Annotated in this window: 57 protein-coding genes, 1 tRNA gene and 1 riboswitch (1 of these 59 cut by a window edge); of the genes, 31 read left to right on the plus strand and 27 right to left on the minus strand. The window is 59.3% G+C overall.

Going from position 1 to position 56,280, the window contains the following annotated elements:
* The 4 genes in view from RMV17_RS15700 to RMV17_RS15715 are tightly spaced (at most 47 nt apart) and all read left to right on the plus strand, a layout consistent with a single transcriptional unit that may run on beyond the window.
* Positions 1–70: the 3' portion of an acyl-CoA dehydrogenase family protein gene (locus RMV17_RS15700; RefSeq protein WP_311881002.1), read on the plus strand. The gene continues 1,091 nt to the left of window position 1, outside the view; only the last 70 of its 1,161 coding nucleotides appear in the window; its start codon lies beyond the left edge, outside the window; the stop codon is at positions 68–70.
* A gap of 37 nt (positions 71–107) precedes the next feature.
* A complete protein-coding gene (locus tag RMV17_RS15705; protein ID WP_034155877.1) occupies positions 108–494 on the plus strand; it encodes an ectoine synthase in 387 nt (128 codons plus the stop codon).
* A 47-nt stretch (positions 495–541) separates the two neighbouring features.
* A complete protein-coding gene (locus RMV17_RS15710; RefSeq protein ID WP_034155876.1) occupies positions 542–1,753 on the plus strand; it encodes an MFS transporter in 1,212 nt (403 codons plus the stop codon).
* Entirely contained in the window at positions 1,728–1,937 is a 210-nt protein-coding gene (locus tag RMV17_RS15715; protein WP_077572657.1) for a hypothetical protein, read from the plus strand. Before RMV17_RS15710 ends, RMV17_RS15715 begins: the two co-directional genes overlap by 26 nt.
* Before the next feature lie 9 nt (positions 1,938–1,946).
* Here the strand turns inward: RMV17_RS15715 and RMV17_RS15720 are convergent, their stop codons facing one another.
* Together RMV17_RS15720 and RMV17_RS15725 are read right to left on the minus strand one after the other, a co-directional pair.
* Entirely contained in the window at positions 1,947–2,315 is a 369-nt protein-coding gene (locus RMV17_RS15720; protein ID WP_409373134.1) for a cupin domain-containing protein, read from the minus strand.
* Positions 2,316–2,482: 167 nt separating this feature from the next.
* Complete coding sequence (locus tag RMV17_RS15725; RefSeq protein ID WP_311881009.1) at positions 2,483–3,382, minus strand: transcriptional regulator GcvA; 900 nt, start codon at positions 3,380–3,382, stop codon at positions 2,483–2,485.
* A 109-nt stretch (positions 3,383–3,491) separates the two neighbouring features.
* On the opposite strand from RMV17_RS15725, the gene gstA reads away from it, so the two are divergent.
* Positions 3,492–4,100, plus strand: a complete 609-nt coding sequence (gene gstA / locus RMV17_RS15730; protein ID WP_311881012.1) for a glutathione transferase GstA — start codon at positions 3,492–3,494, stop codon at positions 4,098–4,100.
* A 25-nt stretch (positions 4,101–4,125) separates the two neighbouring features.
* Here the strand turns inward: gstA and RMV17_RS15735 are convergent, their stop codons facing one another.
* Both RMV17_RS15735 and RMV17_RS15740 read right to left on the minus strand, forming a co-directional pair.
* Positions 4,126–5,604, minus strand: a complete 1,479-nt coding sequence (locus RMV17_RS15735) for a hypothetical protein (protein ID WP_311881013.1) — start codon at positions 5,602–5,604, stop codon at positions 4,126–4,128.
* 4 nt (positions 5,605–5,608) lie between these two features.
* Positions 5,609–6,415: a GNAT family N-acetyltransferase gene (locus RMV17_RS15740; RefSeq protein WP_034155870.1), complete on the minus strand. Its 807-nt coding sequence runs from the start codon at positions 6,413–6,415 to the stop codon at positions 5,609–5,611.
* A gap of 120 nt (positions 6,416–6,535) precedes the next feature.
* Here RMV17_RS15740 and RMV17_RS15745 point away from each other — a divergent pair, with 120 nt between their 5' ends.
* Positions 6,536–6,916 (plus strand): RidA family protein, encoded by a 381-nt coding sequence (locus RMV17_RS15745; protein ID WP_034155869.1) that lies wholly within the window; start codon positions 6,536–6,538, stop codon positions 6,914–6,916.
* A gap of 211 nt (positions 6,917–7,127) precedes the next feature.
* Positions 7,128–9,116, plus strand: coding sequence for a U32 family peptidase (locus RMV17_RS15750; RefSeq protein ID WP_311881018.1), 1,989 nt, complete (start codon positions 7,128–7,130; stop codon positions 9,114–9,116).
* Between the two features lie 114 nt (positions 9,117–9,230).
* On the opposite strand, the gene RMV17_RS15755 is transcribed toward RMV17_RS15750, so the two are convergent.
* A tRNA-Gln gene (locus RMV17_RS15755) sits at positions 9,231–9,305 on the minus strand.
* 319 nt (positions 9,306–9,624) lie between these two features.
* Here RMV17_RS15755 and RMV17_RS15760 point away from each other — a divergent pair.
* Positions 9,625–10,653, plus strand: coding sequence for an alpha/beta hydrolase (locus RMV17_RS15760; protein WP_311881021.1), 1,029 nt, complete (start codon positions 9,625–9,627; stop codon positions 10,651–10,653).
* Positions 10,654–10,709: 56 nt separating this feature from the next.
* On the opposite strand, the gene RMV17_RS15765 is transcribed toward RMV17_RS15760, so the two are convergent.
* The 9 genes from RMV17_RS15765 to RMV17_RS15805 form a co-directional block, all read right to left on the minus strand.
* Complete coding sequence (locus tag RMV17_RS15765) at positions 10,710–11,066, minus strand: DUF6124 family protein (protein WP_034155866.1); 357 nt, start codon at positions 11,064–11,066, stop codon at positions 10,710–10,712.
* 120 nt (positions 11,067–11,186) lie between these two features.
* The gene (locus tag RMV17_RS15770) at positions 11,187–11,552 is read right to left on the minus strand and encodes a DUF6124 family protein (RefSeq protein ID WP_311881025.1); all 366 of its coding nucleotides are present in this window, start codon (positions 11,550–11,552) and stop codon (positions 11,187–11,189) included.
* Between the two features lie 540 nt (positions 11,553–12,092).
* A complete protein-coding gene (locus RMV17_RS15775; RefSeq protein ID WP_311881027.1) occupies positions 12,093–12,761 on the minus strand; it encodes a KilA-N domain-containing protein in 669 nt (222 codons plus the stop codon).
* Positions 12,758–12,937, minus strand: coding sequence for a hypothetical protein (locus RMV17_RS15780; RefSeq protein WP_147304427.1), 180 nt, complete (start codon positions 12,935–12,937; stop codon positions 12,758–12,760). The genes RMV17_RS15775 and RMV17_RS15780 overlap by 4 nt, the downstream gene beginning before the upstream one ends.
* 118 nt (positions 12,938–13,055) lie before the next feature.
* Positions 13,056–14,039 carry a hypothetical protein gene (locus RMV17_RS15785; RefSeq protein ID WP_311881034.1) on the minus strand — a complete coding sequence of 328 codons (984 nt, stop codon included), beginning with the start codon at positions 14,037–14,039 and terminating at the stop codon, positions 13,056–13,058.
* Positions 14,040–14,281: 242 nt separating this feature from the next.
* A complete protein-coding gene (locus tag RMV17_RS15790; RefSeq protein WP_034155866.1) occupies positions 14,282–14,638 on the minus strand; it encodes a DUF6124 family protein in 357 nt (118 codons plus the stop codon).
* A 120-nt stretch (positions 14,639–14,758) separates the two neighbouring features.
* Positions 14,759–15,124 carry a DUF6124 family protein gene (locus tag RMV17_RS15795; protein ID WP_034155865.1) on the minus strand — a complete coding sequence of 122 codons (366 nt, stop codon included), beginning with the start codon at positions 15,122–15,124 and terminating at the stop codon, positions 14,759–14,761.
* A gap of 718 nt (positions 15,125–15,842) precedes the next feature.
* On the minus strand, positions 15,843–16,868 hold the full coding sequence (locus RMV17_RS15800; protein ID WP_311881037.1) for a GlxA family transcriptional regulator: 1,026 nt from the start codon (positions 16,866–16,868) through the stop codon (positions 15,843–15,845).
* A 46-nt stretch (positions 16,869–16,914) separates the two neighbouring features.
* A complete protein-coding gene (locus RMV17_RS15805; RefSeq protein WP_311881039.1) occupies positions 16,915–17,859 on the minus strand; it encodes a LysR family transcriptional regulator in 945 nt (314 codons plus the stop codon).
* Between the two features lie 115 nt (positions 17,860–17,974).
* On the opposite strand from RMV17_RS15805, the gene RMV17_RS15810 reads away from it, so the two are divergent.
* The 8 genes from RMV17_RS15810 to RMV17_RS15845 all read left to right on the plus strand — a co-directional run bounded on the left by RMV17_RS15810 (position 17,975) and on the right by RMV17_RS15845 (position 24,746).
* Positions 17,975–18,367, plus strand: coding sequence for a RidA family protein (locus RMV17_RS15810; protein WP_311881040.1), 393 nt, complete (start codon positions 17,975–17,977; stop codon positions 18,365–18,367).
* An 89-nt stretch (positions 18,368–18,456) separates the two neighbouring features.
* Entirely contained in the window at positions 18,457–19,176 is a 720-nt protein-coding gene (locus tag RMV17_RS15815) for an SDR family oxidoreductase (protein ID WP_311881042.1), read from the plus strand.
* 128 nt (positions 19,177–19,304) lie between these two features.
* A complete protein-coding gene (locus RMV17_RS15820; RefSeq protein ID WP_311881044.1) occupies positions 19,305–20,168 on the plus strand; it encodes a putative selenate ABC transporter substrate-binding protein in 864 nt (287 codons plus the stop codon).
* Entirely contained in the window at positions 20,165–20,962 is a 798-nt protein-coding gene (locus tag RMV17_RS15825; RefSeq protein WP_311881046.1) for an ATP-binding cassette domain-containing protein, read from the plus strand. The genes RMV17_RS15820 and RMV17_RS15825 overlap by 4 nt, the downstream gene beginning before the upstream one ends.
* On the plus strand, positions 20,956–21,780 hold the full coding sequence (locus RMV17_RS15830; protein ID WP_311881048.1) for an ABC transporter permease subunit: 825 nt from the start codon (positions 20,956–20,958) through the stop codon (positions 21,778–21,780). Before RMV17_RS15825 ends, RMV17_RS15830 begins: the two co-directional genes overlap by 7 nt.
* On the plus strand, positions 21,777–22,544 hold the full coding sequence (phnE, locus tag RMV17_RS15835) for a phosphonate ABC transporter, permease protein PhnE (RefSeq protein WP_311881050.1): 768 nt from the start codon (positions 21,777–21,779) through the stop codon (positions 22,542–22,544). The genes RMV17_RS15830 and phnE overlap by 4 nt, the downstream gene beginning before the upstream one ends.
* A 188-nt stretch (positions 22,545–22,732) precedes the next feature.
* Positions 22,733–24,412 (plus strand): MFS transporter, encoded by a 1,680-nt coding sequence (locus RMV17_RS15840; protein ID WP_311881052.1) that lies wholly within the window; start codon positions 22,733–22,735, stop codon positions 24,410–24,412.
* 118 nt (positions 24,413–24,530) lie between these two features.
* Entirely contained in the window at positions 24,531–24,746 is a 216-nt protein-coding gene (locus RMV17_RS15845; RefSeq protein WP_160057643.1) for a hypothetical protein, read from the plus strand.
* 756 nt (positions 24,747–25,502) lie between these two features.
* On the opposite strand, the gene RMV17_RS15850 is transcribed toward RMV17_RS15845, so the two are convergent.
* The 5 genes from RMV17_RS15850 to RMV17_RS15870 are packed head-to-tail and all read right to left on the minus strand — an operon-like array spanning position 25,503 to position 30,317.
* The gene (locus RMV17_RS15850) at positions 25,503–27,530 is read right to left on the minus strand and encodes an LTA synthase family protein (protein WP_311881057.1); all 2,028 of its coding nucleotides are present in this window, start codon (positions 27,528–27,530) and stop codon (positions 25,503–25,505) included.
* A gap of 21 nt (positions 27,531–27,551) precedes the next feature.
* Complete coding sequence (locus RMV17_RS15855; protein WP_311881059.1) at positions 27,552–28,163, minus strand: hypothetical protein; 612 nt, start codon at positions 28,161–28,163, stop codon at positions 27,552–27,554.
* The gene (locus RMV17_RS15860) at positions 28,160–29,455 is read right to left on the minus strand and encodes an exo-alpha-sialidase (RefSeq protein WP_016984485.1); all 1,296 of its coding nucleotides are present in this window, start codon (positions 29,453–29,455) and stop codon (positions 28,160–28,162) included. Before RMV17_RS15860 ends, RMV17_RS15855 begins: the two co-directional genes overlap by 4 nt.
* Before the next feature lie 50 nt (positions 29,456–29,505).
* Positions 29,506–30,051 carry a cytochrome b/b6 domain-containing protein gene (locus RMV17_RS15865; RefSeq protein WP_311881062.1) on the minus strand — a complete coding sequence of 182 codons (546 nt, stop codon included), beginning with the start codon at positions 30,049–30,051 and terminating at the stop codon, positions 29,506–29,508.
* Entirely contained in the window at positions 30,051–30,317 is a 267-nt protein-coding gene (locus tag RMV17_RS15870) for a PepSY domain-containing protein (RefSeq protein ID WP_311881064.1), read from the minus strand. The genes RMV17_RS15865 and RMV17_RS15870 overlap by 1 nt, the downstream gene beginning before the upstream one ends.
* Before the next feature lie 169 nt (positions 30,318–30,486).
* Here RMV17_RS15870 and RMV17_RS15875 point away from each other — a divergent pair, with 169 nt between their 5' ends.
* From RMV17_RS15875 to mntP, 3 genes are all read left to right on the plus strand, one after another.
* On the plus strand, positions 30,487–31,149 hold the full coding sequence (locus RMV17_RS15875; protein WP_016984482.1) for a response regulator: 663 nt from the start codon (positions 30,487–30,489) through the stop codon (positions 31,147–31,149).
* Positions 31,146–32,519, plus strand: coding sequence for an ATP-binding protein (locus RMV17_RS15880; RefSeq protein WP_311881066.1), 1,374 nt, complete (start codon positions 31,146–31,148; stop codon positions 32,517–32,519). The genes RMV17_RS15875 and RMV17_RS15880 overlap by 4 nt, the downstream gene beginning before the upstream one ends.
* A 65-nt stretch (positions 32,520–32,584) precedes the next feature.
* Positions 32,585–32,754, plus strand: a riboswitch (yybP-ykoY riboswitch).
* Positions 32,755–32,763: 9 nt separating this feature from the next.
* Entirely contained in the window at positions 32,764–33,327 is a 564-nt protein-coding gene (mntP, locus tag RMV17_RS15885; protein ID WP_034155848.1) for a manganese efflux pump MntP, read from the plus strand.
* A gap of 1 nt (position 33,328) precedes the next feature.
* Here mntP and RMV17_RS15890 read toward each other — a convergent pair whose 3' ends face one another.
* Both RMV17_RS15890 and RMV17_RS15895 read right to left on the minus strand, forming a co-directional pair.
* Positions 33,329–34,045, minus strand: coding sequence for a DUF72 domain-containing protein (locus RMV17_RS15890; protein WP_311881068.1), 717 nt, complete (start codon positions 34,043–34,045; stop codon positions 33,329–33,331).
* A gap of 70 nt (positions 34,046–34,115) precedes the next feature.
* Positions 34,116–35,903 (minus strand): thiamine pyrophosphate-requiring protein, encoded by a 1,788-nt coding sequence (locus RMV17_RS15895; protein WP_108227319.1) that lies wholly within the window; start codon positions 35,901–35,903, stop codon positions 34,116–34,118.
* Positions 35,904–36,192: 289 nt separating this feature from the next.
* Here RMV17_RS15895 and RMV17_RS15900 point away from each other — a divergent pair, with 289 nt between their 5' ends.
* Positions 36,193–36,699 (plus strand): cupin, encoded by a 507-nt coding sequence (locus RMV17_RS15900; protein ID WP_311881071.1) that lies wholly within the window; start codon positions 36,193–36,195, stop codon positions 36,697–36,699.
* 3 nt (positions 36,700–36,702) lie between these two features.
* Here RMV17_RS15900 and RMV17_RS15905 read toward each other — a convergent pair whose 3' ends face one another.
* Complete coding sequence (locus RMV17_RS15905) at positions 36,703–36,951, minus strand: DUF2798 domain-containing protein (RefSeq protein WP_311881073.1); 249 nt, start codon at positions 36,949–36,951, stop codon at positions 36,703–36,705.
* A 150-nt stretch (positions 36,952–37,101) separates the two neighbouring features.
* On the opposite strand from RMV17_RS15905, the gene RMV17_RS15910 reads away from it, so the two are divergent.
* The 7 genes from RMV17_RS15910 (at position 37,102) to RMV17_RS15940 (ending at position 44,908) form a co-directional block, all read left to right on the plus strand.
* Positions 37,102–38,013: a LysR substrate-binding domain-containing protein gene (locus RMV17_RS15910; protein WP_311881075.1), complete on the plus strand. Its 912-nt coding sequence runs from the start codon at positions 37,102–37,104 to the stop codon at positions 38,011–38,013.
* Positions 38,014–38,101: 88 nt separating this feature from the next.
* Positions 38,102–39,178 carry an alpha/beta fold hydrolase gene (locus RMV17_RS15915; protein ID WP_311881077.1) on the plus strand — a complete coding sequence of 359 codons (1,077 nt, stop codon included), beginning with the start codon at positions 38,102–38,104 and terminating at the stop codon, positions 39,176–39,178.
* A 2-nt stretch (positions 39,179–39,180) separates the two neighbouring features.
* Complete coding sequence (locus RMV17_RS15920) at positions 39,181–39,591, plus strand: GFA family protein (RefSeq protein ID WP_108227323.1); 411 nt, start codon at positions 39,181–39,183, stop codon at positions 39,589–39,591.
* Positions 39,592–39,690: 99 nt separating this feature from the next.
* Positions 39,691–40,179, plus strand: coding sequence for a hypothetical protein (locus RMV17_RS15925; RefSeq protein WP_311881081.1), 489 nt, complete (start codon positions 39,691–39,693; stop codon positions 40,177–40,179).
* A 125-nt stretch (positions 40,180–40,304) separates the two neighbouring features.
* Entirely contained in the window at positions 40,305–41,144 is an 840-nt protein-coding gene (gene yghU, locus RMV17_RS15930) for a glutathione-dependent disulfide-bond oxidoreductase (protein WP_311881083.1), read from the plus strand.
* Positions 41,145–41,420: 276 nt separating this feature from the next.
* Entirely contained in the window at positions 41,421–43,574 is a 2,154-nt protein-coding gene (locus RMV17_RS15935; RefSeq protein ID WP_311881085.1) for a TonB-dependent siderophore receptor, read from the plus strand.
* A gap of 140 nt (positions 43,575–43,714) precedes the next feature.
* Positions 43,715–44,908: a GAF domain-containing sensor histidine kinase gene (locus RMV17_RS15940; protein ID WP_311881087.1), complete on the plus strand. Its 1,194-nt coding sequence runs from the start codon at positions 43,715–43,717 to the stop codon at positions 44,906–44,908.
* On the opposite strand, the gene RMV17_RS15945 is transcribed toward RMV17_RS15940, so the two are convergent.
* The 3 genes from RMV17_RS15945 to RMV17_RS15955 all read right to left on the minus strand — a co-directional run bounded on the left by RMV17_RS15945 (position 44,905) and on the right by RMV17_RS15955 (position 47,407).
* A complete protein-coding gene (locus RMV17_RS15945) occupies positions 44,905–45,546 on the minus strand; it encodes a LysE family translocator (protein ID WP_016984467.1) in 642 nt (213 codons plus the stop codon). The two genes, RMV17_RS15940 and RMV17_RS15945, sit on opposite strands and share 4 nt — an antisense overlap.
* A 788-nt stretch (positions 45,547–46,334) precedes the next feature.
* Positions 46,335–46,676, minus strand: coding sequence for a hypothetical protein (locus tag RMV17_RS15950; RefSeq protein WP_034155837.1), 342 nt, complete (start codon positions 46,674–46,676; stop codon positions 46,335–46,337).
* An 86-nt stretch (positions 46,677–46,762) separates the two neighbouring features.
* A complete protein-coding gene (locus tag RMV17_RS15955; protein WP_311881091.1) occupies positions 46,763–47,407 on the minus strand; it encodes an ATPase in 645 nt (214 codons plus the stop codon).
* A 171-nt stretch (positions 47,408–47,578) separates the two neighbouring features.
* Between RMV17_RS15955 and RMV17_RS15960 the strand changes: the two genes are divergently transcribed.
* The 3 genes from RMV17_RS15960 (at position 47,579) to RMV17_RS15970 (ending at position 49,656) form a co-directional block, all read left to right on the plus strand.
* Positions 47,579–47,827: a hypothetical protein gene (locus tag RMV17_RS15960; RefSeq protein WP_034155836.1), complete on the plus strand. Its 249-nt coding sequence runs from the start codon at positions 47,579–47,581 to the stop codon at positions 47,825–47,827.
* Positions 47,828–47,974: 147 nt separating this feature from the next.
* Positions 47,975–49,132, plus strand: a complete 1,158-nt coding sequence (locus tag RMV17_RS15965; RefSeq protein WP_311881093.1) for a GGDEF domain-containing protein — start codon at positions 47,975–47,977, stop codon at positions 49,130–49,132.
* An 8-nt stretch (positions 49,133–49,140) separates the two neighbouring features.
* Positions 49,141–49,656 (plus strand): PaaI family thioesterase, encoded by a 516-nt coding sequence (locus RMV17_RS15970; protein WP_311881095.1) that lies wholly within the window; start codon positions 49,141–49,143, stop codon positions 49,654–49,656.
* 283 nt (positions 49,657–49,939) lie between these two features.
* Here the strand turns inward: RMV17_RS15970 and RMV17_RS15975 are convergent, their stop codons facing one another.
* Positions 49,940–52,138, minus strand: a complete 2,199-nt coding sequence (locus RMV17_RS15975) for an OsmC domain/YcaO domain-containing protein (protein ID WP_311881097.1) — start codon at positions 52,136–52,138, stop codon at positions 49,940–49,942.
* A gap of 221 nt (positions 52,139–52,359) precedes the next feature.
* On the opposite strand from RMV17_RS15975, the gene RMV17_RS15980 reads away from it, so the two are divergent.
* On the plus strand, positions 52,360–54,972 hold the full coding sequence (locus RMV17_RS15980; RefSeq protein WP_311881099.1) for an EAL domain-containing protein: 2,613 nt from the start codon (positions 52,360–52,362) through the stop codon (positions 54,970–54,972).
* 5 nt (positions 54,973–54,977) lie between these two features.
* On the opposite strand, the gene RMV17_RS15985 is transcribed toward RMV17_RS15980, so the two are convergent.
* On the minus strand, positions 54,978–55,193 hold the full coding sequence (locus RMV17_RS15985) for a hypothetical protein (protein WP_034155831.1): 216 nt from the start codon (positions 55,191–55,193) through the stop codon (positions 54,978–54,980).
* Between the last annotated feature and the right edge of the window lie 1,087 nt (positions 55,194–56,280).

Below are 56,280 nucleotides of genomic sequence, written 5' to 3' on the forward strand. Positions count from 1 at the left end.
CGCACACCGCGACCTGGTCTGGAACGACGCGATGCAGGCTTACGGTGAAGCCGTCCTGAAACCGGTCTGAAGTTTTTTCAAATCAGCACTTTTGCAGAGAGGTTCATATGTTCATTCGCAACAAATCCGACGTTGAACAAACCCCGTACTTCGTCGAGTGGGGCGCCGGCACCAGCCATCGCTTGCTCACTGAACGCGATGCCATGGGTTTTACTTTGTGTCACACCGTGGTGCGTGCCGGTACTGAATCACTGTTGCACTATCGCAATCATCTGGAGGCATGCTATTGCATTGCCGGGGAAGGCGAAGTCGAAGACATGCAGGGGAATGTCTTCCCGATTCGCCCCGGCGACGTTTATGTGCTTGACCAGCACGACCGTCATTACCTGCGCGGGGGCAAAGAGCAAGACCTGATCCTCGTCAGCGTATTCAACCCGCCCCTGCGCGGGGACGAGCGGCATAATCTCAACGACAGCCAAGGATCGGCGTACTGAAGCACGGCTGGCCATGCGGCCAGACCGCTAACAACAAGGAGCTTACTTTGCGCAAGGACTACCTGGCATTTTTCACCTCGCTGTTTCTGTCGCGGCTGGCGGATCAGATCCTGCTGTTCATCGTGCCATTGGTGGTGTTCCAGACCACCAACAGTGCGTCCTGGGCAGGTTTGGCGTTTTTCGTCGAATCGCTGCCACGGTTTCTCGCGTTTCCGCTGTGCGGAGCCCTGTGCGACAAGTTTTCGCCGATCAGGATTCTGCACATCAGCCAGGTTTACCGAGCACTGCTCTGCCTGATCGCGGTGGCAATGTTTGCCCTCTTCGGCGGTATCGCCTGGGTCGTCGTGCTGTCAGCGCTATGTGGCGTGCTGACCACCCAGGGCATCATGGCCCGCGAGGTGCTGATGCCACACATTTTCCAACACTACAGCTACACCAAGACCTTGTCCTATTCGCAGATCGCCGATCAGACCGGGCTGGTGCTCGGGCCGCTGGTGGCTGCACTGCTGTTGGAAATCTGGGCGTGGCATTGGGTGGTGCTGTGGGTCGCCGGGCTCTTCCTGCTGGCGGACCTGAGCATGCTGGTATGGCAACGCCTCAGCCGTATCACCCTGGAAGTGTTCGAGCAGCATCAGGACATCTGGCTGCAACCGCTGCGTATCGCTTTCGGGCATATACGTGAACTGGCGGAGCTGAAAAAAATCATTCTGCTGGCCGTCGGGGTCAACCTGATCGTCGGCGTCACTCTGGCGACGTCAGCGGCGATGGTGATCGGCGAGTACAGCGCCGGCAAAGATGCGTATGCCGGACTGCAGGCTGCCGGCGCGGTCACCACCATCGTGATTCTGTTCTTCCTCGCCCGGGTTGAAATTCCGCAGCGGTTACTGGGTGGGCTGGCTTACTCGATGATCGCCGCTGGCGCCCTCATCAGTGCACTGAGTCCGAACCTGACTGGCTATGTGGTGGGTTTCCTGCTGATCGTCGGCTTCGACAAGATGTTCAACATCTACATGCGCAGCATCCGTCAGCGGGTGATTCCGGCCAAGGACTTCGGTAAGACCGTGGGCGTGATCACCTTGCTCAATAATCTCTCGCAACCTTTGGCGGGGTTGCTGGTGGCGCTGCTGGCCTCAAGCGTGGGTACGCAAGGAGTGATCCTGATTCTGGCCGTGCTGACTATGCTGTTGGGCGCCGCAGCGGTATGGTGGTTTGCCGTCAGCAGAGGAACCCTGAATGCCGAAGAAACCACCGGCCCCTAAACAGCACGCAAACGCCGCAGACATCGAGCGCTCGATTCAAGCCCTGAACAAAATGGCCGAGCGCTTGTGGGGCGAAGGCCGGGAAGCCGAGGCCAAAGCGCTGCTCGATGCCCTCGACGCGTTGAACCGGGCGCTCGATCGAATCAGGATTGGAGAAAGTCGCCGAGCGGCGACGCTCCATTGAGGCGTGGGCCTAAGGTTTCAGAATCAGCACCGGCTCACCCTTCTTCACAATATAGGTCGCCAACTCCGAACCCTTGTCCGCACCCACGTTTTTGGCGATATGCGCCACACCTTGCGGAATGAACAACGAATCCCCCGCTTTCAGTGTCACCGGCGCCCGACCCTCCAGTTGATATTCGAACGTGCCGCTGATCACGTACGCGACCTCAACACCGGGGTGCGCGTGTCTTGGCGAAGTCACGCCCGGTTCGAAATCGACGCGTGCCTGGATCACTTCTCGCTCGGCGGCCCCGAGATCCTGGCGAACCAGGTCCGTGCGGCTCAAGCCTTGTTGCCAGCTCTTGGCCGGTGCGTCAGCCGCATGGGCGATACCGATCATTGAAACGAGTATCGCGGCGCTGGCCAGTAACAGTGGACGATGCATGGTGGAGCCCTCTCAAACGTAGTGGTGGGTGACCTCTACTGTGGGAGTCGCCTGTATCGTTGATGTGTCGTAAACCCTGACTTTATTGTGCGCATGTGTCTGCGCGACAGCTTGATACACGCTTATACAAAGGTGTCTGCGCCCGCCAGCAACGCCAGCAGCCATGTCCTGAATGCCACGATTTTTTTCGATTCCGCCGTTTCACGGGGCGTCACCAGATAGAAGCCCAGTTCATCTTTCAAGCGCAGACCAAAGGGTGCGACCAAGCGCCCGGCCCGCAAATCGTCCTCGACATAGGTCGAACGGCCAATGCACACGCCCTGTCCGCAAACAGCAGCCTGTACCGCCATCATCGCCAGGTCGAAGGTCATGCGCGGACCTTCTGCGAGTTGTGGCGGTTGGCCCGCTGCGCGTAGCCAAGCGCTCCAGTCACCGGCCGTCACACCGCTGACTTGCAGTAACGTGTGATTGGCCAGATCCGCCGGCGCGCACAACGTCTTCGCCAGTGCAGGACTGCACACCGGAAAGACCTCATCCGACATCAAAAAATCGGCACGCAGCCCTTTCCAGTCACCACGTCCGTAACGAATCGCCGCATCAATCGCGCGCTTGCGAAAGTCGACCAGCTCAGTGGCCGCACTGATTCGCACATCGATGGCGGGGAACGCCTGCTGGAAAGATGGCAACCGCGGCAATAGCCACTTCGACGCAACGGACACCAGAGTGCTGATCGTCAGCACGCTTTTATCGCGAGACTCCAGCAACTGTTCAGTGGAAAAACGCAGCGCTTGAAACGCTGCACGCACCCCCGGCAAGTAGGCCTGCCCGTCTTCACTCAGCGCCAAACCACCGTTGAGCCGCAGAAAAAGAGGCACACCCAGTTCGGCTTCGAGTCGGCGAATCTGATGACTGACAGCGGTTTGGGTGACGTTGAGTTCCTCGGCAGCCTTGGTAAAACTCATGTATCGGCAGACCGCTTCAAAGGCACGCAATCCATTAAGCGAAGGAAGTCGGACGGACATGGGATGATGATTGCTCATGAGATTTTGTCATACGCTAACACCCGAAATGACCTTTGCGAAAGCCACCACGGCAATGGAATCTGGCGCCTTCTCTCAGCAAGGAAAAGCCATGAAACTGTATTTCGCTCCCATGACCTGTTCGCTGTCTCCGCACATTGTGCTGCGGGAACTGGGTTTGCCGTTTGAACTGGTTCGCGTCAATAACCAGAGCAAACGCACCGCCGACGGCCGCGACTTCCGTGAGATCAATCCGAAGGGCTACGTTGCCGCGCTGGTTCTGGATAACGGTGAGGTGCTGACGGAAGGGCCAGCGATCCTGCAGTTTTTGGTCGATCAGGTGCCGGGCAACACGCTAGCGCCAGCAAATGGCACGTGGGAGCGAGCGCGTCTGCAGGAACACCTGAACTTCATCGCCACCGAAATGCACGGTGGCAGCGCTCCGCTATTCAACGCCGATATTCCCGAGCCAATCAAAGACATCTTTCGCGGCAAGCTGTACCAGCGGCTGGATTTTCTGGACGCCCATCTCACCAGTGACTACCTGCTGCACACGTTCAGCGTGGCCGACGCGTACCTGTTCAGCGTCCTCAAGTGGCTGCCAATCTTCAACATCGATATCAAGGCGTGGCCAAGCCTGGCGGCGTTCATGGACCGCATGGAGCAACGCCCCGGCGTGCAGGCGGCGATTGCCGCAGAAGCGGCCACGGCTCCGATCTGAAATAGCCCGGGACGGCAATCGAGACTCAACTGAACCACGGTGTCAGGTACTTATCGAACGCCTGCCAGTGTTCGGGTTGCAGCTTGTCCTCTTCCACCACAGACTCGGATTTTGCCTTCATCTCGTCGTAGATTTGCTTCAAGAGGAGGTACATCGCCGAATCCTGCATTTTCACGGCGTCCCACTGATTGAGAAAACCCTTGTGGGTGCTCAAGTACTTCCAGTCGAGGGCAACGCCATTGGCCGGGATGTTGCCTGGAGGCGTGTCGACCGAACGGTAAAGTTGGCAGTCAGTGATGCGCGCCATGCAGGCGCCTTTGAATCCCGCATAAGCGACGGCTTTGTTGGTATAGGCAGGATTGTCGCCGTCGTACTTGACTTCAAACTGAAAGGGAAACGCCGGCTTGCCCTTGACCGTTTCTTCGAAATTGCCAGTGAGTGCACCGACTTTGGCCAGGGGATTGCGCAAGCGCAATGCCTCGCAATAGAGGAACAGCCCTTTGTCCTCCTTGGAGGCAATGAAGTATCTGGAGAAATTGGGCTTCTCCGCCTCAGTCGTTGCGGGATTGATGATAGTCAGGATATTCAGCTCACCCTTGGGGCTGACCCCGCTGATAAACGGGAACCGGGGCTGCAGACCTTTCGGCATCAGCTCCAGTAATCCGAGTTCGACAGGTTCACCGCGATACCAGAGATCTTTGGTCCGGTCGTCCGTCATGAAACACAGGCGATTGAGTTTTTTCGCGACATGCACACCGACCGCTCGGGCGCAGCCCATGCCAAAGCCGTCGTAACCGACGACAGTGACGCCCATTTCCTTGATTTTGTCGTAGTTGCCAATCTCTTCGTTTGAAACAAGAAACACCACGTGCACCTGATTAACGAAGCGCGCCCACCAATAATTGGGCAAATCACCGGCAACCATTTTCTGCCATCTACCGTCCTTGCCACCTGACGGAATGATAATTGCCGGGTAGTCCGTGTGATCGTCATCCAACGCAGAGAGATCGGGTAACTGGAAAGAGCAGATCTGCTGGCGATGACCCTGCAGCAGGTCAAACAGCATCATGTTCTGAATCAGCCCGGCTTCGCAGACATGCGGGAGCATGCCACTGACGTCGGGATATTTGATGTTGGAGGTGCCTGAATAGTATTGGCTCCACGTCCGGTCCTGGAACCTGATGGACATGGGTTTGCACAGCGTGAGGGTAGCGTCGTTGCGCACCTTGATTTCGTCGTTGAGCGCTTTGATTTTCTCCAGATTCAGCGCCTGCAATTGTCTGACCTTGGTCGGCTGCAGGGAGCACGTCTGGACAGCCAGAGAAAACTGCTTCACCTGATCGTGCTCATGCACCCCCTCTGCCTTGGTGGCGGCTGCGACTTTTTTTTGCAGCATGACGAGTTTGGCCTGATGCGTTTTGTCAGTCGCGTCCTGCGCCAGCGCGAGGTAGTCATTCAAGGCATTTTCGACATCTGCCGCGAGGGTGTTATCGGCTCTTTCCATGTTGTCAGGCCATAAAGGTGAGGGAGTCGGTTTGACGGAATCCACATTTCGTGGCGACTTTGAACGACGGCGTGTTACCCGGCTCGATAGTCAGCGTCAGGGGTTCATTTACCAGCATCGCTTTGAGTTGCATAAGGGCCTGGCTGGCAATGCCCTGCCCCCAGACCGGCCGGGCAACCCAGTAGGAAACGCGAGTGACGACATTTTCACGGGTCACGAAAAGCGCACCCACAAGGTTTTTTTGCGGGTCAACAATGGCATAACCGCTTTTGTTGGCAGACTCCCCGGATTGAATCAATGCAGCCACGTCGCCGCGGTCTGTCAGCGGTTTCATTCGACCAAGCCGCCAGACGTCAGGATGCAGCGCGTGGCGCCAGTAGTCATCGACGTGATGCGCAGCCAGCGCCGTCAGTGACACCACTGCGACGTCCGGGTTTTTCTGGTAACGGCTGACGATCTCGAATTGGCTGGCGTTGTTCCAGTCTTCCGGCCTGGCCTCCAGGAAAAGCGCAGGAATCCGCGCCTCACTCGCGTGATTGGCGAATATCTCCTTGAACGCCGGGTATTCGTCGAAGTGCGGCCCGACAATAAAAGACAAGCGAACGAACGCCGCAACATCGTCGTGGGAATTGAGTTCGTGCCATTGCGATCGGGAAACCGCCGTGTGCAGGCGAAAATCGACTTCGGCAGTCGACAGTCCCGCTACGGCGTGGGGCGTGGTACTCCGCAGATCGGCGAGGACCGCCAGCGCGATCTGCTGACGGCTGTCCTGTTCAAGCGCCGATAGTTGGCTTGGGCGAATCGCGAGCATTGTGGTTCTGCCTCGTTTGCCAATAACGCGCAGGAGTATGGTGCCAATTGGCCAAACGGGCCATGTCGGCCCTGAATCTGTAAACTGGGGCGATCTTTACTCGCTCAAAAAGAGACAAGCATGGCCAACCAAGACATCACCTTCACTCCCGATCCGGACGCAGACTCCATTTCGTCGGACGTCACCGCGTTCAACGGGATCATGGTTTCCACCCAGATTCCAACCCGCGCCGATGGCAGTCTGGAACTGGGCGATATCACCCTGCAAAGCGAGTGCACGCTGCAAGCGCTGAAAGTTGCGCTGGAGCGCGCCGGCAGCTCGATGGATCGGGTCATGCACCTGACCATCTACCTGACCGACATGGCGGATCGCGCGGCATTCAACGAAGTTTACAAACGCTACTTCGCCAAGCCATGGCCGGTGCGTGCAGCGGTGGGTGTGGCCTCGCTGGCGGTTGAAGGCATGCGCGTGGAAGTCACCGCGATGGCCGCCAAGGCCTGACTTCACACCGCCAACCCCTGTGGGAGCGAGCCTGCTCGCGAAGGCTTCCGTTCCGCCGACATTGATGCTGAATGTGCTGGCCCCTTCGCGAGCAGGCTCGCTCCCACCGGGGTTGTGCAGTGTCAGCTGCCATCGGGCAGCACAGGCGTGCCGGGCGCGCGTTTCACGGGTAGAATGCGCGCCTAACCGTGACAGCCTGACTAAAAAAACTATGTCCTTGCCCAAGCATCATCTGGAATTGCTCAGCCCTGCCCGCGATGTCGCCATCGCCCGTGAGGCGATCCTGCACGGCGCCGACGCCGTGTACATCGGCGGCCCGAGCTTCGGCGCGCGCCACAACGCCTGCAACGAAGTCGGCGAAATCGCTGAACTGGTGGAGTTCGCCCGCAAGTATCACGCGCGCATCTTCACCACCATCAACACCATCCTGCACGACAACGAACTGGAGCCGGCGCGCAAGCTGATCCATCAGTTGTACGACGCCGGTGTCGACGCGCTGATCGTTCAGGATCTGGGCGTGATGGAGCTGGACATTCCGCCGATCGAACTGCACGCCTCGACCCAGACCGACATTCGCACGCTGGAGCGGGCGAAGTTCCTCGATCAGGCCGGTTTCTCGCAACTGGTCTTGGCCCGCGAGCTGAACCTGCAGGAAATCCGCGCGATCGCCGACGAAACCGACGCCGCCATTGAATTCTTCATTCACGGCGCGTTGTGCGTGGCCTTCTCCGGCCAGTGCAATATTTCCCACGCGCAGACCGGGCGCAGCGCCAACCGTGGCGATTGCTCGCAGGCGTGCCGTTTGCCGTACACCCTCAAAGATGAAAAGGGTGGCGTGATCGCCTACGAAAAACACCTGCTGTCGATGAAAGACAACAACCAGAGCGCCAACATCCGCGCGCTGGTTGAAGCCGGTGTGCGCTCGTTCAAGATCGAAGGTCGTTACAAGGACATGGGCTATGTGAAAAACATCACCGCCTATTACCGCCAGCGCCTCGACGACGTACTGGAAGACCGCCCGGACCTGGCCCGCGCCTCCAGCGGCCGCACCGCGCACTTCTTCCTGCCTGACCCGGAAAAGACTTTCCACCGCGGCAGCACCGACTACTTCGTCACCGATCGCAAGATCGACATCGGCGCCTTCGACTCGCCGACCTTCACCGGTTTGCCAGTCGGTATCGTCGAGAAAGTCGCCAAGCGTGACATGCAGGTCGTGACCCACGAGCCGCTGTCCAACGGCGATGGCTTGAACGTACTGGTGAAGCGCGAAGTGGTCGGTTTCCGCGCCAATATCGCTGAAGCCAAAGGCGAGTTCGAAGAAGACGGCGAAAAGCGCTACCGCTATCGCGTCGAGCCGAACGAAATACCCGAAGGCCTGTTCAAGCTGCGTCCGAACCACCCGCTCAATCGCAACCTCGATCACAACTGGCAACAGGCGCTGCAAAAGACCTCGTCCGAGCGTCGCGTGGCTCTCAGCTGGGTCGCTCGTCTGCGTGAAGAACAGCTGGAAGTGACCGCCACCAGTGAAGAAGGCATCAGCGCCAGCGTCACCCTCAACGGTCCGTTCGGTGTGGCCAACAAGCCTGAGCAAGCGCTGGAGCAATTGCGTGATCTGCTCGGCCAGCTCGGCACCACGCAGTACCACGCGACCGATATCAAACTGGATGCGCCACAGGCGTTCTTCATCCCGAACTCGCAGCTCAAGTCCCTGCGCCGTGAAGTGATCGAAGCGCTGACCGCCGCCCGTGTCGCTGCGCACCCGCGTGGCGGCCGTAAAGCCGAAACCAGCCCGCCGCCGGTGTATCCGGATTCCCACCTGACCTTCCTCGCCAACGTCTACAACCAGAAGGCGCGCGACTTCTACCACCGTCACGGCGTGAAGCTGATCGACGCTGCGTACGAGGCTCACGAAGAGCCGGGCGAAGTGCCGGTGATGATCACCAAACACTGCCTGCGTTTCTCCTTCAACCTGTGCCCGAAACAGGCGAAAGGCGTGACCGGCGTGCGCACCAAAGTTGCGCCGATGCAGTTGATCCACGGCGATGAAGTGCTGACGCTGAAGTTCGATTGCAAGCCGTGCGAAATGCACATCATCGGCAAGATGAAAGGCCACATCCTCAACCTGCCGCAACCGGGCAGCGTGGTCGGCCACATCAGCCCCGAAGATCTGATGAAAACCATTCCGCGCGCACCGCACTGAGTGGACGGCGTGCGCGGTGCTTCGGCGCCGCGCACGCCTGCCCTGCTCCGCCGGGCTAAATCGCAGGCATAAAAAAACGCCAACTTCTTGCGAAGTTGGCGTTTTTTTCGAATATGGCAGGGGCGGCTGGATTCGAACCAACGCATGGCAGGATCAAAACCTGCTGCCTTACCGCTTGGCGACGCCCCTACTGCTCTGTCCAGCTACTTCGTTAGGTTCGCTGTGAGAACGGGGCGCAATTTACCAAGGTTTTTTGGCTTTGGGAAGCGCGAAGTGAAATATTTTTTGTTTTAAAACAGCGACTTATTATTTTGGCCTGAATCAGGTCCAGGGTCAGTCGGTTTATCCGCTGTGTATCACACTGTGTACGAACCCCATCGCGACACATCGACTTTCGATAAAGCCGTTCTTCGACACAGGCCAGATACGTCTCCGCGCTCAAATGCATTCAAGGTTTCAAAGGTTCATTCAGACCCCTTGGCCAAAGGCTCGCAACGGAGACGTCACCATGAAGATGGCACTGCACACCCGCAACACCGCATTCGGATTGTCGATTCTGGCTGTGTCGCTGTTCGGCGCTTTTGGCAGCGCTCAGGCGCAAACCGCTGAGCCTGCGACCGCCAGCTATTCCGCGCCCTCGCCCTTCGGCCCGCTCAAACATGTGAAGGCCGGCGTGCTCGACGTGGCCTACGCCGAAACCGGCCCTGCCGATGGCCCGGTAGTGATCCTGCTGCACGGCTGGCCCTACGACATTCACAGCTACGACGAAGTCGCGCCGTTGCTGGCCGCCAAGGGTTATCGGGTGTTGATGCCGTATGCGCGCGGTTATGGCGATACGCAGTTCCTCTCCAAGGACACCCTGCGCAATGGTCAACCGGCGGCGCTGGCCAGTGACGTCATCGACTTCATGGACGCGTTGAAGATCAAGCAAGCGGTACTCGGTGGTTATGACTGGGGCGCACGCTCGGCGGACATCGTTTCGGCGTTATGGCCAGAACGGGTGAAAGCGCTGGTGTCGGTCAGCGGTTATCTGATCGGCAATCAGGCCGCAGGGCAAAACCCGCTGCCGCCCAAGGCTGAGTTGCAGTGGTGGTACCAGTTCTACTTCGCGACTGACCGTGGCCGTGCCGGGTATGAGAAGAACACCCACGACTTCGCCAAATTGATCTGGCAAACCGCTTCACCGCAGTGGAAGTTTGATGACGCCACGTTCGATCGCAGCGCCAAGGCGCTGGAGAATCCCGATCACGTCGACATCACCGTGTTCAACTACCGCTGGCGTCTAGGCTTGGTCCAAGGCGAAGAGAAATACGCAGCGCTGGAACAGAAACTCGCCACCGCACCGTCGATCAGCGTGCCGACCATTACCCTTGAAGGCGACGCCAACGGTGCGCCGCACCCGGCGCCGGAGGATTACGCCAAGCGCTTTACCGGCAAATATCAGTTCCGTTTGATCAATGGCGGGATTGGCCACAACTTGCCGCAGGAAGATCCGCAGGCGTTTGCCAAGGCTGTGATCGACGCCGATCACCTGTAGAAACAAAAAAAGCAGTCAGCCGCAAAGGCTGACTGCTTGATCATTAACGTGAGCGACTACTCGGTTGGCACAACAAGATCCAGCGCCTTATTGACTGCCAACTCCCCCAACATGACCACTTGCGCAATGCCCAGCAGGGTGTGGCGATTTGATCCCTCCAGTACGCTGGCAAAATTGCCGAGCATGACCGACGCGGACGCCAACGACCCGCAAGCATTGGTCAGCAACGACTCGGTGTCTGCTTGCGGGTTGGCCATGAACAGAGCGTTGGGCGTATAGGGTTCGGCCATGATCGCGGCAGGCAACAGGTAATGGTCGAGCGCACGTTCTGCCGCTTCGTGCAGTTTTCTTGAATTGGGCGATGCATACGGGGACACCAGGTCTGTGACCGGTGGTTCGGGTGGCTGAGACATCTGCTGAAACTCCAGACAAGAACCGTTTTGCGGTTCTTTGATAGAAGGCGTGAAGCGCCGCGATTGCGGACGCTTCCGTGCAAATGAGGGGGCACGCCCCCTCACCCATCTGCATCGCGACTAGTGCGGCAAGCGCTGGTTATCCAGAACTCGGCCTACCACCAGTTCACTGAGCATGATCACCTGTTGCAGGATCAGCATCTTTTTGCGTTGTGAAGGATCGATCGAATCGGCGAGATCTCGGGCCATGTCACTGGCTGAGGACAAGGTTTCAGTGGCTTCGACGAGCAGGGTTTCGTTATCCACCGTGGGGTCGATCAGGTAGATCTTGCCGGTCTTGCGGGAGGGTATTGAAGTCTTCAGCGCTGAGGGATTGAGGTAGAAGTTGATCGCGCGGTCGGTGGCCTCTTTGATGTTTTGAGGTTCGAGCGCGGCGTCGTAGGGGATTGGATCGGTTTCTGGCGGGTTTGGCGTAATTTTGAACATGAAGGACTCTTTGTCTTGAAAGTATTGAAGAGCCGTCACTTTCGCTACCAAACGAAGGGTGGCGGCCACACGTGGGTTGGTAGACCGGTCAAGACAGAGTAAACCCCGGCGCCCCCGAAAGGGCCCCACGCATGGCCACCATATAAAACCGAGTCCCAAAAAAGAGACCGCATAAGGTGATGCAATACGGGCTGTCAAGAAACGGGCTACCAAACCCGATCACTGTTTTGCAGTGACAGGGAAACGATACAGCCCGCCTCAAGGCGCGTAAGCCGGCGGATTCTGGCGTACGCGTAGGCAACGGCGCAAGGTGTTGTAGCCGCTATGGCGTAACAGTGCGTGTAAGTTAAACGTGTGTGCGGAGTGATGTTTAAGTGCAGCGGCAATCGTGAATGCTTCATCCACTATTTGATCAAGCGGCTGCTAGTTTGGCGATTGGCTAGGCATGGTGGTACAGCTAATTCCCCGCATCAGGATCGTAGCGAGTTAGCACAAAAAAAGGACGACTCTTGACGGCCCGCCCCTTACTTACTTGTGTCACTACGCGTACCGTCCGTGAAACTGCGAGTGACCATCACGGAGCTGGTCAAGATACAGAGAGAGGGCAACCTTGCGATTCGTATAGTCTTTGCCCTGACCGAGTAATAAGACATCCCGATTCTCCAGCAAGGTAATCAACTGAAGCTCAGATATAGTCAGTTGGCTCCGTTCACGCCCTTGGAATACGCCCGTCAGAATCTCATTGATGAGCCTTGCTTCATTCATGTAATGGTAAGGTTTGGTCTCCTTCCCGATCACCTGATGAGTGATCACCAAAGCCTCACATAGGCTACGGTAACTCATCGCAGCTTGGCGCCGCGCGGCCTCCATGGCTATAACGTCCTTCGATACCAGCGCCTCCATTTGGTCCTCAAACCATATCTCGAAATCGATCGACAGCCAGCGAGCAAATTTACCGGCGAGTTTGGGATGCAGCCAGAGCCCCCGAACCTTCTCGTTGCCGTACCGAGTAACTACCAGCGACTCCAAGATCAAATCTTTCTTTCTAGCCAACCCTTCAATGTACTGCTGGGTCAAATCCAATCCAAGCCATTCACTAGGGTCTTTGTGGAAGCACGCACCCGCATGCGAGGCATTTATCCACCCCTCAACATCGAAGCTGATCAAGCGATCTGCATATTCATGCGTAACGATTTTGCGCGTCTTCATGCAGAACCTCCTGGCAGCACTTGAGCAGGATTTAATCCATTTCCGAACAGCCGCGCCCCAGCAATTGCCGCGATGGTTGCTACATGGGTGAAGATGCACTGGTGGTTCAGGGCCAACGGGCACTGAAGTTTTTCCAGCGCAAAGCTATGAGGGAAAAGCAAGAAAGGATTGGTCATCGTCAGCGTCCTCCTCGACGTCTGAATGTGATTGACGATGAGAATGCTGGCATGGTTATCCAACGCTTAAAATTGTCGGACGGGGCCAGAAAACTACGTATCCGGCCGGTTGTGCAGATTATTTATTTGGGTCGGACTTCGAAGGCCTGCCCCCGCGCTTTGCTGAGGCTGGCGCTGCGTCCTTAGATAACCATCTTCCCAATGAAATGTTTGTCTCTGGCAAATGCGCAGCATATTTAGGATCTATGGAGTCGCGGACTATCTGAGCCATTTTCCCGGTCCGGCAATCGGCAAGATCCGGGCTGGCCCACAAGCTCTTTCCAATTTTGGCCACTTCAGCCCTGGCTTCACGAATAGCAGCGTTACGCTGTTCAACATTCGAGGGAGGGCGTGCAGCCTGGTTAATTGGCGGTATCTGCCTCGACGGCGCCCCCTGTACCCTTGCCTTGCGAAGCTGGTCATTTTCAAGAGTCAGCATTCTAATCGTCCTTGCGAGAGCTGCGTTCAGCTCATTCGTCTGGGACTTTTCCTCCCTTAGAATGACCAACTGAGCTTGAAAGGTTTCGATTTCCCGATCTCGCAAATCGGCGCCTGGAAGAACAAGATTCCTCTCGATTTGAATTTTGAGGCGCCGCAGTTCAGCGCGAGCAGATTCGGGCGTTTGATCTTCAAGCTGGGGATAGAGAGATGTAACGCTGCCATTTTGGGTTCCAGAGGAACGCAGGGCGATGGCTTGTGCAACGCCAGGCAAAATTACCATTTGCTCGTTCTGAGCGAGCAACCAACTGCGGTTGATAAAGACGTGCTCGGAGTGGACGACACCTGCGTCTGTCTCGATGAGCACCGAGGCATGCTTGGTAACGGCAAGATCAAGATAGGCGCTCAACTGAGCATAGGTAATGGCGAAGCCTGGAATAGGCTTACCGTAGGCGCGGGAAATAACAAGCTCGGTGGAAATGTAATCCGAAGGCCGATATGCCTTCACTGCAGTGGCAATAGCACTGAGAGCCGCTGGAGCTGTTCGCCTTAGTGCACCGATTGAGAATTCTAGAGAAATGAAGTCATCATTTGAAAGCATCAGCTTACCCCAAGTGCCCCACATAGATATTCGGGTCTAAGAGGTGGTGCATTGGCTTAGACCATGAACTGTATGCATATCCATAAACAATACTAGCAGTGCCGGCACAGGCGATACCAGTGACTCGATAAGCGGCGGGATTGGGCACAACTACCGCAGGAAGATCCGCAGGCGTTTGCCAAGGCTGTGATCGACGCCGATCACCTGTAGAAACAAAAAAAGCAGTCAGCCGCAAAGGCTGACTGCTTGATCATTAACGTGTGCGATTACTCGGTTGGCACAACAAGATCCAACGCCTTGTTCACCGCCAACTCTCCCAACATGACCACTTGCGCAATACCCAGAAGCGTATGGCGATTTGATCCCTCCAGTACGCTGGCAAAATTGCCGAGCATGACCGACGCGGACGCCAACGACCCGCAAGCATTGGTCAGCAACGACTCGGTGTCTGCTTGCGGGTTGGCCATGAACAGAGCGTTGGGCGTATAGGGTTCGGCCATGATCGCGGCAGGCAACAGGTAATGGTCGAGCGCACGTTCTGCCGCTTCGTGCAGTTTTCTTGAATTGGGCGATGCGTACGGGGACACCAGGTCGGTGACCGGTGGTTCGGGTGGCTGAGACATCAGCTGAAACTCCAGACAAGAACCGTTTACGGTTCTTTAATAGAAGGCGTGAAGCGCCGCGTTCGCGGACGCTTCTGTGCAAATGAGGGGGGCACGCCCCCTCACCTATCTGCACCGCGACTAGTGCGGCAAGCGCTGGTTATCCAGAACTCGACCGACCACCAGCTCACTGAGCATGATCACCTGTTGCAGGATCAGCATCTTTTTGCGCTGTGAAGGGTCAATCGAATCGGCGAGTTCCCGGGCCATGTCAGTGGCGGAGGACAAGGTTTCAGTGGCTTCGACGAGCAGGGTTTCGTTATCCACCGTGGGGTCGATCAGGTAGATCTTGCCGGTCTTGCGGGTGGGTACTGAGGTCTTCAGCGCCGAGGGATTGAGGTAGAAGTTGATCGCGCGGTCGGTGGCCTCTTTGATGTTTTGAGGTTCGAGCGCGGCGTCGTAGGGGATCGGATCGGTTTCTGGCGGGTTTGGCGTAATTTTGAACATAGATGACACTCGCTTAGCAAAAAATAAGGAGCCATCACTCACGCTACCAAACGAGGTGGTGACCATTGCGCAGGTTGGTAGACCGGTCTAAGCGAGTAAACCCCGGCGCTCCCGAAGGAGCCCCACGCATGGCCACCATATAAAACCGAGCCTCGAAAAGAGACTGCATATAGCGGCGCATTACGCTTAGAAAACGGGCTACCAAACCCGATCACTGTTTTGCAGTGACAGGGAAACGATACAGCCCGCCTCAAGGCGCGTAAGCCGGCGGATTCTGGCGTACGCGTAGGCAACGGCGCAAGGTGTTGTAGCCGTTATGGCGTAACAGTGCGTGTAAGTTAAACGTGTGTGGGTGATGGTGTTTAAGAGCCCCTCACCCTAGCCCTCTCCCCGAGGGAGAGGGGACTGACCGTGGTGTTTGGGAGAGGTACGCCGACGTGGGATACCGAGGTGAACTCTAGTGAGGAAGCGGTTGGTGCCGCCGACAAAGCCCCTCACCCTAGCCCTCTCCCAGAGGTAGAGGGGACCGACCGTGGTGTTTGGAAGAGGTACGCCGACGTGGGATATCGCATCGAACTCTGTTGAGAAGCGGTTGGTGCCTCCTGCAAATTCCCTCATCCTAGCCCTCTCCCAGAGGGAGAGGGAACTGACCGGGGTGTTTGGGGGAGGTACGCAGACGTGGGATTTCGAGGTGAATTCAGGTGGGTGACGGCTTGGGTTATTTGACCAGCCGTTTTTCTTTGGAAGGTCTGTAGCCGAAATATGAGCTGTAGCATTTGCTGAAATGGCTTGGGGAAACGAACCCGCAAGCGACCAGCACTTCCACTTGGGAAAGCTCAGTGTGCTGCAGCAAACGCCGCGCTTCGGTGATGCGCAACTCCAGATAATAACGCTGCGGCGTGGTGCCCAGTTGCTCTTTGAACAAGCGCTCCAACTGCCGACGGGATCGGCCGGCGTACACCGCCAGTTGCTCCAGTTCCAGCGGTTCCTCTAGGTTGGCATCCATCAGCTTCACCACTTCACGCAACGGCGCACTGACGCAGATGTTTTCATCCGGTTTGATTCGCCGGTAGCGCGACTCCTCAAAAGCCAGAATATCTTCGATGCCCTCGACCAAGGCTTTGCCGTGCAAACCCTTGATCCAGTCCAGCGCCATATGAAACGCCCCGGACGGACTCGACGCCGTGAGCCGGTCACGATCAATCACGTAGGGTTCACTGCTGACGTGGGTGGCTTTGGCGATCTCGGTCAGCGCCGGGCGGTGCTCCGGGTGGATTGCGCAGCGGTAGCCATCGAGCAGCCCGGCGCGCCCGAGAAACCACGAGCCATTCCATAACCCGGCGAGCGAGATGCCGCGCTCCGCTGCCGATCTGAGCAAGCCGATGAACTCATCACTCGCTCGCAGTTCGGTGCGATAACCACCACACACCACCAGCAAATCCAATTTCGCCAGCGCGGCTGAATCAAGACGTGCGTCAGGGCGGATGACCAGCCCCAAATCACTGACGACTTCGCCGTCACCCAAACCAAACGTGCGCGAGGAAAACAACCCCGGACGCAACAGGTTGGTGGTGACAACGGTGTCAAGCGCTTGAGTAAACGCCGGTAGCGAAAAGTGTTCGAGCAGCAGAAAACCGGTGCGGGTCAGGCGCGTGTCATCCGCGCCTTGCTCATTCAGATAGCGGAGGTTTTTCCCCTTCATGCCTCCGCTGAATTGGCGTCGTTCGATCAAGTTCGGGTCCATCGGTCATGTTGTTGTGCGCCGATAGTTGGCTTGATCCGCGCCAGAGTCAATCACCTGTCGTTGATCGCAACCCCAGCCGATCAATCACCGGGTCATGCTGCGCCATGACCTCGACAATCCAGTCGATGAACACCCGCAGCTTGAGACTCACATGCCGGTTCGGTGGATACGCGACATAGAGCGGCATCGGCTCAAGTTTCCAGTCCGCGAACAGCGGCACCAGTTCGCCGCGTGCCTCGTGTTCGGCAGACATGTACTTGGGTAGCCACAGCACACCCATACCCGCTAAACCGGCCGCGAGGTAGGCATTACCATCATCGACCGCGAGCACGTGGCGCCCTTTGATTTGCAGGTTTTCACTGGCGTTGTGCAAGGCATACGGCACCGGTTTGCCGGTGCGCGCCCAGAGGAAACCGACCACGCGATGGTGGCTGTCTTCCAGCTCCCGTGGATGCGCAGGCGTGCCCGCGCGTGCCAGGTATTGCGGTGCGGCGAATACGCCCAGTTGAAGATCGGCGACCTTGCGCGCCATCAGCGACAGGTCCATGAGTTCACCGCCGCGCACCACGCAATCAACGTTCTCGTCGATGATGTCGACGATGCGGTCGCTGACGCCCATGTCGATCTGGATATCCGGATAACGCGCGTGAAACTCAGGCAGGGCCGGCACCAGAATCAGCCGTGCCAGCGGACTTGGTACGTCCACACGCAGCCGGCCCTTGGGCAAAGCCGCCGCGCCGGGCAGGCTGGTTTCGGCGTCATCCATATCCGCGAGTAACTTGATCACTCGCTCGTAATAAACCGCGCCGTCGGCGGTGACGTTGACCTTGCGCGTGGTGCGATTGAGCAGCTTGACCCGCAGCCGCGCCTCCAATTGCTGAACCAGTTGGGTCACGGTGGTCTTGCTCATATGCAAGGTTTCCGCCGCTTTGGTGAAACTCCCCGCCTCGACCACCCGGGCAAAGGCCTGCATTGCGTCAAAACGGTCCAAGGTGCGCCCTCGATTGTTTGGATTTCACAAACAGTGAACGCCAAGCTTGCGCGTTTATCGGTCGGGTGCAAATACCTACAGTGGCTCCATCAACTCAAATGAAGGAGACACCCCCATGACTCAGCGCGATGTTGTTTTCCCGCCTGCCCGCCGCGCACTTTACGAGCGCCATCGTTATTCGCCGGCGGTGCGTTCCAACGGTTTTCTGTTTGTCTCGGGACAAGTCGGCAGCACCGAGGACGGCACGCCAGAGCCGGACCTGCAAACCCAGGTACGCCAGGCGTTCAGCAACCTCAATGCGATCCTTGATGAGGCCGGTTGCACATTCGACGACGTGGTCGACGTCACCGTATTCATCGTTGATCCGCAGTCGAAGTTCGAGACCATCTGGAGTCTGGTACTGACCGAATTTTGGGGCGAGGCGCCGCATCCGACGGTGACGGCTGTTGGGGTGACGTGGCTATACGGCTTTGATTTCGAGATCAAGGTGATCGCCAAACTGCCGTAAATATCCGGACACACCCATTCGTTTGCCATTTCAGAGGTCGTCTGTTTGCATGCTCTCCCACATCAGCATTCAGATCAGGGAGACGATCGATGAACATTTTGGTGGTCGGTGCCAGCAAGGGATTAGGCAGGGCTTTGATTGATGGTTTGGGGAACGCGGGAGACACGCTGATCGGCGTTTCCCGCACACGCCCCGAGGACTTGATCGTCGATGCCGAGCGCAACGTACGCTGGGTAGAAGCCGACCTGATGTTTCCGGCGAAAGCGGCGCACACCATTGAGCAGGCAGTCGCCGAGGACGGTCTGGATACATTGATTTACAACCTCGGCATCTGGGAAACCTTGGCCTTCGATCCAGCCTATGCGTTTCTCGATTCCTCGGACGAGGAAGTGCAAGCCATCGTCAGTTGCAACATCACCTCAACAATCCTGCTGATCAAACGTCTGCTCCCTCTGCTGCTGAAAAGCGCCCAACCCAGAATCATCCTCACCGGGTCAACCTCGGGCCTGCCACAAAGCGGGCGCCCGGAAGTCGCTTTCGGTGCCTCGAAATTCGCTCTGCGCGGGATTGCCGATTCATTGCGCGAAGGCTACCGACACCAGCGTCTGTCGGTGACCTGCCTGAACCTTGGGTATCTGAATACAGAGGATCCGCTGAGCACCCCGCTAGATCTGGCGGCGCAGCGTGGCGAGGGTCAGCTGAGTCCTGTTCACGACGTCGTCCAGGTGGTGCGTATGATCTTGAGTCTGTCTGCGGCCAGCTATGTCAAGGAACTCACCCTCCCAGCAATTCTCGACGAGCGATTTTGACTGCGCTATCCCCATGGCGCTGGCCTTTGCGCGTGTGAGTACGTATAACCTCGCCGATTCGTCTACCCTCACGTAGCGCCCTGGTTCAGCTCTTCACACTTTTTGACGCTCACGAAACGGAGAACTCCATGCTCAAACAAACCCTGGCACTGACCGCCGGCCTGGCCCTGTCCTTTTCTGCATTCATGGCCCAGGCGGCCGACGTTTTGCGCGTCAGCGCGATTCCCGATGAAGCGCCGACCGAACTGCTGCGCAAGTTCGAACCGCTGGGCGCTTATCTGGAACAACAACTGGGCATGAAAGTGCAGTTCGTACCGGTAGCCGACTACCCGGCGGTAGTTGAAGCCCTCGCAACCGATCGCCTCGACATGGCCTGGCTCGGCGGTTTTACCTTTGTGCAGGCGCGCTTGAAAACCGATGCAACGACGCCAGTCATTCCGCTGGTCCAGCGCGAGCAGGACGCGCAGTTCACCAGCAAATTCATCACTGCCGACCCGAACGTACATAGCCTCGCCGACCTCAAGGGCAAGACCTTCGCTTTCGGCTCGGTGTCGTCGACCTCCGGCAGCCTGATGCCGCGTTACTTCATGCTGAAAAACGACAACATCAAGCCTGAAGCGTATTTCAGTCGCGTCGCCTACTCCGGTGCCCACGACGCCACCGTGGCCTGGGTGCAGGCCGGCAAGGTTGACGCCGGTGTATTGAACGCCAGTGTCTGGCAGAAACTGGTGGATGCCGGCAAGGTCGACACTAACAAAGTGAAAGTCTTCGCCACCACGCCGACCTACTTCGATTACAACTGGACCGTGCGCGGCACCCTCGATCCAGCGCTGGCGGCGAAGATCAAAAAAGCCTTCCTTGATCTGGACCCGGCCAACCCTGAGCAAAAGAAGATTCTTGATCTGCAGGCCGCCAGCCGCTTCATCGAGACCAAACCCGAGAACTACAAGGGCATCGAGGAAGCCGCCCGCGCTGCCGAACTCCTGAAATGACCCTGAGCCTCAACCAGGGCAGCCTGCGCCACGCCAATGGAGTCGACGCCCTGCGCGGTGTCGACTTGCAGATTGGCGTTGGCGAACAGGTCGCCATCATCGGCCCGTCCGGGGCCGGCAAATCGAGTCTGCTCAACCTGCTGGCCACCGCATTGCGGCCCAGCAGCGGCGAAATTGAAGTGCTCGGCGAACGTGCCTGGCACTTGTCCGCCCGCCAGCGTCAACGCCTGCGCGCACGCATTGGTCTGGTGCATCAGGCACCGCCGTTGCCGCCGCGTCAGCGAGTGGTCACGGCGGTGCTGGCCGGCAAGCTCGGCCAATGGAGTCTGGGTAAAAGTCTTCTGAACCTGTTGCATCCACTGGATGTGGCGGGTGCGCGTGCGGCGTTGGCTCGGCTGGATCTGGGCGACAAACTCTTCGCCCATTGCCAGCAATTGTCTGGCGGCCAGTTGCAACGCGTCGGGATTGCCCGGGTGTTGTATCAGGCGCCAGAGATTCTGCTGGCTGATGAACCGGTGTCAGCGATGGACCCGGTGATGGCCGGGCACACCCTGTCGATCCTTTCGCGCCACGCTCGCGAGCACAACGTCACGCTGGTGGCGAGCCTGCACGCGGTCGATCTGGCGCTGTCGCACTTCCCTCGGATCATCGGTCTGCGCGACGGGCAGATTCTGTTCGACAGCGCTTCTGATCAAGTCAGCCACGCGATGCTCGACGCGCTGTACGCCAACGAAAAACTGCAATCGCCGACCGCTGCGGTAGCGCCTCTGACTGTGCAGATTCCCCGATGCTGAAAGCCGATTCACGGGATCCGGCGGCGTGGCCGCGATTGTTGCTGACGTTGCTGGCGATAGCCTTGCTGTGGCCGAGCGTTCAGCTCAGCGAGCTGAATCTGGCCGTATTGCTGCCCGACAGCCAGAATGAAATGGGCCGTTTTGTCGCGCAATTCTGGCCACCGGCGCACGATGAAGCGTTTCTCCAGTTACTGCTCAAAGCCACCCTGCAAACCCTCGCTATCGCCACCGCCGGCATGGCCTTGGCGCTGTTATTGGCGATACCGGCCGGCCTGATCGCCAGCCGCGCGCTGTCGCTGTCCGCCGCCTCGCGCGGTGGCGTGCCCAGTCGACTGGGACGTCTGCTGCGCTGGCCAGTGCGCGGCTTGCTGATTTTTTTGCGCAGCGTGCCGGAAATCGTCTGGGCGCTGCTGTTCGTGCGCGCTGTCGGGCTAGGTCCGGCGGCGGGTGTACTGGCCATCGCCATTACCTACAGCGGCATGCTCGGCAAAGTTTACGCGGAGATATTCGAGTCGACTGACCAGCGCCCGGCGCATGCATTGTTGCAGTCTGGTAGTGGTCGTCTCGCGGCGTTTGCCTACGGCACGTTGCCCAATGTCGCGTCGGAACTGCTGTCGTATACGGTTTATCGCTGGGAATGCGCGATCCGCGCGTCAGTCGTGATGGGGTTTGTCGGCGCTGGAGGTCTGGGTCAGCAGATCGATCTGTCGATTCGCATGTTCGCCGGCGGTGAAGTCGCCAGTATTCTGCTGTGCTTCCTGATTCTGGTGTTGGCCGCCGATCAACTCAGCCGCTTGCTGCGCTGGAGGCTGACATGAATCGGCTGATCAACCTGCTGCTGATCGCCGGCATCGCGCTGGCCGTCATAACCTCGTTCGCTTATCTGGGGCTCGATCTCGGTGAACTGGGCAGCGCCACCAGTCTCAAGCAGATGGGCGCGTATGTGCAGCGTTTTCTCAGCCCGGATTTGAGTGCGGATTACCTGAAAGCCATCTTGCATGGCTCGATGGAAACCCTGGCGATGTCAGCCCTAGGCACCCTGCTCGCTGCGGTATTCGGCATCGTCCTCGCCCTGCCCGCCGCCGGACGTTTCGGCTGGCCGCTGCAAAGTGCCTCGCGCCTGCTGCTCAATGCCTTGCGGGCGATTCCGGAACTGGTCTGGGCGGCATTGATGGTGCTCGCCGCCGGCCTCGGGCCGAACGCCGGCACCCTCGCCCTCGCCCTGCACACCACCGGCGTGCTCGGTCGTTTGTTCGCCGAAGCGCTGGAAAACACCCCGCCGCAACCGGCCGAAGCGATTCGTTTGCAGGGCGGCAATCCGCTCCTCGCCTTTTGCTACGGCACGCTGCCGAACCTTGCGCCGCAACTGCTCGCGTACATTCTGTATCGCTGGGAAAACAACATCCGCATGGCCAGCGTGCTGGGTTTTGTCGGCGCCGGTGGGCTTGGGCAGATGCTCTATGTGAGTCTGAGCCTGTTTCAGGAAGCCCAGGCCAGTACAGTGATTCTGGCGATGCTGGTGCTGGTGTTTGTGGTCGACTGGTTGAGTGCCTGGAGTCGGCAGCGCTGGGTAAAGGCGTAGTAGGCAGGCCGGCGGCTGGATATCTGGCAGAAGCTGATTATGCTTCAGGAAAGCTTGCACAAATGCGCGATGGCGACACTGTGCAAGCTTCACGCGACAGCGCTTCCGGCATATGCCACAAGGCCAGAGTGAGACAAGCAATAACGGGGGACTCCGGCCTACAACAATAAGCACGACGGAGAACACCCATGGCCACAATCGACACAGCATCCACCGGCAGCCCACCGCGCAGCGGCGGCATCACCAAGGAGGAGCGCAAGGTCATCTTCGCTTCCTCCCTGGGCACGGTTTTCGAGTGGTACGACTTTTACCTCTACGGCTCACTGGCGGCGATCATCGCCAAGCACTTCTTTGCCGGTGTCAACGAAACCACCGCGTTCATTTTTGCCTTGTTGGCCTTCGCGGCGGGGTTTGCGGTGCGGCCATTCGGAGCGATTGTGTTTGGCCGGCTCGGCGACATGATCGGGCGCAAACACACCTTTCTCATCACCATCGTCATCATGGGCGTCTCGACCGCGATTGTCGGTCTGTTGCCCGGTTACGCGACCATTGGCGTCGCCGCGCCGGTCATCCTTATTACCCTGCGCCTGCTGCAAGGTCTGGCGCTGGGCGGCGAGTATGGCGGCGCAGCGACGTATGTGGCTGAGCATGCACCGCGCAACAAACGCGGCTTTTTCACGTCGTGGATTCAAACCACCGCGACCCTCGGGTTGTTTCTGTCATTGCTGGTGATCCTCGCCTGCCGCACCGCGCTGGGCACTGAAGCCTTCGAGGCGTGGGGCTGGCGGATACCGTTTCTGTTGTCGATCCTGCTGCTGATCGTCTCGGTGTACATCCGTCTGCAACTGAGCGAGTCGCCGGTGTTCCAGAAGATGAAGGCCGAAGGCAAGGCGTCGAAAGCGCCACTGACCGAGTCCTTCGCGCGCTGGGACAACCTCAAAGTGGTGATCATGTCACTGTTCGGCGGCACGGCCGGGCAAGCGGTGGTCTGGTACACCGGGCAGTTCTATGCGCTGTTTTTCCTGCTGCAAACGCTGAAGATCGACCCGCAGACCGCCAACCTGCTGATTGCCGGCTCACTGCTGATCGGCACGCCGTTCTTCGTGATTTTCGGCAGCCTCTCCGACCGCATCGGGCGCAAGCCGATCATCATGGTCGGCTGCATGCTGGCGGCGCTGACCTACTTCCCGATCTTCCACGCGCTGACCCAGTACGGTAACCCTGACGTGTTCATCGCCCAGGAGAAGAACCCGGTCAAAGTCATCGCCAACCCCGACCAGTGCTCGTTCCAGTTCGACCCGGTGGGCAAGGCCAAATTCACCAGCTCCTGCGACCTGGCCAAGACCCTGCTGGCGAAACGGGCGATTCCCTATGAAAACGTGATCGCCGAACCTGGCACCGTCGCGCAAGTGCGCATTGGTGACAAAGTCGTCGAGAGTTTCGAAGGCAGCGCCCTCCCAGCCGCCGACTTCAAGACGCGCAATGATGCGTTCACCGCCACCCTCGGCACTGCACTCAAGGACGCCGGTTATCCGGAGAAAGCCGACCCGGCGAAAACCAACTACCCAATGGTCCTGCTCCTGCTGACCGTGCTGGTGATCTACGTGACCATGGTCTACGGCCCGATTGCCGCGTGGCTGGTCGAGCTGTTCCCGACCCGCATCCGCTACACCTCGATGTCGCTGCCCTATCACATCGGCAACGGCTGGTTCGGCGGTTTCCTGCCGACGGTGGCGTTTGCCATGGTCGCCGCGACCGGCGATATCTACTACGGGCTGTGGTACCCGATCGTGATCGCGGTGATGACGGCGGTACTGGGCACGTTCTTCCTGCCCGAAACCAAGGATCGCGACATTCTCAAGGACTGAAAGCTGCCAGCGCGCCCTCTCCATCGCGGGAGGGCGCCATTCGGCAAAACCCGGCAAAAATATCGAACGACTGCCGCACCGCCTGCCTCCAATGTTTACACCACTGGAGGTCACTAACATGAACAGCGACGATAAAACCCCGAACGCCCCGCCAACCGACACGTCCGGCAAACCGGTGAATGTGGTCGAGCGCGATCTTGAAGACCGGGACGATGACACCAAAGCCGTGGATGAAGTCATCACCCCCTCGTCCACAAGAGTGAAGGAGCAGGACGCCGAGACGCTGCAGCGCAAGATCGATGAGATAGAGCGCAAAGTGGCTGATGGTAATTAGTGTTTTTTCAGGCGATCGCAACCGTCTGCTGGCTCTACCCCCTCACCCCAGCCCTCTCCCCCAAGGGGGCGAGGGGGAAAGGGAGTCGATTTGTGGGCTTTTCAAATTTTGCGTTCAACTCGGTCTTTCAAGTCGGCGCATCTCGATCAAACACTTCGGTCAGTCACCTCTCCCCCCGAGAGAGGGAAAAAGGGAGCCGATTTGTGCGCCTTTCAAATCTTGCGTTCAACTCGGTCTTTCAAGTCGGCGCATCTCGTTCAAACACTTCGGTCAGTCACCTCTCCCCCCGAGAGAGGGAAAAAGGGAGCCGATTTGTGCGCTTTTCAAATCTTGTGTTCAACTCGGTCTTTCAAGTCGGCGCATCTCGTTCAAACACCTCGTTCAGTCACCTCTCCCCCGAGAGAGGGAAAAAGGGAGCCGATTTGTGGGCTTTTCAAATCTTGCGTTCAACTCGGTCTTTCAAGTCGGCGCATCTCGTTCAAACACTTCGGTCAGTCACCTCTCCCCCCGAGAGAGGGAAAAAGGGAGCCGATTTGTGTGCTTTTCAAATTTTGCGTTCAACTCGGTCTTTCAAGTCGGCGCATCTCGTTCAAACACCTCGGTCAGTCACCTCTCCCCCCGAGAGAGGGAAAAAGGGAGCCGATTTGTGCGCCTTTCAAATCTTGCGTTCAACTCGGTATTTCAAGTCGGCGTAACTTGCGCGAGCAACGCGCTCAGTCCCCTCTCCCTCTGGGAGAGGGTTAGGGTGAGGGCTCCTCAGCGCACATTGCGATACAGCATCAGCCGCGCACTTTCATGCAGCCCCCGCGTCAGCTCCACCAGCCGCTGAAACTCCTGCGGATGTTGCTCGGCGACGTTGTCTCGCGGTGTCGCCGAGCGCAGGTCGTGCAAGGTCGGCGCGCTGCCGTCGTGTTGCATTTGCAGCAGGTGGTGCTGGGTCACGCCGCCAATCAACGGGAATGTGCCTTCACGCAACACCAGCGGTACCACCCGTTCGCCCTCGGGTGCCGGCTGCTGAATATCGCGGCCCATCGCGCCGTTGCTGAACGGGATGCCGGCCATGCCTGCCACCGTCGGCAGCAAATCCACCAACCCCACCGCTTCATCGATCACCTTGGCTTTGAGCATGCCCGGCGCATGGATCAGCACCGGCACATGGTTGCTTTCCAGCCCCAATTGTTCGAAGGCCGGCGGCATGTGCGGGATCTGGCTGATGCGAGTGTTGTGGTCGCCGAAGAACACGAAAATCGTGTTGTCGTAGTAGCCGCCGGCCTTGGCCAGCTCCATCAGCTTGCCGATGTTGAAATCCAGCAGGCGCACCGCGTTGTATTGCTCGACGCTGCGCGAGCCGGCGGCTTGCACTTGTTCCAGCGACAGATGACTGACCTGGAAGCCGTCATTGTCCTTGGGAATGGTGAACGGCCGGTGGTTGCCCGAGGTTTGCACATAAGCAAAGAACGGTCGGTCCTTGGGCAGATCGCGCAGGATGCGGTCGCTTTCCTTGAACAGATCCAGGTCAGAAATGCCCCAGACATCCACCAGCGGCGAACGCCAGTCGCTCTCCTGATACAGCTTTACGCCCTCGATGCTTTGCTGGATCAGCGCATTGATATTCGCCCAGCCGGCATTGCCGCCGATCATGTAGAGCTTTTGATAGTCGGTGAACGCGTTGATCAGTGTGTGCTGACGGGTGATCAACGGATGACGGGTAGCGGTTTCCTGACGGGTGACGTCCGGCACTCCGGTGATGCTCGCCCAGACGGTTTTGGCGGTCCCGGTGACCGGCACGTAGAAGTGTCGGAAGAACCAGCTCTCGGTGGCCAGTTGATCGAGGTTCGGCGTCGGGTTCAGCGGGTTGCCATAGGCGCCCACCGCACTGGTGCCCAACGATTCGAGCATGACGAACATCACGTTCGGCGCGCCGGCGACCCGGTACGGTTGCACCGCTTGCTGGCGCTCGAATGTCAGGGTTTGCGCGTCCGCTTGTTCCACGCCCAGATAACGCGCAATCAGCGGGTAATGCTCGCGCACCTGGGCCTCATCGAACTGTGCCTGCCCGGCCTTGAGTGTGTCGTAGAGGAACAGCACCGGGTTGAGGCCGACGGCGGCAATCTGCGCATTGCCGGAGAAAAACGCGTCGCTCCAGCGCAACGGCACCGGGTTTTCCAGATTGAGATTTTCGACACGACCGAGCAACGCCAGCAACACGGCGACCAGGCCGAAAACGCTGCCTACGACCAGCGAGGTACGGCGGATGGCGCGAGGTTCCCGCGCCAGTGTCGCGCGCTCCAGACGCACGAATCCGTAGAGCCACACGCCCAGAACCGCCAGCCAGCCGAGGGCAATCCATAGCACTGGATAGCTTTCCCGGACCATTTGCTGGGAAATCTGCGCATCCTCCAGATAACGCAGTACCGTCGCGTTGATGCGCACCCCGAGGTAGGCGTAATGGCCGAAGTCGATGATATAGATCAGGCCGACCACGCCCAGCACCAGCAACCAATAACCCCGCGCCAGATGGCGCAGCAACGGCAGGCGCGTCAGGTTCCAGCGAGGCAGCCATGCCAGAACGGCCAGCGGCAACATCAGCAACACTGCCAGACGCAGGTCGAAACGCAGACCGATGCCGAGGGTTTCGCGCAGTTGCGGGTCGTTGGCAAATGCGCTGATGTCGAGACCGGAAAAACCCAGCACGAACACCAGCCGCAGCAGGGCCAACAGTAAAAACGTCAAACCTGCCGCGCCGACGCCGTAGCGCAGGCGCCGCGATTGCAACCAACCCATCGTAAAACCTCAGTGTGGTGATCAGATTGAAGACGTCGACACGGCCGGGACTGGCCGCAGCAGGCGCCAGACTTCGCGCACGCACAGCACGGCACCGGCCACTAGGCAGTAACCCACCAGCAGCGGATCGATCAGGTAATCCCAATAGTTTTCCGAGGCCTTGAGGCGTAGTGCAAAGGCCAGCGTGCCGAGTGCCAACATCGCCACCGCCAAACCGTTGCGCAGCCACAACAGGGCCAATGTGCTCAGCCCGATCAGCACAATCATCGGCCGTGGATTAAAGCCCCAGCGGTACGGATCGACGTAAGTCAGGCCCATCGTTGCCGGATACAGAATCAGCGCCAACACGGTGAACAGCACCAGCACCTGAACGCGCTTGACCGTTGGCAACGGCTGAACCACGCCAAGGCGCAGCAGACAGACCCAGCCCAGCAACACCAGCGTGGTGATCGCCAGATCGTCGGTAAAGCTGCGCACGTAGGCCGCCAGCGGCAGATCGTTGACCGGGATAAAACCGGCCAGCGCCAACAGCGGCAACAGCCACGGGCGCCATGGCCGGGTGAAGTGAAATGCACTCAGCAGAACAAAACCGAGCAGGACAAAACTCAAATGGGCTTGCCAAAGAAACATCACAGACGCTCCGCCAGCCAGGCATCGTTGAAGCTGACATGTTTGATGAAGGTGTTATTCCACGAGTACACCAGGTGATAGAGACCGTCCGAACCCCGGCTGAAATACGGATATTCGTACTCGAAATCACAGCCGCGCGGTTTGCACACGCGGTAGTCGAGATTGCTCAGAAAGCGCTGTTCCAACGGCAGGCGGCGGGCACCACTGGAGGATCGGAAACCTTCTCCGATAATGGCCTTGTACGCCTCTGGCGAGAACGGCTGACCGAGCGGATCCGGTGACTGATCGAGTTCGATCACACTGCGCCAGTCGTTGAGATTGGCATCGGTGCCGTACAGGCTCAATTTGAAACGCCCGTCGCGCAGATCGTTGAGCGCCACCAGCAAACCGTCGTCAGCCGTGCCTACCGCTGCCAGCGAGGAGTTGGGGTTGGCCGGCTCCAGCGGATACGGTTCGCTCCAGGTCTGGCCCGCATCGTCGGTACGGCTGGCCAACACGCGATGATGGGTGTCACCGGCATAACGCAGCATCGCCACGGCGCGGCGGCCATCCAGCGGCACGATGGTCGGCTGCAACGAGTGCTTGCCGCGACTGATGCGGAATTTGTCGATCACGGCACCGTCGGCGCTCAGGTACAGGTACTCGGCGAACTTGCCCATGAACTCGTGATACACCGGCAAGCCGATCGAGCCGTCGGCATGGAACACCGGTGCCGCGCGTACCAGTGTGCTGATGTTGAAAAACGGCGAGGTGATCAACTGGCGCGGCGTCGACCATTCACGACCCATGTCGGCAGAGACCATCACGTTGATCGCACTGGTGGCCCAACCGCCTACGGACACCGAGACGTAGAACATCCACAAGCGCCCGTCCGGCGCGAGCGCGATCACCGGGTTACCGAGCTTGCGAATATAGCGCTGGGTGCCGTCGCGGGTTTGCTCCCGGGTGGCCAGTACCTGTTCGGCGCCCCACTCCGCCGTTTTTGCATCAAAGCGCGCCGTGCGGATCTGCACGTCGGCAGCGCCTTCGCGCGAGCCGGCAAACCACACGGCCATCAGGTCCCCGCCGGGCAGCGCGGTGACCGAAGAGGAATGCACAAAATCATCCAGTTGCGAGGAAACGAAACGGCTGCTGTACATCGGCTCCGACGCTTGCAGTGCGCCATCGACCGGCGCTGTCGACAACGCAAATGGCGCCAGCACATGGGGTGGATGACTGCGCCACGCGGCCAGAAAGATCAGGCACACGGCGAGGCTGCCGAGAATGAACGTCAAGCGAAAGGACAACGCACGCATAAGGGGCTCGCGGCAAGGACAGGAGGGTTAACAATGGGCAGACGTCCTTGTCAGCGCGTCGAATCATTTGGCAATCGGCGACGGCGCCCGGTGAGCATCGACAACGGCAGGTTGTCGTGAACCTGAAAACTTTCAAACACGGCAGCAGCGATGTGAAGGCACACCAGCACAAGCAGACTGTCGGCCGCTGTTTCGTGGACCGATAACGGCCAATCGGCACCCCACAAGGCGTCGACTTCTTCCATCGCCCAGCCGCTGAGACCCACGGTGAACAACGCCAGCAACATCAGGATCATCACCAGCGCGCCGATCGGCGAATGGCCGAGGCGATGTTCGGGCCGCCCGGCGAGCAGCGAGCGCGCATGGGCCAGCAGGCGCGTCGGGGTCGGCCAAAAGTCCGCCCAACGGGCACTGCGCGGCCCGATAAATCCCCACACCGTGCGTACCAGCAACCAGCCCATGGCGTAATAACCGAGCCAGACATGCCAGTCGTCACCCGCTTCATTGAAGAAGTAATTGGCGACGAAGACGCCCGCAATCGACAGATGAAACAGCCGCACTACGGGATCCCACAGGCGCAGGGACGCGCTCGGCATCAGCCCTTGATCTCGGTCTTGACCGCTTTACCGCTGACCGGGTCGTGGTAGATCTCGACCTTGCGCTTGTCTTTGTCGAACCCGTAGATCTCGTAGCAGTTGCCGTCGGTGACCTTGAACTTGCTGATCTGGTAGCCCTGGGCTTTCAACTGTTCCTGAAAGGCCTTCTGGTCTTGCCATTGCGACCGCTCGGCGGTGGTGCATTGCGGGCCGGCGACGGCCAACGGGCTGGCGACGATCAAAGACAACAGCAGCAGTTTGCGCATGGAATCACTCTCGCTGGATGAGAAAGACCTCACTGTGCAAAAGCAACCTTAGCGAAAGCTTAGTTGGCAACGAACCGTTACATCTTTCCCGTCGGGTGGCCTGCCACGACGCTCGGCGTAGCGGCATGATGCCGTCCATTCCAACCCGTTCCGCCAACAGAGAACCGCCATGCGCCTGCTTCTGGTCGAAGATGATCGTGCCCTCGGACAAGGCATTCGCGTTGCCCTGAGCAACGAAGGTTATACCCTCGACTGGTTGCAGGACGGGGTCAGTGCCCTGCATGCCCTGCGCAGTGAAAGCTTCGATCTGCTGCTGCTTGATCTCGGCCTGCCACGGCTCGACGGTCTGGCCTTGCTGCAACAACTGCGCAGCGAACAACAGGACTTGCCGGTGCTGATCCTCACCGCCCGCGATGGCACTGCCGAGCGCATCGCCGGCCTCGATGCCGGCGCCGACGACTACCTGATCAAACCGTTCGATGTCGATGAGTTGAAGGCGCGCATCCGCGCGTTGCTGCGGCGCAGTCAGGGACGCGCGCAACCGGTGCTGGAACATGCCGGCGTGTGCCTCGACCCGCTCAGCCAGCAAGTCACCTGGCTGGGCAACGAAGTAGTGATGACGCCGATGGAATATCAGCTGCTGCATCAACTGATGGCGCGGCCCGGCAAAGTCGTCACCCGCGAGCGTCTGTCCGGCGCGCTGTACGGCTGGCAGGAACGGGTCGAGAGCAACACCCTCGAAGTGCTGATTCACAACCTGCGCAAAAAGCTTGCGAGCGAGTTGATCCGCACTGTGCGCGGGGTGGGTTACGTGATGGCGGTCAAACCATGATCTCGATACGTGCGCGAATTCTGGTGCCGGTATTGATCCTGGTATTGATGGGCGATCTGCTGATCAGTTGGCTGGTGCTGCGCGACAGCCATCACGAAATCGAAGAGGTCTACGACGCCCAACTGGCGCAAAGCGCACGCCTGCTGCAAGGCGTGCTGGCGCAACGCGCACCGGGCGACAACAACTGGCAGCGACTGCATCAGGCCTTCGATCAAGCGATGAGCCGGGTCGGTGATGGCGAGGCGGCGCACCCCTACGAAACCCGTTTGACGTTTCAGGTCTGGCGAAGCGATGGGCAATTGTTGATGCGCTCGGCCGAAGCGCCGGAACTCCCGGCGCCGCCGACCACTTTCGGTTCTCACGACCTGATGGAAAACGGCCGCGACTGGTGCGCGTTTCTGCTCAAGGACTCGCAGCAAGGGCTGCTGATCTGGGTCGGTGAGCGCGATGACATGCGCCAGGATTTGATCGAGCGCATCGTCGGTCACACGTTGTGGCCGAGCGTGATCGGCGTGCCAGTGCTGACGATGCTGATCTGGCTGGCCATCGGCTGGGGCCTGCAACCGCTGCGGACCATGGCGCAGACCATTCGCGGGCGCAACACCGACACCCTCAAACCGCTGAATTTGCGCCCCCTGCCCCACGACCTCGAACCGATGCAAACCGCGCTCAATCGCCTGTTGCAGCAGATCGACAACCTGCTGGCGCGCGAGCGACGCTTCATCGCCGACGCCGCCCACGAGTTGCGCACGCCGCTGGCGATTCTGCGCATCCATGCGCAAAACGCACAGCTTGCCAGTACCGCGCAACAGCGTGAGGAGGCGCTGGAGTTTCTGGTCAGTGCGGTGGATCGTGCCACCCGTATCGCCAGCCAGTTGCTGACCATGGCGCGCATTGAGCCACACCTGGCCAACCCGGAAAAAAGCCCGGTGGAGCTGACTGCGCTGGTGCGTGAAGAGCTCGCCGAACTGGCGCCGCTGGCGCTGGAGAAAGACGTCGAACTGATCCTCGACGGAGACCAGCACTGTCCGGTCGACACCGACCCGGTCGCACTCGCCATCGCCTTGCAGAACCTGGTCACCAACGCCTTGAACTTCGCCCCGCCCGGCAGCGAAGTGCGCGTACAGGTCCAACCGCAGGCATCCGGCGCGGTGTACATCAGCGTCGAAGATGCTGGGCCCGGTATCAACGAAGAGGATTACCCACGACTGTTCGAGCGTTTCTACAGCCACGGTCACGCCAATGGCGCCGGACTGGGACTGGCGATTGTGCAAATGATCGTCAGCAAGATCGACAGCACCTTGCAGCTGTACAACCTGCCCCGGGGCGGCTTGTGCGCAGAACTGCGCATCAACGAGCGGCCGGCGTGACTTGTCAAACCTGATTGCCGATGCCGTGGTTTTGACGAAATTTTCATGTTTGCCCACATAAGATCCGCAGCCTCGTTGGGGAGTAGCCTGTTTCCGAGCCTTTCGGAAGCGTTCGTATCAACATTCTCGGCAACACGCCGTGGTACGAACACCTTTTGGTTGGTGAGACCGACGACACATCCATGCCTAACGTCGGGCGTGTGGTTGTGTCGTTGACTCATAGCCCGACTGGAAGTGTGCCCCCGTGAATCCTGTTTCCCTGATCTTCCTCGCTCTGGCCATGTCCACCGATGCGTTCGCCGCCGCCATCGGCAAAGGCTCCAGCCTGCACAAACCGCGTCTCACTGAAGCCCTGCGTACCGGTCTGATCTTCGGTGTGATCGAAGCCATCACGCCCATCATCGGCTGGCTGATCGGCCAGGCGGCCACCCGCTGGGTCGCCGAATGGGACCACTGGATCGCCTTCACCCTGCTGCTGATTCTCGGCCTGCACATGATCTACAACGGTCTGAAACACGAAGAAGAGGAAGAAGAAAAACCGGGCTCGCACTCCTTCCTGATTCTTGCGGTCACCGCGTTTGCTACCAGCATCGATGCCCTCGCCGTCGGTGTCGGTCTGGCGTTTGTCGACGTGAATATCTGGGTCGCGGCGGCAGCGATCGGTCTGGCGACCATGACCATGGTGACCCTTGGCGTGATGCTCGGCCGAGTGCTCGGCGCGGTCGTCGGCAAGCGTGCGGAAATCGTCGGTGGCGTGGTGCTGATGATTGTTGGTGCAACGATTCTGTATGAGCACCTGGCGGTCTGATTCAACCGCAGGTCAGCGTCGCCAGCGTCAAGGCGTTGCCGAGTGCGGCACCGCTGGCGGTGTTGTCAAAAATACACCAGGTCGCGGCACCTGCCGCGGCCGCTGATTGCAGGGCTTGCGCGAGGTTTTGCAGATAAGCGGAATCGTAGGCGCTGTGGTAAATGCGCGGTGAGCCGTGCAGTCGCCAGTATTTCGTGTCTGTCCAGCCGATTGGCGAAGCATCGGTGCTGATGCGCGAGGGATCGACTGCCGCTTGGGCAATCTGATGCGTCATCAGCATCGGCTCGGCGCTGATCCATGATTCGTGCCTTGGTTCGAGCACCACGACGCCGGAAAACCGCTGACGCAATGTCGTGAAAAAGGCTTCGGCGACGGCTTCGTCGAACGCCAGCGATGGCGGTAATTGCACCAATAGGCAGCCCAGCCGATCTCCCAACCCGCCGCACTCAGCCAGAAATATGTCCAGCGCTGACTCGCAGTTCGCCAGACGCAATTCATGGCTGATGTGTTTGGGTATTTTCACCGAAAAGCGAAAGTCTTCCGGTACGCCATCGGCCCAGCGTTCATAGGTTTGCCGACGATGCGGACGGTAGAAAGAGCTGTTGATTTCCACGCCGTTGAATCGTGCCGCATAGCGCTGCAAATGCGTGCCTTCCGCCGGGAACTCCGGCCAATGTTCGCGCCCCAGACTCCAGCCTGCACAGCCAATGAAAATCATCAGTGCACCTTCCGCTCATTGATCGTTCCCACGCTCTGCGTGGGAACGATCAAACCTGTGTGTTAACCGGTCATTTCTTGCCGGGCAACACCGCGCCAAGTACCTGCTTGGCGGTTTGCACGATCACTCCGGCCTCATCCGGATCGCCCTTGAGCAACGTCGTGGCGAATTTCTTCGCCTGTTCAAGCTTGATGTGCGGCGGCAATGGCGGCACGTTCGGGTCAGTCTTGAACTCGATGACCACCGGCACTTCCGAGGCCAGTGCCTTTTCCCAGGCCGCGGCGACGTCTTCTTCGCGATCGACAAAAATGCCTTTCAGGCCAATGGAGATGGCGAACAAGTGATACGGCACATCCGGAATGCTTTGCGAGGCTTCGAACTTCGGATCGCCCTCCATCACCCGCTGCTCCCACGTGACCTGATTGAGGTCCTCGTTGTTGAATACCGCGCAGATCCATTTCGGACTCGCCCATTGCCGCCAGTATTTGGCGACGGTGATCAGTTCGGCCATGTTGTTCATCTGCATTGCGCCATCGCCCACCAGCGCAATGACCGAACGCTCGGGATAAGCAAACTTGGCGGCAATCGCATAAGGCACAGCGGCGCCCATGGACGCGAGGCCACCGGATAATGAGCACTGCATGCCACGGCGGATTTTCAGGTCACGGGCAAACCAGTTGGCGCAGGAGCCGGAGTCGCTGGTGATGATTGCGTTATCGGGCAGGCGCGGCGACAACTCGTACACCACCCTTTGCGGGTTGACCGGATCGGCTTTGGCCATCGCCCGTTTTTCCAGGGTTTTCTCCCAGCTACCGCGCCAGCCTTCGACTTTCTTGCGCCACTTGTTTGAGGTTTTCTGTTCAAGTAGCGGCAACAACGCAGCGAGGGTTTCCGCCGAATCACCGACCAGATTGACCTCCATCGGATAGCGCAGGCTGAGCATGTCGGGCTGCAAATCGATCTGCACGCCGCGCGCCTGACCTTCCTTGGGCAGGAACTCCGAGTACGGAAAACCCGAACCGATCATCAGCAAAGTGTCGCATTCGTTCATCAGCTTGTAGCTCGGTTCGGTGCCGAGCAGGCCGATGCTGCCGGTGACCCAAGGCAAATCGTCCGGCAACACGGCTTTGCCCAACAGCGCTTTGGCGACGCCGGCGCCGAGTTTTTCCGCCACCGCGATGACCTGATCCGTCGCCTGCAAAGCACCCGCTCCGACCAGAATCGCGACCTTCTCTCCCGCATTCAAAACATCGGCGGCACGCTGCAGATCGGCGTCATACGGCACTACTTTCGGTTTCGTGTACCCCACCCCGGAATGCGCGGTGCCATGTTCGCGAGCCGGTGCTTGGTATTTCAGCGCCTGCAAATCGTTGGGCAGAATCAGCGCGGTTACCCGCCGTTCGCCCACGGCCGTGCGCACCGCTCGATCAAGCAAATGCCGCACCTGCGAAGGTGCCGACGCCTGCTGCACAAATGCCCCGGCGACATCCTTGAACATCGACACCAGATCCAGCTCTTGCTGGTAGTGACTGCCCAGCGCGGTGCGTGCTTGCTGACCGACGATGGCCAGCACTGGCATGTGGTCCATGCGCGCGTCGTAGAGGCCGGTGATCAGGTGCGAGGCACCTGGCCCGGAGGTGGCGATGCACACACCCAACTCACCGGTGAACTTGGCATGTGCCGAGGCCATGAACGCGGCCATTTCTTCATGCCGCGCCTGAACGAATTCGATCTTTCCCTTGGCCCGGCTGAGCGCGCCGAACACACCGTTGATGCCATCCCCCGGATAGCCAAAAATCCGCGTAACACCCCACTCGCTGAGCCGTTCAACCAGAAAATCTCCCACTGTCATCGTCATCTCGATCCTCGTCTTTCTCCGCTGCATGGAGCTGTCCCGGCAGAACATCTGCCGGAAGGTGTAAGGGTCTGGACAGTTGGGTGGTTGGCGAAGTTTCGATTGATTGCTCGACGAGTTTTTCTGAGGCAAGTGCGCGTTGTGGCTGTCCACCCTTTAGCCGTTGAATAAGCGGCGCGGCCATTCGCGAGCAGGCTCGCTCCCACAAGGGGATTGCGGTCTGAATGTGGGAGCGAGCCTGCTCGCGAATGCGCCAGAACAGTCAATACAGACGTCAGATCTGGAGAACAGCATGCCCACGCCCGTACGAACCCTGCTACTGAAACGCAACGACTGGGTCCCGAACAACCCGCGTCTGCCGGTGTTGATCTACCCACAAGCGATTGAACTCAACGGCAGCGATCCCGCCGCCCTGTTCGAACAAACCTTCCGCGCCAACGGCTGGCCGCCGCAATGGCGCTACGGGGTTTATGACTTCCATCACTATCACACCGAAGGCCATGAAGTACTGGGCATTGCAGCTGGCCATGCGCAGTTGATGCTGGGCGGCCCCGACGGGCCTGTTGTGCCGATCAGCGCTGGTGATGTGTTGCTGCTGCCTGCCGGCACCGGCCATTGCAACTTGGGTAGCAGCGACGATTTTCTAGTGGTCGGAGCCTATCCGCCGGGCCAGCATGCCGATATCTGTCGCGAAGCCCCCAATCGCGAGCAATTGGAAAGCATTTCGATGTTGCCGTTTCCGCAGACCGATCCCGTGCAGGGAGCCCAGGGTGCGGTCGGGCAATATTGGCGCGAGTAATCCTCAGTGATGCGGGTGCACCGTCCATGCGACCAGTTTGATCACAATCGGCCGCACGATGAGGATGCACAGGAACGCCGCAGGCATCGCCAGCTTGTAGGCGTGCAACGCATTATTCAGGTAATCGTTATCAATGCCGGAGTTGGCGGCAGTGATCACCAGCGACATCAGAAACGCCATGATCGTCGCCATGTACAGCGCAAACACATACGGTGTGGCACGTGGCGACAGTTTGCGGCGACTGACGATCAAGGCTTCGGAGCTTGTCGGTTAATTCATAGGGCTTTTCCATCCATTGACAGGGAGACCGCACGTTAGCAAGGCTGTCCCCGCGTAACTAGACGCTCAACCGCAGGTACTTTATAAAGCAGAACTTACGAATCAACCCTCAACGGGGCATGGATGAATCTGTTAGCGGCGATTGCCAGTTTTATCAAAGTGGTCGAAGCCGGCTCGATTGTCGGCGCCGCCAAGACGCTGGGCGTCAGTGCGGCGGCGGTGAGCCAGACGCTCAATCGGCTGGAAGCGCACCTCGGCGTACGTCTGCTGCAACGCACCACGCGCAGCATGGCGCTCACCGAAAACGGCGCGGCGTATTACGAGAAAGTCCGGCGCATCGCTGCCGATCTGGAAGCCGCGCAAAGTTCGATCAGCCACGATGAAACCGAGCTGCAAGGCCGGCTGAGCATTGCCTCCACCTCAGCGTTCGGCCGCCATGTACTGGCGTCGCTGATTGCCGGTTTCGCCGCACTGCACCCGCGCCTGCTCATCGAACTCTCGACCACCAATGGCAAGATCAATCACATCCAGGACGGCATCGATCTGAGCCTGCGGATCAAGCCGCAACTGGAGGACGGCATCGTCGCGCGCAAGATCGTTTCGCTGCCCTTCATCATGTGCGCCGCACCGGCTTATCTTCAGCGCGCCGGGTGGCCACAATCGCCAGATGACTTACACAACCATGCCTGCCTGGCGTTTCGTTATCCTCTGGACGGGCGCTTTCTGCGCTGGAGTTTTATCCGCGACGGCAAGCATTTCGACGCCAATATCAATGCCACCGCCATCAGTGATGACATCGATGCGCTGGCGCAAATGGCGGTCAATGGCGCCGGCGTCACTCGACTGGCGGAGTTCGTCGCCGCGCCTTATCTGGCGAGCGGGCAATTGGTGCCGCTGTTTGAACACAGCGTCGTCCAGCCGATGGACATCTACGCCTGCGTACAGGAACGCGCGGCGATGACGACCAAGGTCAAAGCCTTTCTGGACTATTTGACGGCACATCTGGCCACACGCTGGCCGATGGAAAATGTTTAAGACGCAGGGCTCAAAGAGGCTCGCCGAAGTGCGCGAAATCGGGCAAAGTCCACCACGCCCGTCCTGCCCGTCACGGAAGATAACAACAATGAAAAAGTCTTTTGGCGCTCTGCTATTGATCTGCTTGAGCAGCTACGTATTCGCTGACACCCGCCCCGTCGGTTTCCAGTACGCCACGCTGGCGGATCCGCACAACGAACGCCCGCTGGAAATGGTCGTCTGGTACCCGAGTGCGAACTCCGATGCGACGCCCCAATTGTTCGGCGACAACCCGGTCTTCGTCGGCGCCCCTGCGGTGCTCGACGCCCCAGCCGCCACGGGCGAGCATCCCTTGGTAGTGCTTTCCCACGGCTATGGCGGAAGCTGGATCAACCAGACGTGGCTGGCCAGTGCGCTGGCCCATCAGGGTTACATCGTCGCCGCCGTCAACCATCCCGGCACCACCAGCCGCGACCGCAGCCCACATGCAGCGGCGCAACTGTGGCAACGCCCCGTTGACCTCAGCCGCGCCATTGATGCGGTGACGGCGCAACCGGGTAAATTCGGCACGGTGGCCAAGGATCGAATTGCCGTTATCGGCCATTCCCTCGGCGGCTGGACGGTGCTGGAAAGCGGCGGTGCGCGCTTCGACCCCAAGCGCTTTGCCGACGACTGCAAAGTCCAAACGCAATTGATCAGTTGCACGGCGTACCAACAGATGAACACTGAAAGCACGGCGCAAGCGAAAGCTCAGCTTGCCGCCGATTGGCGTGACAAGCGCATCACTGCCGTGGTTTCACTGGATCTGGGCCTGTCGCGCGGAATGACCGACGCCAGTCTGGCGGCCTACCCCGTGCCGATTCTGGTGATCGCCACCGGCGTACCGTCGAAAGAACTGCCCGCGCAGCTGGAATCCGTCGACCTCGCCAAACGCCTGCCAAAAACCTCATCACGCCTGGTCGAGATCAGCGACGCCAGTCATTTCACCTTCATGGCGATCTGCAAACCTGGCGCGGTAGCCATGCTCGATAAAGACGTACCGGGCGACAGCATCATCTGCACCGATGGCGAGGGCGGCCGCCCACGCGCAGAGATCCAGCAACAGGTGATTTCCCTGATTACCGGGTTTCTGACGCCGTCACCTGACCGCTTGAAACCAGCCATCACTTACCAGGAACCCCGATAACAATGCTCACGCCCTCCCCTCAGACCTTCCGGGGCAGTTGCCTGTGCGGAGCGGTGAAGTACCAGATTCGCTCACGGCCCAAAGCGCTTTCGCACTGCCATTGCAGCCAATGCCGCAAAAGTCACGGCGCGGCATTCGCCAGCTATGGCAGCGTGCTGCGTCAGAATCTGGAGTTGTTGGAGGGCGCCGATCAGGTCAAGTCGTATCAATCTTCTGAATCGGTACAGCGCCAGTTCTGTTCGCACTGCGGTTCATCGCTGTTCTGGGCAAACAATCAGGGCGAGTACAGCGGCTGGATCTCTGTCGCGTTGGGTACGCTGGACACGACGTACACCACGGAAAAACAGCAACACGTCGAAGTGACGTCGAAGGCACCGTGGTTTGAAATCAAGGATCAATGGCCGCAGCGCTGAGGCTGATCACCTGCCAATCCTCGCTGAGCGTGCTCGCACGCTGCGTTAATCCTTCTGCTTAACTGGTTCGTTGCAGTTCTTCTTTTCAGGAGGCCAGCGATGAGAACGATAAAACTCACGGTCATGCTCTTGGCCGCCAGCCTGCTCGGCTGTGCGGGCTCTTCGAACCCCGGCACCAGCGTGCCGTTGACCGCCACCCGGCAAAACAGCGGACAGATCGGCAACGTCACGCTCGCCGACTGGGGCAAGGACACCGGTTTCAGTTTCTTCATCAGCGGTGCGCCCAGCGGCGCCTCGCTGCCGTTGCGTCTGTACGCGTTCGTCTACAAGGGCAGTTGCGCGCAGCCCGGGCCAGTGGCCTACGCGATGAACGACAAGGTCACCACCGAACGCCAGCCAGTGCGCGGCTGGGCCTTTTCGCGCAGCGCCCCGGTCAGCCTGTCGACGTTGTTGACCGGCGAGTACGCCATCGTGGTACGCACCGCAGCGACCGATGGCAACGTGGATATTTTCTGCGGCGATATCCGTCAGGCAGACAAGATGAATGACACGGCGGGTCAATCGCAGAGCAAATCGCCTCCGAGCTGACGACTGCCAGCGCTCATCGCTTGCCGCTCAATCCATCGCCCTCTGGAATACACAGCGGGTTCTGTGGTGTCCTGTCTATTATCAGCGAGGTATTTTTTCCACTTGCCAACGATGAGGCCCCTTAAATGAGCAAAACGCCGTACGTTCCACCCCAGGTCTGGAAAAACGAAGCCCCGTCCGGCGGCCAGTTCGCCAGCATCAATCGGCCGATTGCCGGGCCGACCCATGACAAGACCTTGCCGGTCGGCAAGCATCCGCTACAGCTGTATTCGCTGGCCACGCCCAACGGCGTGAAGGTGACCATTCTGCTCGAAGAGCTCTTGGCGCTAGGGCACAGCGCTGCCGAATACGATGCCTGGCTGATCCGCATTGGCGAGGGCGATCAGTTCTCCAGCGGTTTTGTCGAAATCAACCCGAACTCGAAAATCCCCGCGTTGCTGGATCGCAGCGTCGAGCCGCCGATCCGTGTGTTCGAATCGGGCTCGATCCTGCTGTATCTGGCGGAAAAATTCGGTGCCTTCCTGCCGAAAGACCCGGCCGGGCGTGCCGAAACGTTGAACTGGCTGTTCTGGCAGATGGGTTCGGCGCCGTATCTGGGCGGCGGTTTCGGGCATTTCTATGCCTATGCGCCGGAAAAGATGGAGTACCCGATCAACCGTTTCACCATGGAGGCCAAGCGGCAACTGGACGTGCTCGACCGGCGTTTGGCCGAAAATGCCTATCTGGCCGGCGACAGCTACACCATCGCTGACATCGCAGTCTGGCCGTGGTACGGGCAACTGGTGCGCAACAACGTTTATTCGGCGGCCGAGTTTCTCGCGGCTCACGAATACACGCACGTGCAGCGTTGGGCCGAGGACATCGCCCAGCGGCCGGCGGTCATTCGCGGGCAACGTGTCAATCGCACATGGGGCGATGAAGCGACGCAAGTGCCCGAGCGGCACGACGCCGCCGATTTAAACTGACAGCCCTTTTCGTCACCTTCATCCGCTGAGCAAGGCTCATCAGCAGCACCGGTCATAGCCCCTTGTGATCGGTCTGCTGCACCTTTATTCGCCCGCCAGAAAACCCCGATTCCGCGGCAACCCGCGACGCAGAGCGCCCGCTCGAATGTGAAAATTTCGTTAACTAACTGAGCCGTACGCCTTTCTTCACCCGGAATGATCTGACACACTAATGCGAATAATTCCTACAAGCACTTGCACCAGATTCGTTTTCGTATCATTTGGGGAAGCAGATTGATGTCGTTTCGCACCATTCACCGCCGTTCAAACCGTTCACCTAACCTCCTCGCCCTCACCCTTTGCATGGCCAGCATCGCACCCGCGCTGGCCGATGAAACAACGCCCGCCACGTTGGAACTGGACGCAACCGAGATCGGCGCCACCCAGATGAGCAGCACCACCGAAGACACCCAGTCTTACACCACTGGCCCGATGCAGACGGCGACCAAGCTCTCGCTGACCATGCGCGAGACGCCTCAGGCAGTGACGGTGATCACCCGTCAGCGCATGGACGATCAGAACATGACCAGCATCAACGACGTGGTCAAAGGCACGCCGGGGTTGTTCCTCAGTCAGGCCAGCGGCCCGGGGCGACAGACTTACAAGGCGCGCGGTTTCGACATCGATACGATCATGTACGACGGCCTGCCGAGTTCGTACTCGCCCTTCGCGATGGCGGTGCAGCCGAACCTGGCGATGTTCGACCGCGTCGAAATCGTCCGTGGTGCGACCGGTCTGGTCACCGGTGCCGGCAACCCTTCGGCGGCGATCAACCTGGTGCGCAAACGCCCGACCGCCGATCAGCGCGTGACCCTCACTGGCGCAGCCGGCAGTTGGGATGACTACCGTGGCGAAATCGACGCCTCCAGCCCGCTGAACGAAAGCGGCACCCTGCGGGGCCGAGTGGTCAGTTCCTATCAAGGGGCCGACAGCTTCCGCGACAAGGAAGAGAACGACCATGGCTTGTTCTACGCCATCGGTGAAGCGGACCTCAGCGACAGCACCACCGCGACCTTCGGCTTCTCGCGGCAGAACGAACAGACCAACTATTTCTGGGGCGGTCTGCCGCTGGGCACCAATGGCCACCACCTCGATCTGCCCCGCTCGACCTACCCGGGCACCGATTGGGAAAACCGCAAGCTGCAGATCGACACCGTGTTCGGCGAAGTCGAGCATCGTTTCGACAACGATTGGAAACTGCACGTCGCCGGCTCCTCGTCGACCCTTGACGGCGAGTTCTCCGGAACCTACCTGTCGCGTTACGCTGGCCCGCTGGAAACCACGGCCTATCAATCCCATCACACCGACAAGCAGCGCTCACTCGACGTATTCGCCAGCGGACCGTTCGAAGCGTTCGGCCGCAGCCACGAACTGGTCGTCGGCGCCAGCAACCGCGTATATGACGCGACCACCAAGGAATACGATCCGTACACCACGGCCTGGCCGATCGGCGCGCCGAAGCCTGATTTCGTACGGGATGGCAAAACCCGCAACGTCACCACCCAGGACGCGGTATACCTGACCACCCGCCTGAGCCTGGCCGATCCGCTGACGCTGATCCTCGGCGGCCGTCTCGACTGGTACGACTACGATGACCGTACTGCCGATGGCGACTATAAAGTCACCAGGAACCTCACCCGATACGCCGGTCTGATCTACAAACTCGACGATCACCACTCGGTGTACGCCAGCTATACCGACATTTTCACCCCGCAGACCCAGAAGGATCTCGGCGGCAAAGTCCTCGAGCCGATCGTCGGTGAAAACTACGAGGTGGGCATCAAGGGCGAGTACTTCAACGGCGCGCTCAACGCCAGCCTGGCAGTGTTCCAGATGGACCAGACCGGTCGCTCCACCCTGGCCGACAACCAGTTCGGTTGCCCGGTCATGACCTGCTACAACTCATCGGGCAAGGTGCGTAGCCAAGGCGTCGATATGGAACTGCAAGGCGCCCTTACCGAAAACTGGCAGGTGGGCGCCGGTTACACGTATACCCGCACGCACTACATCAAGGACGAAAACCCGGCCAACAACAATCAGCAATTCGATACCGACACGCCTGAGCACCTGTTCAAGGTCTCCACCGTGTACCGCTTCCAGGGTCCGCTGCAACACCTGCGCGTGGGTGGCAACGTCTATTGGCAGAGCCGCATGTACAACGACATCACCCTCGCCAATAACGGGAGCTACCGCCTCGAACAGGGTGGCTACGCGGTCACCGACCTGATGGCCGGCTACGAAGTCAACAAACACCTGGATCTGCAAGTCAACGCGAACAATATCTTCGACCGCGTCTACTACTCATCCATCGGCTCCGATGTCACCTGGGGTTCCAACGACAACTACGGCAACCCGCGCAGCTACATTCTGACGGCCAAGTACAAGTTCTGAGGCGCTGACGCCCGATCGAGCAACCACGCACAAGGGCGCCGGGAACATCCACGGCGCCCTTGTACTTTCTGGCCACGCCATTAGTCATGGGCCGCAATAACAGATAGTCTCTGGGCGAACTCTTCACGAAGCATCGCGCCATGACCAACCCGGCCTTTACCCCTGACATCGACGCCATCCGCAGCATTGACGCAGTGCCGGTCATCCTGAGCATGGTCAAGCACCTCACGGGCATGCGTTTCGCCGCGGTGGCGCGGGTTACTGAGAGCAACTGGGTGGCGTGCGCCGTCGATGACTCCATTGATTTCGGACTCAAACCCGGTGGCGAACTGGTGCTTGAATCGACCATCTGCCACGAAATCCGCCAGCATCAGCAACCGGTGATCTTCGGGCATGCCAGTGCTCACCCGGTCTTTTCGTTACACCACACGCCGAAAACCTATGGGCTGGAAAGCTACATCTCCATTCCCATCGTCAAAGCCAACGGCGAATTTTTCGGCACGCTGTGTGCCATCGACTCGGTGCCGGCCAACCTCGACGAACCGGCCATCGCGAAGACGCTGAACCTGTTCGCCCAATTGATCGCCATGAGCCTCGATACACAAAACCGTCTGGAAGCGACCACAGTCGAACTGAACAACGCCAATGAACTGGGCCGCCTGCGCGAGCAATTCATCGCCGTCCTCGGCCACGACCTGCGCACACCACTGAGCGCGGTGCGCATGAGCGCCGACCTGCTGGAAAGCAAAACCGAAGACAAGCGCTCACTCAGCTTGATTGCGGCGATTCGCAACAGCTCGGTGCGCATGGGCGTGTTGATCGAAAACATCCTCGACTTCGCCCGAGGACGACTGGGCGGCGGGATTCCGGTACAGCGCAAGTTGGTGGACGACTTGCAACACACCCTGCAACTGACCCTCGCCGAAGTCCAGGCCTCGCACCCCCAAGCCATTTTTATCGACGAACTGGAGGTGCCGGCGGGCGTCTATTGCGATGCGCTGCGCATCAGCCAATTGCTCTCCAATCTGCTGGGCAACGCGGCCACCCATGGCTCGCAAAACGCGCCGATCGTTGTCAAGGCCTATGCAGAAAATGACGAACTCGTGATCTCCCTGACCAATCAGGGCACACCGATTTCAGCGCAACTGATGCCGCTGTTGTTCGAACCCTTCTCCCGAGCCGAAGCCGGGCAACGTTGCGAAGGCCTGGGGCTGGGGCTGTATATCGCCTCTCAGATAGCGACGGCGCATAACGGCACCTTGAGCGTTACCTCAAGCGCCGAATCGGGAACCTGCTTCGTGGCGAGATTCCCGGCCCGGTTCAAATGGGTTTAAACCGTCTGCCGACGCATCGTCAGAATCGCCGCGCCAAAACCTATGAACGTTGAACCCACCACACGACTGACCCAACGCGACAAGGCTGGCCGGGTCAGCACGCCCTTGGCGCGGGAGGCCAACGCGGCGTACACGCTCAGTGACGACACCGACAACGCCATGAAAATCGAAGTCAGGATCAGAAATTGCGGCAGCAGTGCGGCGCCCTGATCGATGAACTGCGGAAACAACGCAGTAAAAAACATCGTCGCCTTGGGGTTGGTCACCGCCGTCAGAAACGCCGACTTGTAGAGTTTGCCGCGAGTCGGCCGCACCTTGCTCGCCTCCCCTTCGACGCCCTCCGGGAGCATCGGACCTTTTTTGAACAGCTGCTTCACGCCGAGGTAGAACAGATACCCGGCCCCGATGATCTTCACTGCGTTAAACAGAATTTCCGAACTGGCCAACAACGCCCCCAACCCCAACATCGCCGCCGCCGACAGACAGAACAGACCACTGGCATTGCCCAGCGACGACCAGATCGTGCTGCGCTGCCCGTGAGCCAGACTATTGTTGATCGCCATCAAAGTCGCCGGCCCCGGGCTGGCAATGGCAATTGCCGCAACCAGAGTGAAGGTCAGAATCGAGTGAGAATCCATTTTCGCTGCTCGCATGATTGAAGTTGCCGCATGTTACAACAACCGGCTGCATAGCCCAGATCAAAAGCCCCTCACTCTGGCCCTCCCGAAACGTCGGACCGCCCAGAGGTAGAGGGGACTGACCGAGGTGACTGGTAGAAGTACGCCGACTTGAAATACCGAGCCGTGCTCAAATTCTCAAACAAATCAAAAGCCCCTCACCCTAGCCCTCTCCCGGAGGGAGAGGGGACTGACCGAGGTGATTGCAAGAAATACACCGAAATGGAATACCGAGCCGCACTCAAATTCGGAAACAAATCAAAAGCCGCACCCACCCCCGCTCCTCACCACTCAACAGGATGAGCGTTAGCTCGGCTGCAGCTCTTGATCTTGCCGTGCTGGCCCCTTCGGCAGGCTGAGTGGAGGGATTTATCCGGGGGTGGGAGCGCAGCGACCGTTCGACGAAGTCGAACACATCGAGAGGAGGTGCAGCGAAGCAAACCGTAGGCGATGCCCCCGGATAGATCCCGTAACGAAGGAACCCGAGCCACGGCGAGGGCCGAACGCCGGGGCCCAGACCTTTGGTTCCTTTGGGGCGTTTGCCAAAGGGACTCGCTGTAAGAGCGAAACCGCCAGCCGCAACCCCAAAAGCAACGGATATTCACCCAAATCCCCAAGAGCATGGTCGGCCCAAAGGCCGCCAAGCCCAAACAAAAAAAAGCCCCGCAACCACACAAGGGCGCGAGGCAAAAAATTGGTTGGTTGCGGCCAACCAAAGGAGCTCAGTCAAATACACACAACGGGCAAAATCAGATGCAATCCTGAGCCGCCCGCTCAAAACTCGAAGGCAAAAGATTCGAAGCCAACAAATGCCGCTCGTAGATAAACACCTTGCCGCCACTACCCGCCTTGTAAGCCTCAAGCACGTTGTCAGCCGAAACCTTGCTCGGCACCACAATCCGGTAACTACGCTGAGTCTGCGAAACCGTCGGATTCAACGCACTGCCCTGCAACTTCGGCACAACACAATCGGCATACTGCGCAGGCGTCTTGCTGGTCTGCAGAGTAAGGCTCGGATTATTCGGCGCCGAAGCGCAACCGGCGAGCAGCAAAGAGGCAACGGCCAGAGCAGGCACAAAGAAAAGACGCATCGGTGTCATCCTGAAAATAAAGGTTCGGTTCATCCGGCAACGGTTCAGCCTCACGGAGCCGCCGTCGCCATTTATGTTTTAAGTGTTCAGCTCGACGTCACCAACGCCTTGAGCGACACATCGAATTGCTTCAACGCGTTGAGTTGCAGGTCACGCTGCTTGCCGATTTGCGCAGCAATCACCGGTGCCGCCTGGTTATGCACCCAGACCGAAGGCAACTGCTTCTCGACCGCGCCTTCAGCCTTGCCGATGTATTGCAGGTCAGCGTCATAGAAGCGTGCGGTGAAATGCGCTTCGACCAAGCTGTTTTGCTGCGTCAGCAAGCGATTGAAGGTGTCGAGCTTCACCACCACGTCAGGATGCGCCTGTACCAATGCATCGAGGTTGTCGTAAACGGTCACCGACAAGAACTGTTGTTGCAGCGAACTCACCAGCCAGTCGATGGCCAGTTCCGGGTCGGAACTGCTGACAAAGGCTTCACGAATCCGCGAGTCGAGCGCGTCTTTCGCGCCGTTGACCGCCATGTCGTGGTAACGCTCCAGGTATTGCACGTTGTCCAGGGTGTTCTCACTGAGCAACACACCCACAGTTTGTGAATGCTGCAACGTGGCGCTGCTGCCCGTGATGGTCTGGAAATGACACGACCCGGCGTCGCCTGCGTAAGTCGGGGCTGTAAACAGAGCGCCGCCTGCCAGCAGGGCGACCAAAGCCAGTCGGGTCATAGTCTTCATCGCGCAGATTCCTTGAGCGGCGTGTTCGATGGAGGCGATTTTCCGCCGATTGCCGCCAAAGCAGAACTTGCGTTTCTTGATGGTCACTATTACTTCTAGCAATAGTTGCGCGACGTGCAGACTGATACACACTCAACCACAACTAGAAAAACATGAAATGAGGAGTTCGCCTTGAGAACGTTTGACCTGATCCGTGACGCCGTTCTGCCCGATTTCCGCGAGCGTGTGGCCGAGTATCTGGTTCAGTACGAAAGCGTATTGCTGGACAAAGACCCGACCGACCCGCAGCTCATCACCGACACCGCCAACCAGTTGCGCGGTTACCTGCGCGGGCTCAACACCACGCGCGTGCTGGGCATGGCTTATTGGGAAGAGCTGGACCGTCGGGTCGTCGACACCTGGCTCACGTCCGAGCAATGACCGATCCGCGCAGTGGTTGGGGCGGCGGCGAGCAACCGCGCCCTCCCCGCTGCCAGTGGTCTGCGCGGCAACACGACCTCTGCGAAAAAGCCACCCGAACGCTTACAATCGCCGGTCTAATTGCCAATCAGACAGGCTCATCAAGAAATGCCGCTCGACCCACCTACGATGTTGACCATCTCGATCGCTCTGGCAGCCGCCGCTGCGCTGTATCTGGCGATCGAGTGGCGCAGCATTCGTGAGCCTTCGCTACTGTTGTGGAGCGCCGGTTTCGCCACCATCACCGTCGGTTCCACCCTGGCCCTGCTGCGCAGCAGCGGCTTTCTGCTGATCGGCATCTGGTTCGCCAACGGCTTGCTGGTGACCGCGCATTTCCTCTTCCTGCTCGGCGTGGCGCGTTTCACCCAGATACGGCTGTCGCCGGCCTGGTACCTGATCTTCGTCACCTGGCTGGTCATGCTGTTGTTGCCGGACGGGCCGCTGTGGTCGAAGGTCATGCTGGCGGCCAATTCGCTGCTGGTGGCGCTGTCGACCCTCAAGGCCAGCTCGCTGCTGCGCCCCCATGGCAAGTCGTTGAGCGTCGGCGCGGTGCAGTTGCGCTATGTCCTGCTCGGTCACGGAGTTTTCTACGTGGCCAAAGCCCTGACCGTGGTAATCCCCGGCACGCTGATCGATCTGGCGGCGTTTCGTGGCGAGATCATCCAGATTTCCCTGGTCGAAGGTGCGATGGCGATCATGTTGATCGCCCTGTCGATGACCGGCACCGAACGTTACCGCCGGGAAAAACAGATCGCCCGCCTCGCCGAGCGCGATCCGCTGACCGCCCTGTACAACCGCCGCGCTCTGGAAAAGCGCGCGCCGCGCCTGCTCGAACAGGTTTCGCCGGAGCATCCCGGCGCCTTGCTGCTGATCGACATCGACAACTTCAAACTGGTCAACGACCAGTACGGTCACACCGCCGGCGACCGTTTGTTGATCGCCCTGAGCGAGATGATCCGCTCGGTGCTGCCGCGCAACGCACTTACGGCGCGCCTGGGCGGCGACGAGTTTGTCATTCTGCTCAACAGCGCATCGAGTGAGCGAGTCATGGAGTTGGGTAACGCATTACGCGAGCAGTTTCTGAGCATGACCTCGCAGACATTCCCCACCACCGCTGCCGTGACCCTGAGCATCGGCGCCAACCTGTTCGACAAAGCGCCCGCCAACCTGACGGCACTGATCGAACAAGGCGACGCCGCCCTCTACGAATCGAAACGTGGCGGGCGCAATCGCCTGCGCCTGACCGGACTCACCACACCAGGATAATAAAAACCATGTCCAGCCTCGTTACCCCTCTGCAAGACCTTGCCGCGCCAGAAGGCGTTTGCTACGGCTGCGGCGGCCGCAACCCGCACGGCCTGCACGTCAAAAGCCATTGGCATGAAGATGGCGAGCACGTGATCGCCGAACATCTGCCGGAGGCCAAGTATTGCGGCTGGCCGGATCTGGTTTACGGGGGGCTGATCGCGATGCTGGTCGACTGCCATTCCAACTGGACGGCGATGGCCTACCACTACCGCGCGGAGAACCGCGAACCTGGCAGCCTGCCGCGTATCGACTGTGTCACCGGTAGCCTTGGAATCAAGTTCATCAAGCCGACACCGATGGGCGTGCCGCTGGTTTTGCGGGCGAAGGTTGAGGGTGAGGTTGGGCGCAAGACCCGGGTGATCTGTGAGGTGTTTGCCGGGGATGTGCTGACGGCAGTGGGTGATTCAGTGTTTGTGCGGGTCGATACCGGGCAACTGGCCGATGCGGCGCATGGGCGTAAAAGCCAAAGCCCCTCACCCTAACCCTCTCCCAGAGGGAGAGGGGACTGACCGAGGTGATGTGAGAGTTACGCCGACATGAGATACCGAGTCGAGCTCTGGTTTTGAAAAGCCCTCAGATCGGCTCCCTTCCTTGGGGAGAAAGGACTGACCAAGGCGTTTGGTTGAAATACGCCGAACTGAGATATCGAGTCGAGCTCTGGTCTTGAAAAGCCCACAAATCGGCTCCCTCTCCCTCGGTAGAGGGCTGGGCGGGCGGCGTTCCGATGAGGGGTGAATCCACCGCCGAACTCAATGTGAAACCGGCTTAAACTTGTTTCACCTTCGCCCGCGCCGTGTGCAACTTCTTATAGCTCTCAATCAAGCGCAAATGCCGATCCAGTCCTTCCAGCTTCATGCTCGTCGGCGTCAAACCGTAAAAGCGCACACTGCCATTGACCGACCCAATCGCCGCATCCATACGCTCATCACCAAACATGCGGCGGAAGTTGCCTTCGTAGTCTTCCAGTTCCAGATCTTCGTCCAGCTCCATCTCCAGCACCACGTTGACCGCTTGATAGAACAAGCCGCGTTCGACGGTGTTGTCGTTGTATTGCAGGAAGGCTTCGACCAGATCCTTGGCCTGCTCGTACTTTTGCAGCGCGAGGCAGATCAGCAGGCGCAGTTCGAGAATGGTCAGCTTGCCCCACGGCGTGTTGTCGTCGAACTCGACGCCGATCAGTGTGGTGATTTCGGTGTAATCGTCCTGCTCGCTGTTTTCCAGGCCTTGGGCGAGGTTACGCAGGCCGACCTTGCTGAGGTTGTGCAGGTTGAGGATGTCGGCACGGAATTGCAGGGCTTTGTTGGTGTTGTCCCAGATCAGGTCTTCGACCGGGTAGATCTCCGAGTAGTCGGGCACAAGAATGCGGCAGGCCTTGGCACCGATGTGCTCGTAGACCGCCATGTAAACTTCCTTGCCCATGTCTTCAAGGATGCCGAACAACGTCGCGGCTTCTTCGGCGTTGGAGTTTTCGCCTTGTCCGGAGAAGTCCCACTCGACGAATTCGAAGTCTGGCTTGGCGCTGAAGAAACGCCACGACACCACACCGCTGGAGTCGATGAAGTGCTCGACAAAATTGTTCGGCTCGGTGACCGCCTGACCGGAGAAGGTCGGCTGCGGCAAGTCATTGAGGCCTTCGAAACTGCGGCCCTGCAACAGTTCGGTGAGGCTGCGTTCCAGCGCCACTTCCAGGCTCGGGTGCGCGCCGAACGAGGCGAACACGCCGCCGGTGCGCGGGTTCATCAGGGTCACGCACATCACCGGGAATTCACCGCCCAGCGACGCGTCCTTGACCAGCACCGGGAAGCCCTGCTCTTCCAGGCCTTTTATGCCGGCGAGGATGCTCGGGTACTTCTCCAGCACTTCTTGCGGCACGTCCGGCAGGGCCATTTCGCCTTCAAGGATTTCGCGTTTCACCGCGCGCTCGAAGATTTCCGACAGGCACTGCACCTGCGCTTCAGCGAGGGTGTTGCCGGCGCTCATGCCGTTGCTGAGGTAGAGGTTTTCGATCAGGTTGGACGGGAAGTACACCACTTGATTGTCCGACTGGCGCACGAACGGCAGCGAGCAAATGCCGCGCTGGGTGTTGCCGGAGTTGGTGTCGAACAGGTTCGAGCCGCGCAACTCGCCGTCACGGTTGTAAATCTTCAGGGTGTAGTCGTCGAGGATCTCGCTCGGCAACTCGTCTTTCGGGCCCGGCTTGAACCATTGCTCGTCCGGGTAGTGGACGAATTCGGCGTTGGCGATTTCTTCGCCCCAGAACTGGTCGTTGTAGAAGAAGTTGCAGTTCAGGCGCTCAATGAACTCGCCCAGCGCCGAGGCCAATGCGCCTTCTTTGGTCGCGCCCTTGCCGTTGGTGAAGCACATCGGCGAATGCGCATCGCGGATATGCAGCGACCAGACGTTGGGCACGATGTTGCGCCACGAGGCGATTTCGATCTTCATGCCCAGATCGGCCAGAATGCCCGACATGTTGGCGATGGTCTGCTCCAGCGGCAGGTCCTTGCCGGCGATGAAGGTGCCTGCGTCCGAACCGGCCACCGGCATCAACAGCGCCTGGGCATCGGCGTCGAGGTTGTCGACTTCTTCGATGATGAATTCCGGCCCGGTCTGCACGACCTTCTTTACTGTGCAGCGATCAATCGAACGCAGGATGCCCAGGCGATCTTTCTCGGAGATGTCCGCCGGCAATTCGACCTGGATCTTGAAGATCTGGTTGTAGCGGTTTTCCGGGTCGACGATGTTGTTCTGCGACAGGCGAATGTTCTCTGTCGGGATGTTGCGCGTGTCGCAGTACAGCTTCACAAAGTACGCCGCACACAACGCCGACGATGCCAGAAAGTAGTCGAACGGTCCCGGTGCCGAGCCATCGCCCTTGTAGCGGATGGGCTGATCGGCGATCACCGTGAAGTCGTCGAACTTGGCTTCAAGTCGAAGGTTGTCGAGAAAGTTGACCTTGATTTCCATGCGGGATTACCAGAATACGGCTAAACGAATGGCGGCCATTATCCGGTTTTTGCGCGGGAAGTCTTGCCCTTTCGGGATTGGCCGCTGATCGGCGTCCTGCACTTGGGGAGGCAAAACACGCGGGGTTCACTACGCTTTCAGTGCAGTCGCCGAGAAGAATCTGAACATTGCGCCCGCGCCGTGGTTCTAGATTCAGAAGACAGCGGATCAAGGACGAGCACATGGACCTTTCCAGCTATGCAGCCCCGCTTCCACCGCGCCAGAGCGCCGTCACCCGCCGCCTGGCCTTCGCGGTCGGGGCGCTGTTTGTCAGCGGCGTGATTGCCGCGACCGTGGCCTTGCTCGGCATTGCCGAACGCCTGGACAACGACGAGATCAACAAAACCCGCTTTTACTCCGCTCGTGCGCTGGAAAATCGCATCACCGCCTCGAAAAACTACATCACCAGCTACGCCTACTGGACCACCGCCTACGAGCATCTGAGCGGTCAGGTCGATACCGACTGGGCCTACACCGAGCAGAACCTCGGCAAAACCCTGTTCACCAGTGACGGCTATGACGGCGTGTTCGTGCTCAACCGTGAAGGCACCCGCTACGCGGTGGTACGCGGGCAAATGCTCGATGCCGAACTGTCCGCGTTCGTTCAAGTGAGCGCCACGGAGTTACTCGATCAAGTGTTGGGCCAAGGTGATCTGACCAAGCCGATCAGCCGCTACTCACTGTTCGAAGGCTGGCCGGCGCTGGTGTCGGCGGCGGCGATCATACCCAACGATGAGCGACCACTGGGCGATCCGCAGACCGCTTCAGTGCTGGTATTCGTCGACAAACTCACGCCGACCAAATTGCGTCTGATTGGCAGCGGTTACGGCTTGAACAACCTGACCCTGGCGCCGGACGAGACCATCGACCCGCAGCGCCCCCGGGTGCCGCTGGACAGCACCGGTTATAGTCTGGTCGCCGACCTGGAACGGCCCGGGCAACATTTATTGTGGTCATTGCTGCCGCCACTCGGCGCGACGATTGTGGTGCTGATGCTGCTTACCGCGTACTTCTTCCGTCACGCCTTGCGCTCATCGCAGTACGTCGACCAGAGTTTTGCCGTCATGCAAACCTCCAATCAAGCGCTGGAAAACGCCAACCGTGAGCTCGAAGCGAGCGAAGAACGCTTTCGCGCAGTGGCCGAAGCCGCGTCGGACTGGATCTGGGAGGTCGATCGCGCCCTGGCGCTGACGTATCTGTCGGCGCGCTTCAGCGCAGTGACCGGTTACCCGCAAACCCTGTGGCTGGGCCAGGACATCGGCCAATTGCTGTTTTGCGACACCACACCACTGGAACTGTGGCTGAGGAATCTCACCGAGCAAGACAGCGCCTGTGACTTGCGTTGCACCTACCGTGACCACGCCGGCCAGCAACGCCACTGTCGACTGTCGGCCCGGCCGATTTACCAGCAGCATGCAGTCGTCGGTTATCGCGGCACCGCCAGCGACATCACTGACGAAGTTGCCGCCCATGCGCAGATTCAGCATTTGTCGATGCACGACGCCCTCACCGGCCTGCCCAACCGCAATAAGCTTGCGCGTTATCTGGATGAAGCGCTGCTGCTCAAGGAGCACGCGCCACCGCTGTCGCTGCTGATGATCGACCTCGACAACTTCAAACCGATCAACGATTCGCTCGGCCACCCGGCGGGTGACGCCGTGCTGCAGGAAGTCGCCGTGCGTTTGCGTGAATGCACCCGCGAACTGGACATCGTCGCGCGTCTGGGCGGCGACGAATTCATCGTGGTGCTTAATGGCATGGACAGCCATCACGAAATCGACAAGTTCTGCACCCGCCTGATCGGCAGCCTGCATCAACCGGTAGTCTTCGAACACCATCCGCTGCACATCGGCGCCAGCATCGGCATCGCACTCAGCCGGCGCCACGGTTACTTGCCCAGCGACCTGATCCGTTACGCCGACATCGCCCTCTATCAAGCCAAATCCGAGGGCAAGAACACCTGGTGTTATTTCGAAGCGCACATGAGCGATCAGATCCAGACGCGCCGGCAAATGGAAGATGACCTGCGCCATGCGCTCAAGCACAACGAATTCATCCTGCACTATCAGCCGCGCTACAAGGTCGATGGCAAACAGATCGTTTCGGTTGAAGCGCTGGTGCGCTGGCAACATCCCACCAAGGGCCTGCTCGGCCCGGACCTGTTCATTCCGTTGGCGGAGCAGACTGACCTGATCGTCCCGCTCGGTCGCTGGGTGTTGCGCGAAGCCTGCGAAACCGCGCTGGGCTGGCCGGAAGACATCCTGCTGTCGGTCAATCTGTCGCCCGCGCAGTTTGCCGTCAGCGATGTGGTCGAGGATGTTCGCGAAGTGCTGGTGCAAACCCGTTTCCCGGCCAGTCGCCTGGAACTGGAGATCACCGAGAACGTGATGCTCAACGACACCGACGGCGCGCTGACCACCATGAATGCCCTGAAAGAACTCGGCGTGCGCCTGAACATGGACGACTTCGGCACCGGTTATTCATCGCTCGGTTACTTGCGCGCCTATCCCTTCGACGGGATCAAGATCGACAAGCGCTTCATTGCCTCGATCAGCAGCGGCACCAATGATCGCGCGGTGGTGCAGGCGATCATCGGTCTGGGCAAAGCCATGGGCCTGACGGTGACCGCCGAAGGGGTCGAGACCGAGGAGCAACTGGATATTCTCGGGATTGATCAATGCAATGAGGTGCAGGGTTACTTCATGAGTCGGCCGATCGACAAAGTCGCGTTTGCGCGGTTGCTGCAAGATTCCAGAGGTGCACAACTGAAGTCGAAGAAAGGTCGGGTGACCTGAACGGTTCAGCCGTGTGTCCGACCCGAGTCACCGGTGAACACATTGCCTGCGTCGCGCACTAACTGCCGCCACTCGGCACTGGTGATCAGCCCTTGCTCCTCCATTTCATCGGCGGCCTTGAGCAGTTCGTCGTACTGTTCTTCCGGGTCCAGACGCATCTGCGACTGCGTCGCCAGTTTTCGCCATGCCGCCAGTTTTTCTTGTTTGCGCTGATCGAACATCGGGAATGATCTCGTGAAGGACTTCCTTGATAGAAAGACGTGAGATCCCAGTGGTTCAGCGCAGTCGACGGATGGACTGTTTGCTTCCAAAGCGCTTTGCCGATCAGTAAACATGGATACACCAACGAATACTGTGGGAGCGAGCCTGCTCGCGAAAGCGGATTGTCTGCGCCGAAGATATTGGCTGACCCACCGCCATCGCTTGCAGGCAAGCTCCCACAGGGATCGGTGCTGGTCAGAAACAGTGGAGCATTGGTGATCATTGTGGGAGCTGGCTTGCCAGCGATGGCGGTGGGTCAGTCATACAGATGCTGACTGGGCTGGCCTCATCGCTGGCAAGCCAGCTCCCACAGGGTTTGCGCTGATCAGTAATCATGGATGCACCACCGAATACTGTGGGAGCGAGCCTGCTCGCGAAAGCGGTTTGTCTGCGCCTAAGCTATTGGCTGACCCACCGCCATCGCTTGCAGGCAAGCTCCCACAGGGATCGGTGCTGGTCAGAAACAGTGGAGCATTGGTGATCATTGTGGGAGCTGGCTTGCCAGCGATGGCGGTGGGTCAGTCATACAGATGCTGACTGGGCTGGCCTCATCGCTGGCAAGCCAGCTCCCACAGGGTTTGAGCTGATCAGCAATGATGGATGCACCACCGAATACTGTGGGAGTGAGCCTGCTCGCGAAAGCGGATTGTCTGCGCCTAAGCTATTGGCTGACCCACCGCCATCGCTTGCAGGCAAGCTCCCACAGGGATCGGTGCTGGTCAGAAACAGTGGAGCATTGGTGATCATTGTGGGAGCTGGCTTGCCAGCGATGGCGGTGGGTCAGTCATACAGATGCTGACTGGGCTGGCCTCATCGCTGGCAAGCCAGCTCCCACAGGGTTTGCGCTGATCAGTAAACATGGATGCACCACCGAATACTGTGGGAGCCTGCTCGCGAAAGCGGTTTGTCTGCGCCGAAGCTATTGGCTGACCCACCGCCATCGCTTGCAGGCAAGCTCCCACAGGGATCGGTGCTGGTCAGAAACAGTGGAGCATTGGTGATCATTGTGGGAGCTGGCTTGCCAGCGATGGCGGTGGGTCAGTCATA

Source organism: Pseudomonas sp. VD-NE ins (genome assembly GCF_031882575.1).
Lineage (GTDB): Bacteria > Pseudomonadota > Gammaproteobacteria > Pseudomonadales > Pseudomonadaceae > Aquipseudomonas > Aquipseudomonas fluorescens_BZ.

Coding starts and splice junctions, on each gene's coding strand:
- RMV17_RS15705 (WP_034155877.1), top strand. CDS start 108: ATGTTCATTCGCAACAAATCCGACGTTGAACAAACCCCGTACTTCGTC.
- RMV17_RS15715 (WP_077572657.1), top strand. CDS start 1,728: ATGCCGAAGAAACCACCGGCCCCTAAACAGCACGCAAACGCCGCAGAC.
- RMV17_RS15720 (WP_409373134.1), bottom strand. CDS start 2,315: ATGATCGGTATCGCCCATGCGGCTGACGCACCGGCCAAGAGCTGGCAA.
- RMV17_RS15725 (WP_311881009.1), bottom strand. CDS start 3,382: ATGTCCGTCCGACTTCCTTCGCTTAATGGATTGCGTGCCTTTGAAGCG.
- gstA (WP_311881012.1), top strand. CDS start 3,492: ATGAAACTGTATTTCGCTCCCATGACCTGTTCGCTGTCTCCGCACATT.
- RMV17_RS15735 (WP_311881013.1), bottom strand. CDS start 5,604: ATGGAAAGAGCCGATAACACCCTCGCGGCAGATGTCGAAAATGCCTTG.
- RMV17_RS15740 (WP_034155870.1), bottom strand. CDS start 6,415: ATGCTCGCGATTCGCCCAAGCCAACTATCGGCGCTTGAACAGGACAGC.
- RMV17_RS15745 (WP_034155869.1), top strand. CDS start 6,536: ATGGCCAACCAAGACATCACCTTCACTCCCGATCCGGACGCAGACTCC.
- RMV17_RS15750 (WP_311881018.1), top strand. CDS start 7,128: ATGTCCTTGCCCAAGCATCATCTGGAATTGCTCAGCCCTGCCCGCGAT.
- RMV17_RS15760 (WP_311881021.1), top strand. CDS start 9,625: ATGAAGATGGCACTGCACACCCGCAACACCGCATTCGGATTGTCGATT.
- RMV17_RS15765 (WP_034155866.1), bottom strand. CDS start 11,066: ATGTCTCAGCCACCCGAACCACCGGTCACAGACCTGGTGTCCCCGTAT.
- RMV17_RS15770 (WP_311881025.1), bottom strand. CDS start 11,552: ATGTTCAAAATTACGCCAAACCCGCCAGAAACCGATCCAATCCCCTAC.
- RMV17_RS15775 (WP_311881027.1), bottom strand. CDS start 12,761: ATGAAGACGCGCAAAATCGTTACGCATGAATATGCAGATCGCTTGATC.
- RMV17_RS15780 (WP_147304427.1), bottom strand. CDS start 12,937: ATGACCAATCCTTTCTTGCTTTTCCCTCATAGCTTTGCGCTGGAAAAA.
- RMV17_RS15785 (WP_311881034.1), bottom strand. CDS start 14,039: ATGTGGGGCACTTGGGGTAAGCTGATGCTTTCAAATGATGACTTCATT.
- RMV17_RS15790 (WP_034155866.1), bottom strand. CDS start 14,638: ATGTCTCAGCCACCCGAACCACCGGTCACCGACCTGGTGTCCCCGTAC.
- RMV17_RS15795 (WP_034155865.1), bottom strand. CDS start 15,124: ATGTTCAAAATTACGCCAAACCCGCCAGAAACCGATCCGATCCCCTAC.
- RMV17_RS15800 (WP_311881037.1), bottom strand. CDS start 16,868: ATGGACCCGAACTTGATCGAACGACGCCAATTCAGCGGAGGCATGAAG.
- RMV17_RS15810 (WP_311881040.1), top strand. CDS start 17,975: ATGACTCAGCGCGATGTTGTTTTCCCGCCTGCCCGCCGCGCACTTTAC.
- RMV17_RS15815 (WP_311881042.1), top strand. CDS start 18,457: ATGAACATTTTGGTGGTCGGTGCCAGCAAGGGATTAGGCAGGGCTTTG.
- RMV17_RS15820 (WP_311881044.1), top strand. CDS start 19,305: ATGCTCAAACAAACCCTGGCACTGACCGCCGGCCTGGCCCTGTCCTTT.
- RMV17_RS15825 (WP_311881046.1), top strand. CDS start 20,165: ATGACCCTGAGCCTCAACCAGGGCAGCCTGCGCCACGCCAATGGAGTC.
- RMV17_RS15830 (WP_311881048.1), top strand. CDS start 20,956: ATGCTGAAAGCCGATTCACGGGATCCGGCGGCGTGGCCGCGATTGTTG.
- phnE (WP_311881050.1), top strand. CDS start 21,777: ATGAATCGGCTGATCAACCTGCTGCTGATCGCCGGCATCGCGCTGGCC.
- RMV17_RS15840 (WP_311881052.1), top strand. CDS start 22,733: ATGGCCACAATCGACACAGCATCCACCGGCAGCCCACCGCGCAGCGGC.
- RMV17_RS15845 (WP_160057643.1), top strand. CDS start 24,531: ATGAACAGCGACGATAAAACCCCGAACGCCCCGCCAACCGACACGTCC.
- RMV17_RS15850 (WP_311881057.1), bottom strand. CDS start 27,530: ATGGGTTGGTTGCAATCGCGGCGCCTGCGCTACGGCGTCGGCGCGGCA.
- RMV17_RS15860 (WP_016984485.1), bottom strand. CDS start 29,455: ATGCGTGCGTTGTCCTTTCGCTTGACGTTCATTCTCGGCAGCCTCGCC.
- RMV17_RS15865 (WP_311881062.1), bottom strand. CDS start 30,051: ATGCCGAGCGCGTCCCTGCGCCTGTGGGATCCCGTAGTGCGGCTGTTT.
- RMV17_RS15870 (WP_311881064.1), bottom strand. CDS start 30,317: ATGCGCAAACTGCTGCTGTTGTCTTTGATCGTCGCCAGCCCGTTGGCC.
- RMV17_RS15875 (WP_016984482.1), top strand. CDS start 30,487: ATGCGCCTGCTTCTGGTCGAAGATGATCGTGCCCTCGGACAAGGCATT.
- RMV17_RS15880 (WP_311881066.1), top strand. CDS start 31,146: ATGATCTCGATACGTGCGCGAATTCTGGTGCCGGTATTGATCCTGGTA.
- RMV17_RS15890 (WP_311881068.1), bottom strand. CDS start 34,045: ATGATTTTCATTGGCTGTGCAGGCTGGAGTCTGGGGCGCGAACATTGG.
- RMV17_RS15895 (WP_108227319.1), bottom strand. CDS start 35,903: ATGACGATGACAGTGGGAGATTTTCTGGTTGAACGGCTCAGCGAGTGG.
- RMV17_RS15900 (WP_311881071.1), top strand. CDS start 36,193: ATGCCCACGCCCGTACGAACCCTGCTACTGAAACGCAACGACTGGGTC.
- RMV17_RS15910 (WP_311881075.1), top strand. CDS start 37,102: ATGAATCTGTTAGCGGCGATTGCCAGTTTTATCAAAGTGGTCGAAGCC.
- RMV17_RS15915 (WP_311881077.1), top strand. CDS start 38,102: ATGAAAAAGTCTTTTGGCGCTCTGCTATTGATCTGCTTGAGCAGCTAC.
- RMV17_RS15920 (WP_108227323.1), top strand. CDS start 39,181: ATGCTCACGCCCTCCCCTCAGACCTTCCGGGGCAGTTGCCTGTGCGGA.
- RMV17_RS15925 (WP_311881081.1), top strand. CDS start 39,691: ATGAGAACGATAAAACTCACGGTCATGCTCTTGGCCGCCAGCCTGCTC.
- yghU (WP_311881083.1), top strand. CDS start 40,305: ATGAGCAAAACGCCGTACGTTCCACCCCAGGTCTGGAAAAACGAAGCC.
- RMV17_RS15935 (WP_311881085.1), top strand. CDS start 41,421: ATGTCGTTTCGCACCATTCACCGCCGTTCAAACCGTTCACCTAACCTC.
- RMV17_RS15940 (WP_311881087.1), top strand. CDS start 43,715: ATGACCAACCCGGCCTTTACCCCTGACATCGACGCCATCCGCAGCATT.
- RMV17_RS15945 (WP_016984467.1), bottom strand. CDS start 45,546: ATGGATTCTCACTCGATTCTGACCTTCACTCTGGTTGCGGCAATTGCC.
- RMV17_RS15950 (WP_034155837.1), bottom strand. CDS start 46,676: ATGCGTCTTTTCTTTGTGCCTGCTCTGGCCGTTGCCTCTTTGCTGCTC.
- RMV17_RS15955 (WP_311881091.1), bottom strand. CDS start 47,407: ATGAAGACTATGACCCGACTGGCTTTGGTCGCCCTGCTGGCAGGCGGC.
- RMV17_RS15965 (WP_311881093.1), top strand. CDS start 47,975: ATGCCGCTCGACCCACCTACGATGTTGACCATCTCGATCGCTCTGGCA.
- RMV17_RS15970 (WP_311881095.1), top strand. CDS start 49,141: ATGTCCAGCCTCGTTACCCCTCTGCAAGACCTTGCCGCGCCAGAAGGC.
- RMV17_RS15975 (WP_311881097.1), bottom strand. CDS start 52,138: ATGGAAATCAAGGTCAACTTTCTCGACAACCTTCGACTTGAAGCCAAG.
- RMV17_RS15980 (WP_311881099.1), top strand. CDS start 52,360: ATGGACCTTTCCAGCTATGCAGCCCCGCTTCCACCGCGCCAGAGCGCC.
- RMV17_RS15985 (WP_034155831.1), bottom strand. CDS start 55,193: ATGTTCGATCAGCGCAAACAAGAAAAACTGGCGGCATGGCGAAAACTG.